Origin of the sequence: Bacillus timonensis, assembly GCF_000285535.1 — a bacterium.
GTDB classification, from domain to species: Bacteria; Bacillota; Bacilli; order Bacillales; family Bacillaceae_L; genus Ferdinandcohnia; species Ferdinandcohnia timonensis.
Genome location: NZ_HE610987.1, coordinates 491775 through 549445 on the forward strand (window position 1 = coordinate 491775; position 57671 = coordinate 549445).

A 57671-nucleotide genomic window follows, 5' to 3' on the forward strand; every position below is an offset into this window, starting at 1 on the left:
CAACCCCATGAAGAGGATTCGGGGCTTCGGCCTCGCTCCTTTTCCTCTTCATCAACCCATGAAGAGGATTCGGGACTTGAGCTTCACTTCTTTTCCTCTTCATCAACTCCATAAAGAAGATTCAGGAGGAATTCCTCACTTCTTAACCACAGTCTATTTCACCACTAAAGCACGAAGTCATGTTTAGCTTATTATCTACTATAGTTCCGTTACTTTAACCCCATCATTTTAATTCAATCCAAAAAAACCCCAATCTGCATTAATGCAAATCGGGGTTTCCTATCATTATAAACTCAATTATTTAACTGCTTTTACCCAGTCAGCTGCGAATTTTTCTAAGCCTTGGTCTGTAAGAGGGTGCTTAGTAAGTTGCTCAATTACAGAGTAAGGAATAGTTGCGATATGTGCACCAGCCAATGCTACGCGAGTAACGTGGTCAGGGTGTCTAACAGATGCAGCGATGATTTGAGCATCTAAGTTGTGGACACGGAATAGCTCAGCGATTTTCGCTACAAGTTGTACACCATCTTCAGAGATGTCGTCAAGACGACCTAAGAATGGTGATACATATGTTGCACCAGCACGAGCTGCTAATAACGCTTGGTTCATTGTGAAGATTAAAGTAACGTTTGTTTTTACGCCTTTTTTAGATAGGTAGCGTGTAGCTTCTAATCCAGCTACTGTCATAGGAACTTTGATTGTAATGTTTTTGTCGCCACCATTGATTTTTAAAAGCTCTTCAGCTTCAGCAATCATTTGTTCAGCTGTTTCAGCGCTTGGAGATACTTCAGCAGATACGCTTTCTACTTCAGGTACAGCTTGAAGGATTTCCGCAATACGGTCTTCAAACTTTACGCCTTCTTTTACTACTAGTGATGGGTTAGTTGTTACTCCAGAAAGTACACCCATTTTGTACGCTTTTTTAATATCATCTAAGTTAGCTGTATCAATAAAAAATTTCATTTCTTTTTCCCTCCAGTTACTTTATTATATCACAAAAATATTTTAAAACACATTTGACGCACCTATTCGCATAGGTGGTCAAATGCATTTAGTAAAAACTACTATATTAGATAAGTTCTTTAAAGTTCTTAACAACGTTCTCTACTGTAAAGCCATACTCAGCAAGAACTTTATCTGCAGGTGCAGATGCTCCAAATGTATTAATAGCTAGAACTTTACCTTCGTCACCAACGAATTCTTTCCATCCTAGTGGAGAAGCCATTTCGATTCCAAGGCGAGCTTTTACAGCTTTTGGAAGAACACTTTCTTTGTACTCAGCTGATTGCTTTTCGAAACGATCCCAGCTTGGCATACTTACTACAGAAACGAAGATACCTTCTTTTTCAAGCTCTTGTTGTGCAGCAATTGCTAATGCAACTTCAGATCCAGTTGCAAGTAATAGACCAGCAACTTCTCCTTTTGCTTCAGAAACAACGTAAGCACCTTTTTTAACACCTTCATATACTGCTTCTTGATCAAGCGCTAAAGTAGGTAGACCTTGACGAGTTAATACAAGCGCAGTTGGTGTGTCTGTACTATCAATTGCTAGGCGCCATGCTGCAGCAGTTTCTTTTGCATCAGCTGGGCGTAGAATAGAAAGACCAGGCATAGCACGTAATGCTGCTAATTGTTCAACAGGCTCATGAGTTGGGCCGTCTTCACCAACAGCAATTGAATCATGTGTAAATACGTATGTTACAGGTAGCTTCATTAGAGCAGCTAGACGAATAGCTGGACGTAGGTAATCAGAGAATACGAAGAATGTTGCTCCAAATACTTTTACCCCACCATGAAGTGCCATACCGTTGATAGCAGCACCCATTGCAAATTCACGAACACCAAACCAGATGTTACGAGCAGCAAAGCTGTCGATTGCATAGTTTTTCTCAGACGTAATTAACGTTTTATTTGATCCTGCTAAGTCAGCTGAACCACCGATTAATTGTGGAACTGCACCAGCAGCGGCATTTAAAGCTTTACCAGATGCATCACGAGTTGCAAATGATGTTCCTTCTTCAAATGTTGGTAGTGATGCTTCCCAGTTTTCAGGTAGTTTACCATTTAACGCCATTTCAAATTGGTTCGCTAATTCAGGGTATTCTTTTTTATATTCTGCAAATAATTCATTCCATACACTTTCTTTTTGCTTGCCAGCTTCTACAAATTGGCTGTAGTGTTCTTTAACTTCTTCTGGCACGAAGAATGGCTCTTCATATGTCCATCCGTATGCTTGTTTTGTTAAAGTCACTTCATCTTTACCAAGTGGAGCACCGTGTGAAGCAGATTTTCCACCTTTATTTGGAGAACCAAAACCAATTGTTGTTTTGACTTCGATTAAAGTTGGGCGGTTTAAGTCCGCTTTTGCTTCTTGTAATGCTTTTTGAATTTCTTCAGTGTCATTACCATCTTCAACACGGATTACTTGCCAGCCATATGCTTTAAAACGATCTTCAACACTCTCAGAGAAAGAAAGGTTTAAATCACCATCTAAAGAAATGTCGTTTGAATCGTACATTACAACTAGACGGCCTAATTTTAAGTGACCTGCTAGTGAAGCTGCTTCTGCAGAAACACCTTCCATTAAGTCACCGTCACCACAGATTGCATATGTAAAGTGGTTTACTAAATCGAATTTGTCTTTATTGTAAGTTTCAGCAAGATGTCTTTCAGCCATTGCCATACCAACAGCCATTGCAATACCTTGACCTAGTGGGCCTGTAGTTGCTTCGACACCTGGAGTATGTCCAAACTCAGGGTGTCCTGGAGTTCTGCTTCCCCATTGACGAAAACCTTTTAAGTCTTCCAAAGTTACATCGTAACCAAATAAATGCAATAAGCTATATAAAAGCATGGAACCATGTCCAGCTGATAAAACAAAGCGGTCGCGATTAAACCAATTTGGATTTGCAGGATTATGATTCATTTCCTTTGCCCATAGAGTGTAAGCCATAGGAGCAGCACCCATCGGCATGCCTGGATGTCCAGAATTTGCCTTCTCTATACTATCAATTGATAGAGTTCGAATTGTATTAATTGCTAACGTATCTAATTCTTTGCTATTTAAAGCTGTTTTCATGTAACCACTCTCCTAAACTATTAAAATAAAAACCCTATTGTTAACCCTACCTAAAAAGACTAATCTTTTCAATAAAAAAACTAATCTTTTCAATCCTAAAAATAAGTTGTATAATTAATTCGTTCACTAAACAAATTATAACCATTTATAATGTACCACCCTTATCTTTATTCGTCAATAAATCAAAACTAAACAATTATCTCAAACTGCAAATTTTATTTTTTTGAAAGCGTAGTCATAATAAATTTACATATTGCTGTGTAACTTAATGATGTAATCTTTTTTTATTGCATGTTGATTTAGTTGTATCTACTACCAAATGGGGGATTTATATGATAACCGGAGATGCAGCATATATAAAAAAAATAAATCGCTCACTTATTTTGGAGAAAATCATTGAAGAAGGCATGATTTCAAGGGCTGACATTTCCAAAGCAACGGCACTTACAAGGGCTACAGTCTCTGCACAGGTTGCTGATCTAGTAGATGAAGACTTAATCATCGAAGCCCAACTTGAACACAATAGTGTTGGGCGAAAGCCGATTATGCTTTCCTTAAACGCTGAGGCAGGCTATGCCCTTGGTATAGATGTGGACTACGGGCAGATTTCCTTTACCATAGCAGACTTGCTCGGAAAACCTGTCACTGAAAAAATAATTGAATACAAAAATCTAGACTATGAAAATGTTCTTCAAATCCTAATTGAGCAAATCAATTTATTTAATGAGGAATTCAACGACAACCGATACGGCATTATTGGAGTAGTGATTGCTATCCATGGTCTTGTTGGAAAAGATGAAAAAATTCATTTCGTACCTCGTTTCCAATGGCGGTCCGTTCAATTGAAAGAAGACCTTGAAAAAGCATGTAAACTCAACATTCACATTGAAAATAATGCGAACATGTCCGCTTTTGCAGAAAGAGCTTATCATCATCACGAAACAAACAGTCTTTTATGCGCAACCATCTATTCAGGAATTGGACTAGGTATGATTATGGATAATGAATTTTTTCGTGGGAATGATGGTTTCGCGGGTGAAATTGGCCATATGATTGTCGTTCCACATGGAAGACCTTGTTCATGTGGCAATAAAGGCTGCTGGGAACAATACGCTTCGGAAATTGTTTTTTTAGAAAATATGAAGGAAGAACGAAATCTTTCATCTTTTACATATGGTGATCTAGAAAAACTAATTAATGAAGGAGATCAAGAAATACTTGAGCGCCTCGATAACTATATTTATTACCTTTCTATTGGCTTAAATAATATGATCAATATGTATAATCCCGATACAATTGTCCTTGATGGAGAAATTCTCCGACTATATCCGGACTCCATAAATAAGATAGAAGAACATTTAACCTCTTCTATTAGCCACTATCGTCAATTATCCATATCAAGTTTCGGAAAAAAATCGGTCACAATGGGTGCCTGCGCCTTTGCTATTAAGCATTTTCTAGATGTCCCCATGTTAAATTTAAAATACCAGGAAGCATAACGAAAATTAATGAATAAACAAACAAAAGCCCCTTCAACTTTGAAGGGGCTTTTAACGAATCTATAATATTCGTTTACATTTCTTTCTTAGCATTTCTTTTTTCAGCTAAATCAGCTGCTAGCTGAAGGGTACGATTTTTATTTAATGGATAGAAGAAAACAATCATTAGGAAAATAACCAAGAAGATTACGGCTGGTAATAAGGTACCTAAGGCATGAATACCATTTAATGTTTCTTGTGATTGCAATTCCAACGTTGAATTATATCCAACTACTCCAATTAAGACGCCACCAAGACCACCAGCAACTGCTTGGCCAACTTTGCGGGCCATTGAATAGATAGAGTAGACTGTTGCATCTTCACGTAGACCTGTAACAAATTCATGGTAATCAATTACATCTGTTACGAATGCCCAGATTACTAGATTAAAGATTGCATTACCAAACATACCGATTGTTACAATACCAACAAATTGCATTGCACTGATATCCTTTAAGAAGAATAACAGCAAGTAAACTGCACCAGCAAGTAACATTCCAAATGCCGCTAATTCTTTTTTACCAAACTTTTTAACAAGTGGACTCAAGAATGGCATTAGAACAAATACAGTACCTGAAGTAACTAAGTTTATTAAACTTAATGCTTTAGCGTTTCCAAAATAATCTTTGAATAAAAACGTGTTAACTGACTGAATGAGCATCGTACAAACCATGAAAGTTAGAGATGCAATAAGGATCCAGATTAACGGTTTATTTTTTATAAGCCCTTTCATTGTTGCTTTTGAAGAGCCTTTTTGCTTTGGTCTCTCAGGTGATACAACTCGCTCAGTTGTTAATTTATAACATGCGATATAAGAAGCAAGCGCAAGAACACCAAAAATAATGGCAGCCATCAACATGCGGTTAGGATCAATTTTATTATCAACAAATATGAACATTGGACCACCGACGCCGATAATAAGACCAGCTGCTTGTCCACCCATAGTTCTCCAACCAGAAAGAGACGTACGTTCAACTGGATCATCTGTTATTACAGAAGCCATTGATCCATATGGAATATTAACTGTACTGTATAAAGTTCCCCATACAATATATGTTACAAATGCCCAAGCAAGGTAAAATCCATCAGACATGCCTGGAATCTTAACGAACATTAACACACCTACAACAACAAGTGGGAATGACATTCTTAAAATCCACGGTCTAAACTTACCTTGAGGGGTTGTCTTTCTTGTATCGATGAAACGCCCCCACGCTACGTCAGCAAAAGCATCCCAAAGACGTGCGACTGCAAATAATCCCCCAATTGTTGCTGGATGAATGTGAAAAACATCGGTATAGAATACCATTAAGAATATAGCCACAAGTATAAAAAAGAAATCGTTGCCAAAATCGCCAAATAAATAACCAAGCTTATCCCTTAAACCAAAAGGACGTACATTAGGACGCGCTTCGTTTCCGCTTACATTTGATTCTGTAAAATCTAGTTTCTTCGCTGTGCTCATTTCGTCTTCCCCCATAAATTAATTAGGATAGTAAACTATATTTTTTGTTAGTTGGTTGAACAAATTAAATTGTAAATTGAATAATAACACTTTATAAACTAGTTCGTCAATATTTTTTTGAAAGCGCAATTATTAGAAACCCTGTGTTGATATGTGTTTATTCAGTATATTCAGGATAAAAAAATCAACCGTTTTCAAATATAGAAGACCCCTTCCATTTATTAAAATATCAAATTGAATTTTAATTTGTTGGTTGGGTAAACAAATTAAAGTTTATATTTGAATAGTAGCACTTCTTGTCAAAATTCGTCAACAGTTTTCGAAAGCGTTTTTCTAGAAAATCTTTCCTTGTACTTGTTAAATGTACATTTTATGGGTAGGAAGTTTTTTTCAAAAAAAAGATTCCTACCTTTAAGTACGAATCTTCAATCTTTTACACATTCAAATCCTTCTTTTTATAAAAAACATAAGTAGTTACTGTGAGGGCTACAATAAAACTTAGTGAAAGAATCACATACACCGCTTCAAACCCGTCTCCTGTCAGTATTTTTTTCGCTGTAAAATACCTAAATGGTACGATGTATGTAAATGGTTCAAGCTTCTCACTTAAATCAATAACGATAGACAAAATAAAAGTTAAAAGTAAAATTCCCATTGCAAATGGTGCAGCTCTTTTTGGACCTCGGATAACAGAAGCTAGTGCAGAGCCAATCATTAAAAATAAAAGTTGTAAAAGTAACATCCCACTCATTAACATAAAAAGGTCCTTAATTTCACGATTCATTTCAAAAACGAGGATTGTAGCAATGGTTGTAACAGCGTTAAAAACGACAAGATTAGTGAGTGCTGCCAACAATTTCATCGTGATAACCTTTGTTCTTGTAATGGGTTTTACAAATAGAAATTCAAAGGTTTTGTCCCGCTCTTCCTTTGCAATGATTGATGCTCCCAACATTGCCGCATGAATCGTTCCCATTAAAAGTAAGTATAAATACAGAATTGAAAAATACCCAATCGGCGTCGAGAGATCCAGTGTCCCCGTCCCCATAAGCGCTTGTAGAGCTTTTGGCATTGATTCAATCAGTTCATTTAACGATTGACCTGATGAAGATAGGCTCGAGTATTCCGTTTTTCCCATTAAAAGTAACAAGACGAGTCCAATACTCCAAATGATAAGTGACTTTCGGTACGCCTTCATCTCACGCAAAAATACATTCATCGTAAAAACCTCCTTCCTTCAGACCGAATGAATATCCTTTTTTACAAAACGGACGTAACTTGCTATAAATGCAAGTAACACAATCCCCAATCCCACAGCTAAAAACGATCCTTCATAGCTCGTATGCTCAATCATATAGTAGGAATCAAAATATTGGAAAGGTGACAAATACCGTTTATACTCATCTCCACTTGATGAACTTAGCATTCCGATGATAAAAAAACCAAAAACTGTTCCTAAGGAAACAGAAAGGACTGATTTTATTTTAGGAAGGCAGACTGAAAATAGAATCCCAATTGCAAGAAAGATAACCTGCAATAAAAACAAGGAAATCGATATCAACAAAAATGCTCTTGAACTAAATTCATCGGTCGCAACAATTGCTACCATTAGCCAGGAAGTAGCGATATACACTATGCTTGTAAACAGAATTGATGTGAATGCTGCTAAAATTTTCGAGGTTAAAATCGTTTTCCTTGTAATTGGTTTTGTTAATAAAAAATCGGCAGTCTTCTCCCTTACCTCCTTTGAAACAATCGCGGTACCAAAGTTCATAGCCTGGATGGCTCCACAAAGACTGATATATACAAACACATAGGAGTAAAATCCGAGTACTGAACCAAAGGTTTCTACTTGTAGTCCTAATGCTTGTTTGACTGCATCTGGAAATCCTGACAACACTTTTTTATATTCCTCTATATCCTTCGCAATCGTCGGAAACATGGACATGAACAATGCCATTACCCCAACTAGCGACAATGTCCAAATGATAGTGGTTTTCCGATAGGCCCGTAATTCATGAAAAAAGACATTCATATTTGTTTATGCCTCCTTCTCATAATAATGCATGAAAATCTCCTCAAGGTCCGGCTCAGTAACAGATAAATTGGTAATCTCAATACCGGCGATTTTTTCCATAACTGTATTGATATTCCCCTTGAACAAGAAAGTAATTTCCTTGCTACTCAAATGATTTACACCCGGAATTGAAAAGTAATTATTATCAATCGGATGAGCAGTTTCAACTGAAAATCTCTTAAAATTGTTTTCTTTTAATGTGCTAATTTTTTCAACCGTTACAATTTTGCCTTCCTTGATGATGGCAACTCGGTTACAAAGACGCTGAACCTCACTCAAAATATGAGATGAGAAAAGAATGGTCACACCTTTTTTATTTTCTTCCTCCAACAATTCAAAAAAGCGTTGCTGCATCAGAGGATCCAGGCCACTCGTAGGTTCGTCAAGAATGACAAGTTTTGGTTCATGTAGCAGTCCCTGCACAATGCCTACCTTCTTCTTGTTTCCAAGTGATAAGTCATCAATTTTACGAGTAAGGTCGAGTTCCATGATCTCAGCCAATTCTTTCATACGTTTCGTACAATCCTTTTTATAAAAGCTAGCTGAATAATTGAGTAAGTCCTTTACTTTCATATTGTCATAGTAAAACACTTCAGATGGTAAATACCCAATTTCTTTTTTTATGTCGGAGGAGAACTGGATGGAATCCTTCCCAAAAATTTTGGCACTTCCACTTGTAGGGTAAATAAGTGATAGCATGGTCCGGATTGTTGTAGATTTTCCTGCTCCATTTGGTCCGATAAATCCGAAAATCTCCCCTTCCTCTACATGGAAGCTGATATCTTCAATACCACGCGATTTCCCATACATCTTTGTTAAGTTTTGAATTTCAATGATATTCATTTGTCTCGCCCTCCCTTTAATTCGGGTTGTATATTTCCATTATATCGCGTTATTCTCTATTTCATTGTTACACTTACAAATTCTTCAGACTATTTGAGTTATGCGGAAACTGTTTATCGGAAGTATGGTGTTTAAGAAACAAACCCTGTTCCACCTAATTACCATATTGATGAATTAGAGTATATAAACTTTTATGACTTAACGAAAAAGACAAAATTGTATTAGAATGATTACGCCTATTAACAGACCCTTACTTACCTTTTTATGATGTCTCCTATTGTCATTTATCAGTAAATGGGGTACGTTGTGAAATCCTTGATTTTCCAAGTCAAATCCCAAAACGAAACTGGAAATCGTATTTAGTGGACCAATGCAAGAAACATAAAATCTAATGTCTACTTTGCAAAGCGTGATTATGTCATTAATATACAAATCTGTCATGTAATTTTCAGAACTAGGCAATTTTATCTAGTTCTTTTTTCGTGTTACAATAAGACTATTAAACTATAAAAAGGGGAAAAGGGTATGAAAAAAGTAGTAGGGTTTGCGAAAAAACGTTGGAAATATATTTTAGTAGCGATTGTTGCTCTTATTATTGGTTCTGCAGGGGGTCCATCTCAAAGTGATGTAGACGCAGCTGTAGAAAAGAGTGATAAATTAGTTAAGCAAGTAGAAGAACTTACAGCGAAAAACACGGAATCAAAAACTAAGATTGCCGAGCTTGAAGCAAAAGTGAAGGAAGCAGAACCATTCTTTAAATTACAAGAGGAAGAACGCAAAGCGAAAGAAGCAGAAGCGAAAGCGGCTGAAGAAAAGCGTGTAGCTGAAGAAAAAGCAAAAAAAGAAGCTGAGGAAGCAGCAAAAGCAAAAGCCGAAGCGGAAGAAAAAGCAAAAGCGGAAGCAAAAGCGAAAAAAGGATATGAAACTGGTATTACCTATGACCAACTAGCAAGAACACCAGATGATTATATGTTTGAAAAAGTAAAGTTTAAAGGCAAAGTGGTTCAAGTAATGGAAGGGGATGGAGTCACCCAAATTCGTTTAGCGGTGAATGATAATTACGATACGATTTTGTTTGGTGAATATGATTCTTCTGTTGTCAGTTCCAGAATTTTAGAAGATGATGTGATTACGATTTACGGTTCATCTACAGGATTAATCACCTATGAATCTACAATGGGTGGAAATATATCCATCCCAGGTGTCCTAATTGAAAAAATCGACCAATAAAACGGTAAGACCAAGGTGCTAATGGCCTTGGTCTTTTTTGTGCGTATTTAATATAGATTCATTCTTTGCATTTTCTTCTAGAATGGTTACTTTTCTAACGAATAGAATTTAGAGGGGGTAGCCATATGCAATTTAAAATACAATCCGACGTGTTAGATATCCAATCTCAATTGCCAAATCAAGTCATTGATTGGGGAGTGAGTATGGTTCAGGCTCCTACCATTTGGGCATTAACAAAGGGAGAGGGAATAAAAGTAGCTATACTTCATACAGGTGTAGACCGCAATCATCCTGATTTACAAGAAAATATCAAAATGAGTAAGAATTTTTACATCAGAAGATGCGAGTGATTTCCAAGATCGTAATGGGCATGGAACCCATTGCGCAGGTATAATTGCGGGTATTGATAACGATATAGGCATTGTGGGTGTTGCACCAATAGCCTATCAAATCCCCAATCAAGGCCCCCGATTTCACCGCGACTCCAGCTGTATTCTTCAACAGCACGAATGGTTTCTAGCATTCTCGTACGGAAACTAATTATAAAAAATAAGGGGCAATAGCTAAGGGATAATGAACGCACTTGAAAAATACTGGATATTCACTTCGTTTCATTCTCCAAAAAAAAATGCCTCAAAGGCTACCTTTGAGACATTTCATCTTACCCAAACAAACGATTTATTTCCTTTTTAAGTTCCTCTAATAATGGAACAGTTGAAGCCTGACCTAGGCTATCAGCCACGCTTCGGTAATACCATTCTTGTTTTACCTTGCCTCTGCTAAATCGATGCCATACTTGCTCACCCTGAACCTCATAATCCCGAATAATCGACCTAATATTATGTAGTTTATCCGCACATACGACTGTTCGAATATCCTCTGATGCTGTCCTTAGAAATGAAACGGTATGTTCTTTTCTCTCTTCCCATGGTAGGGATTTATTTGGCTCTGAACAACCGTCTACGAGCTCTGCTATCTCATCACCGAAGTCAGCTTTTATATCCTCTAAAGTTATATCTGTATCTTCCACCGTATCGTGTAAAATTCCAGCAGCCACAAGTTCCGCGCGTACATTTATCTTTATTAACATAAGGCCGACACCAAGTGGATGGGTGATATATGGAATATTGGTTAATTTTCGATATTGGCCGTCATGTGCCTTACTCGCTACAATTATAGCTTTTTCAATCATATCCATTTTTTAGCCTCCCTATCAATACGTGGCAGCTTAACTCTTTTACAGCACTTTACTTAAAAATGCTTTGGTGCGTTCATGTTGAGGGTTTTCAAATAATTCTTTCGGAGTATTTTCCTCAACAATATATCCATCATCCATAAATAGGACACGGTCGCCAACTTCACGAGCAAACCCCATTTCATGTGTCACGACCACCATTGTCATTCCTTCTCTTGCTAGTTGCTTCATAACCTCTAAAACTTCTCCAACCATTTCCGGGTCAAGAGCAGAAGTTGGTTCATCAAACAGCATAATTCTAGGCTCCATTGCGAGAGCTCGTGCTATTGCAACACGTTGTTTTTGACCACCTGACAATGAATCTGGGTAGGCATCTGCTTTTTCTGCAAGACCAACCTTCTTTAACAACTCCATTCCCTTATTATACGCATTTTCGCTTGAAACCTTTTTCACTTTCATTGGAGAAAGCGTGATATTTTCCATCACGGTTTTGTGAGGGAACAGATTAAATTGTTGGAATACCATTCCAACATCTGTTCGAATTTGGTTGATGTTCGTCTTTTTATCAGTTATATCGACATCTTCAATATAAACATGCCCTTCATCAATCGGCTCCAATAAATTAATGCAACGCAAAAAAGTAGATTTACCAGATCCCGAAGGGCCAATCACCACCACTACCTCCTGGGGCCTGATATTAACTGAGATGCCTTTTAGCACTTCATTTTTCCCAAATGATTTTTTAATATTTTCTACTTTAATCATTCAGTTTTCAGCCTCCTTTCGAGATGGTTTAGTAGGAGTGTCAATGTAAGAGTTAATAGTAAATAAATGAAGGCTGCCGTTAAATAGGGTTCCCATACGCGTGCATATTGACCTGTCATCATTCGACCCCAATGCATTAATTCCGGAGTTGCCACTACCGAAAGAAGGGATGAATCTTTTATTAGAATTACAAATTCGTTTCCTAATGGAGGGATCATCCGTTTAAAGGCTTGCGGGATGATGACATATCTCATTGCCTGAACATGTGTCATCCCCAACGAGCGAGCCGCTTCCATTTGTCCACGGTCAAGAGATTGAATTCCTGCTCTAAAAATTTCAGCTATGTATGCGGATGCATTTAATGTAAGTGCAATAACACCTGCAACAATCCCATTTGTTCCACCTAAAAATAATGGAACTACTCCGAAGTGAACTAAAAAGATTTGAACGAGGAGTGGCGTTCCACGGAAGAAGGTAACATAAAACACAAAAGGAAGTGCTATCCATTTATTGCGTATCATTTTTCCGAGTCCGATAAACAAACCTAGGATTGTCCCAAGCAAAATACCAGCAATCGATAAGCCGATTGTTAATAATGCTCCTTTCCCAAAATAGGGAAGATAATCTATGATTATATCAAACTTAAAATCCATGCTGTGTCCCCCAGTACGATTTGTTAAAGCCAAAAATTGCGTAACACTGATGTCGTTACGCAACTTTTGTTATTTATTTTGAAGCTTCCTGTTCTGCCTTAAGTGCTTCTAGATCAGGTTCTGCTCCAAACCATTCTTTGTAAATCTTTGTGTATTCTCCACTTTCGATTATGGCCTCGATTGCCTTGTCAAATTCAGCTTTTAGGTCATCACTGCCTTTAGGGAACATCATGCCATAGAATTCAGCATCAAATGTATCTTTGTCTCCAACAATTTTTAAACTTTTGTCAGGATTTTGTGCTGCATAGTATTCAATAACACCATTATCAGCTACAACCGCATCTGCTCCACCACTTTCAAGCTCAAGAATCGCTAGGTTGTTATTTTCGAAAGCTTTAATATCAGGGTGCTTTTCACCTAGCACCTTTTCAACTGCAAAATGTCCAGTTGTAGAAGCCTGCACGGCTACAACTTTTCCTTTAAGATCATCAGCGGTTTGAATATCACTGTCTTCAGGAATCATGATTTTGTTAGTTGATAAGAAGAACGGAATTGTGAATAAATATTCCTTTTCTCGATCTTCAGTAATCGAAATTGAAGAAATCGCCATATCATAAGAACCTTTATTTAATTCAACAAAAATTGGATCCCAACCAGTATGCTTGATATCTAGTTCGTATCCTGCTTCCTTGGCCACTGCATGAATCACATCAATTTCAAAACCAACAATCTTGTCACCTTCCATGAATTCAAATGGTGCATAAGCAGCATCTGTCATGACCTTAAGTGTTTTTTTGCCTGTGTCTTTTCCCTCTTTTTCTCCACCAGTTCCACTCGTATCACTTGTTCCACAAGCAGCTAAGAAGAGAAAAACAAGCAAAATTGAAAAAACAGATAACTTCTTCACATATGTAACCCCTTTCTGTTTTTTAAAAATTTAAATAATTTCTTTTTCACTATATTATCATATTAGTAGGCTTAAAGAAATATTGAATTGACAATTCTCTACTATCTGTGACTCTCTCCTTACATTTTATGAAACAGAATTAGAACAATAGAACCAAACCAATCGACATAAAGTGAAACTTCAATCATGGGGGTTTACTTCATCTCCCAATGATTGTTAGTTGAGGCCCACACGATGTGGGCCTCAAAGACGTTGCCACAGGAGGTGGCGTTAATAGTCTTTGTTCTTTATTTCGGGCTTTTACGGGCAGTTATAACCCCACCTATGGGGTTTTGCTGCCCGTTAATGCGGGGAAAATCGGGTGGTGACAGGAAATGGAATTTAGAATATATTTAGAATAGTAGTTATTTTCGAAAAGGAAGGTGTTCTTGTGGGGGTTATGAAGGAGTTCGGAAAAATTATTGCGATTTATTTATGTGTATTTTTTTGTGTAATTTTATTTGTCCTTTTCCCTCGCGAAGCTAGTATTGATTATTCGGGTAAGGCAATGGAAGTTGTGTATTCCTATCATTTCAATTTAAAAGAATATGCAACGAGTATAGGCACATTTTTATTGGATGCTTACGAGAATAAAAGTTTGGGTGGTACTAAATTCGCCTCCCTTTCTGCTGAAGATGAAATCGCGAAATTCTTTCCAAGAAGCCTGAAAGTTATACTAATTGGATATCTTCTCAGTGTTGTTTTTGGTGTATTGAAAGGAATTCTTGATTATCGGTTAACAAATACGAAAAAGAGCTTTTTGGGAAGCGGCGCCACCTGGTTCCTCTCAGGGGTTCCTGACTTTTTTATCATCATTTGTTTAAGTTATTTTTTCCTATTATATGTTCCTGACTTTAGCATTATGGGTACAGAGGCTTGGTGGAAGTTTATCGCTCCTAGTATTCTCGTATCAATTGCACCAACACTGTATGTTGCGAGAATTACATCTGTTTCTCTACTCACTCAGGACCGTGAACCGTATATTCAAGTAGCATTCGCCAAGGGCTTTACCAAAAATAAAGTACTTCTCAACCATATGATGAGGTCGTGTTTCATAACAGTATCCAGTCATTTGCAGTCGATTATGGTCTTTGTTCTATCAAACCTATTAGTAGTTGAATATTTACTAGGTTACCAGGGAGCAGCTTATCGAATGTTTTCTGCGATTGGCTATACGAATTTCATCCCTCCAGGCGGTGGAGCTGATGAACGCGGTCTGATTATTGGAATTTGTATAAGCTTTCTACTCCTTGTGATGGTGGCACATATTATTAGTCAAATCATCAAAATGAGATTAGATCCGAAATAAAGGGGGTTTTGTGGGTTGAATCGAAATTGGTTTTTAATTACTGGCTTAGTTATGTTAGGCATCCTTCTTCTTATTACGTTTGTTGGACCACATATACCATACGTTAAAGAAGGAATTGAAGGCGGGAGAATTCGCTTCATCGACGGTGGTAAGGGTTTGTTAAAGGCACCTTTTACCCCAGGACAAGAACCTCCTTTTGGGTCTGACCATGAAGGTCGAGACTTATTAAGTGTTATAATAGTTGGCGCTAAGGATACACTGAAAATTATTTTAGGAATTGTGGTTCTTCGTTATCTCATTGCCACCCCTCTTGGATTACTGGCTACAAGAAAAAATAATCCTTTTTCCTGGATTGTTACGACTTGGAACAATGTGTTTTCAGGGATTCCAATTATTTTTTCAGCACTACTTCTGTTAGCGATTCCAGTCCTAGTAATGAATGAAAATCGTTTAGGGTGGTCCATCTTTCTTTTAGCTATGATTGAAGTTGGAAAAGTGAGCCATATTATTCGGGAGGAAACCCAAAGGATTGTAAGAAAACCTTATATTGAGGCTGGAGTCACAATTGGGATATCCCCACTTCGTCTGGCATTAGGAAATATTTTACCGAACACATATCCTGCAATTATGGTGAATTTCTTTATTGATATCGGGAGGACCTGCCTTTTAATTGCACAACTTGGTATTTTCGGTGTATTTCTTTCACAAGTATTTGTGCAATTGGGTTATGGTGCCGGTGAGATGATTAACACAAGCCTTAACTGGCCAACTTTGCTCGGGCAAGCTAGAAAAGACATGATTAGCTCAATTTGGATTCCATTTTGGACATGTGTTGCAATTTCGTTTACGATGTTTACCTTCACAATTTTGGGGGAAGGCTTGAGAAGGTATTTTGATCGTAAGACAGTGTAACTTGTGAAGAATGATATTTCTTGTTATTGTGTATAGTAAATGTTGGAAGTATTGAAAATGAAAACTTCCAATTGAAAGGAGCATGTAAATGACTACATCAAATAATGAATTACCAGCTAAAACATGTACCATTGATCGACTTGTGACAATGGAATCGGACATAAAAAAGGTTCTGGAAGGCAAAAAAACTGCTACACGAAGAAATGGTAGATATGCTGATGTTGGGGAAATTATGACACTTGAGGGCCAACAATTTAAAATTGACCGTGTATATGAACAATCTCTTGGGGAACTGACAGATGAAGATGCGAAGAGAGAAGGTTTTAATACGGTTGACGAATATAAAGAATCAATTCTTTCCTACCATCCAGGCATGCCTTGGCTCCCTCAAATGAAAGTATGGGTCCATGAATTTAGTAAAGTGGATGAATAACAAACAAAACCCTTGTCATTGAATAGGACAAGGGTTTTTCGTCTATTTATGGCTTGTTTCTTCAACAAGAGCCTGCTCATGCATTGCCCGCTCTTCTGGTGCCACAGTCTTTATTTTTGTGATGAAGTAGTAATATTTATAAATAACAACAGCAATTAATAGTAGTTTAACGGCGATGCTGTCTAAAATAATAAATGGGACTGCAATCATCGCATCAGCTGTTAACAAAATCGTTAACTTCTGTTTTAACGTCATTTCACGACGCTTCACAAAACTTTCAAGATGTTTTTTATATAAACTAGTGCCTTTAAACCACCGGTCAAATTTTTCCGATCCTTTTACAAAAAAGAAAGAAGCAAGTAATAATAGGGGCGTGGTTGGGACGATGGGCAATACAATTCCTACTACTCCAAGGCCTAAGAAAATAAAACCTAAGACAATATATAAAAATTTCGTGATTCTCTTCACAAAGTCGCCCCCTTTCTCCAACTTAAGAACTCCTTATGTATTATACCACGTATCTTTTACTGGAAAACAACTGTCACAAAATAGTAAGATAATATAGATGGAATTGTGAGGTACATCACTTACCCTTTTTATTATAGTGCTATCATAATAGTGGAATATGTTGTGAATGGAGGTTTCCATCAATTGGGTGTTATATACAAAATACTTGTTTTCATACATATTTTTTCTGCCATCCTTGGAATGGGACCTGGCTTTATTTTAACAACGGTTGTGAAATCGGGTGATACAATGACAGAGCTTAGGCATTCGTATGCAATCAGACATAGACTTCACATATTTGTTATGATTGGTGGCATACTGCTGCTCATAACTGGACTATTAATGGGAGCTATTCACCCATACCTTTTTACAATGGGTTGGTATGTGACGAGCTTACTGCTGTTTCTTGTTGCGTTAGCAATGGGACCATTTGCTCTTACACCTAAATCAAGGCCAGTAAAAGCTTTATTAGATTCACATCAAGGTGAAGATATTCCTGCAGAATACTATCCGTTGGCAAAAGCACTCTTTAGAGTAGAGCATATTGAGAATACAATCTTTATCATTGTCATAGCGTTAATGATTTTAAAGCCTTTCTAACATTTTTCTATCGTGTAAAAATCCCCATCATTCATTGGTGGGGATTTTCTTCGATTATTTGTTTCTTTTTGAATGGGAATGCTATCCCTTGTGTGAGTAAGCTTATTAACAAAACAATCCCCACCATTAAGGATGCGATAATCCAAAAATTGATGCCAAACCCGACTATTTTGTAGGCACCTTCATAGTAATTTACGTCCGGACGATTGATATTGGATGATACGATTGCTGCAGTGATGTGTTTTGTCGCATACAAAAAGGCAGACACCGCGATGAAAAAGCAACCAACAAATGCCTTGATTTGTTTCATTTAACCCCTCTTTTCACTTCACGTTTTTTGATAATCGTATCATGTTTCCAAAAGATGGGATATATTACTTTTTACCTATAGAAAAGCCGCATAAAGAATTTCTTCTTTACACGGCTAAAAAAAGTTATGCCTCTACTAATTCCTTTTGGAGCATGGTCCCTGTTTGCGCAAAGTTTGTATGCCACGAGAATGCTTTTTCTAATACATGTGGCGTTTGACCACCTCTAGTGAGTGCTTCCTGGTAGTAATCACGAAGTTGTTGTTTGTACATTGGGTGTGCACAGTTCTCAATGAGTAATTCTACACGTTCTCTTGGTGCAAGTCCTCGTAAGTCTGCATATCCTTGCTCGGTAACGATGACATCGACGTCATGTTCTGTATGATCCACATGGGATACAAATGGTACGATACTCGAAATGTTTCCGCCTTTTGCAATTGATTTAGTCACAAAAATTGCAAGTCTTGCGTTTCGAGCAAAGTCACCAGACCCACCGATGCCATTCATCATCTTTGTACCAAGCACATGCGTTGAATTTACATTTCCGTAAATATCCAGTTCAAGCGCTGTATTAATTGAAATTAGTCCGAGACGACGGATTATTTCAGGATGATTTGAAATTTCTTGTGGCCTCATGATTAAACGCTCACGGTACTGCTCAAAGTTCGAAAATACCTTTTTCATTTTTTCATCTGATAAGGTAATCGAACAACAAGAGGCAAAAGTAACTTTACCTGCATCGATTAAGTCAAAAACTGCATCCTGTAGTACTTCGGAATAAACCTCTAAATCTGTAAACTCAGAATCAAGCATGCCGTGAAGCACTGCATTTGCAACAGAACCAATCCCTGATTGAAGTGGTGCAAGCTTCTCAGTTAAACGTCCTGCCTCCACTTCTTTGCGTAAAAATGTTAACAGATGCTGTGCCATGATTTCTGTTTCTTCGTCTGGAGGCACAATTGTTGATGGGGAATCTGTTTGGTCAGTGAACACGATTCCTTTGATTTTTTCTACATCTACTTTAATTCCTGGTAATCCAATTCTGTCATCAGGTCTTGTTAAAGGAATTGGATCTCTATCCCCTTGCTTGCCCGGTGCATATAAATCGTGAACTCCCTCAAGTTCCGTCGCCTGCGCAAGATTGATTTCTACAATGATTGAGCTTGCATGCTGCGCAAACGTCAAAGAATTTCCAATTGAAGTCGTTGGGATGATGAGACCATCCTCCCTAATTGCAACCGCTTCCAAAATTGCGACATCTACGTTCATTACATTAGATCGAATTAATTCTGACGTATGTGATAGATGCTGGTCCACAAACAAGAAATCCCCTTCGTTAATTCCCTTCCTCATGGTAGAATCAGCTTGGAACGGTAAACGCTTACCTAAGATTCCTGCTTCTGCGAATAATTTATCAACATCAGAGCCTAATGATGCTCCTGTATATACATTTACTTTTAATGGTTCACTCTCAGCACGTTTTACAAGTGCAAATGGTACCGCTTTCACATCACCTGCACGAGTAAACCCACTAAGTCCCAACGTCATACCGTCCTCAATCCATCCTGCTGCTTCTTCCGGTGTGACAACACGGTCATGCAGACGAGTATCCTTAATGCGCTCTAGTTTAGTATTCATTTCTCCCATCCCCTTTATGAAATTGAATATTAAGATAATTTTACCTATTTTCGACCGTAGAATAGAGGTTTCAGGAGTAAAGAACAATAATATCAGATAAAAAAGAAGAACGAACCCCTAAGGTAGAAGATTCGTTCTTTTTCTAGAATTATGTTAATCAAAAGCCTAATAACTTTCGAAAATAACTAGAATAGTTTTGACTAACTGGAACTCTGGCTCCATTTTTCATTTCTAACAAAAACGTGGAATGAGTATCTGGGTGAATTTCTTTTATCTGATTAACATTCACTATAAACGAGCGGTGACAACGGATAAAAAAATCCTTTGGTAGTGTATATTCGAATTCCTGCAGGGAATATTTATGTGTTCCAGAGAAACCCTTTGTATACACATGGGTCTTTTTGTCTTTTGCTTCAAGAAAAATAACATCGGAAAAGGGAATGGGAACCCAGCCATCTGGAGATTTGACGGTAACAACCGATTTCCCATCCGTTAAGGCTGGGTAAATTGCTGTTACACACCCTTCTACCTCATCGCCATGAAAAAATGGTACCGCCATCCCATGATAAGGAATGCCAAAAACGTCACGATTAATAAATTCTGATGTTTTTTGTCTTGTCGTAATCGCTTTATACGCAATAGTCCCCTCTTTAACTACATCACCCGGTTTTATTTTTAAGTCAATTCGTTTGCTTGGCCGGTAATAGATATATTCTTTTGTATTGGAAACAGCAATTGAAATTTCGTCAGAGAACAATTCCCCAATCACATCTAAGAGCGATCCAATTGTTATATCCTTCATACGTCAACATCCTTCATTGTTGAAATCTAGAATCCCCCTTTTATTTTACAGATATTCTATCAATAATACATCTTCTTCATTAAAATATCATGAAGGCGTTTAAAATGGTTTTTACTTGTGCATGAAGTATAATGGAAGTAAACATACTTTTAGGAGGAATACATATGTACCATACACTTGAAGAATTCTTGCAAGACTGGAATTATGAAGGCAACGCGACTTATAAGATTCTTGAAGCTTTAACAGATGAGTCATTATCACAAGAAGTGGCACCAGGCCACCGTACATTAGGTGAACTTGCATGGCATGTTGCGACTTCACTACATCATATTGTTTCACTTACTGGTCTTCAGTTTGAAGGCGCAACTGGTGAGGAAGTTCCGGCATCTGCAAAGGAAATTGCTGATAGCTACCGTGCAACAAGTGAGAACTTTGTTTCGGCAGTAAAAGAACAATGGAATGATGAAAGTCTAAAAGAAGTAGTTGATATCTTTGGCCAGCAAATGCCAAAAGGGGTAGCACTTAAAATGGTGAATACCCACCAAATTCACCACCGCGGTCAAATGACCATTTTAATGCGTCAAGCTGGTTTGAAGGTACCTGGTGTTTATGGTCCTTCTAAAGAAGAGTGGGGAGCTTAATTCATTTTGCACAAAAGGAGCCAATTTTTTTCATTGGCTCCTTTATCTTGCCCTCAGCACTGTTTTAGTTGACTTCACATTTTTCAATCAAACGTTTGTTTAGCTGTCCATCACATAGGGCGCAAGGGTTTCAAATTTCAATCAAGCGTTTGTTTGAATGGACATTTTTATGCCGCTGCTTTTTCTCTTTTCTTGAACATCCATTTTAAAAAACTAGGAACAATTAATATGATAAACAATAGACGTATGAGTTGCAGTGAACTAACCACTGCTGGATCTGCTCCAATTGCAGTCGCCGTTAATACCATCTCAACTAACCCACCTGGTGCCAAGCTTAGTAAGGCTGTCGGCAAATTTAAATCTGAGAAACTAGCAAATATATAGCCAAGTCCAAAAGATATTGCCACTAATAACACCGTCAATAGAAAGTAAACCCCGCAATACCTTCCACCAATCTTTAAATCTCTCAACTGAATATTATTCCCCATTCTCATTCCAACCGTAACTTGTGCAAGAATGAGAAACCAAGATGGAATAATTGGTAATCCTACCCCCACGACACCCAGAATGGCTGTAACCGCAAGTGGACCAATGACATAGGCAGCTGGAAATTTATTTCGAAGAAGCCATCCCGCCAAAAAGGCAAATCCAAACCATAGATAGGCGTATACAGGCACACTGCTAAAATTTTTTGTTACTTCATATGGATTTCCCACGCTTGCGATGAACCAATGTGTCACAATAAATGGCACCATGAATACGACCGTTAACAAACGAACTGTTTGAAAAATAGTGACCATTGCTGAATTTGCTTTTAAGGAGTGGCTTGCCGCTACCATTTCAGATAGTCCCCCAGGTATGGAGCCAAAAACACTCGTCATCGGATCAATTTTGATAAACCTTGTCACAAAAATACTATTTAACACGCTAACTGTCAGTAGCAAAATTGTCGTTAGTAAAAATGGGATAATATACGGATATACCGTACTAAATGTTTCCTTTGTAAAAGATAATCCAAAGTAGATTCCTAGTGTTGAAAGTCCAACATTATATAACCGAGTTGACACGAACATTTTTCGATGTGTAATGGCTTTGAATAAAATCATACATGTCATCGGCCCGAGTATCCAGGGAATCGGAAAATGCAATAAATAAAACAGCACGCCCCCAATCGTCGCAACCACGTAAGACAATCCAATTCCCCTTATTTGAGTAAGTTTCATTTTATGTACGACCTTTCGTTTTAATTACTTGTGCTCTTTACTATATGCAGGAAAAGTAACCCTTTTGCAGAATATACTCTTTATAAATAAAGGAGGGACACTATGGAACATTTTAAATTCTCACATACCATTCGAGTTAGGTATTCTGAAATTGATGGCCAGAAAATTGTTTTCAATGCGCATTATCTTACATATATCGATATCGCCTTTACTGAATATATGCGTGAAATCCTCGGTTCTGATTGGCTTATAAATTCTCATTCGTTACATTTTGAGCCAGTCCTTGTTAAAAGTACGGTTGAGTACAAAAAACCGGCATTATTGGATGACCTCATACAGGTATATGTACGTGTCAAAAAATTGGGGAGTTCTAGTCTCTCAATCGAGAGTGTCATCAAACGTGAAAACGAGATACTAATAGAAGCAGAAACCATTCAAGTAAATTACAACAATGTTACAAAAGCTTCAGCACCTATACCAGACGATATAAAAGAGAGAATTCAAAAATTTGAAGGCTTATAAGTAAAAACCCCAGGCGCTAGTTGACATGCTTTTTCAATCAAACGTTTGTTTAGCGCCTTTTCCTTACTCTCCCTTGTGTTTAAAAAATCAATCAAACGTTTGTTTAAATCATTCACCTTACACACGTATTCTCCTATTTTACCATTCTACCTTCCAATCCTACTTTAGTAGGAAAAAAATCCCTTAATCTATCGAAAATATTTCTTTTGTTACAAATTTATTTCGACATTAAATGCAGTGCTCCTTCATTACCATCATTGATTTTATTAGGTTTTCAAACATTACAATTATAACAAAATGTAACAATTTCGCGACAAATGGAGAAATTTAAAGAAATATATGATAATATGAGAGAATAAAAGACTAGGTAAAAAACCTAAGTAGACTAGTAAGAAAGTAGGAATTATCTTGAAAAAGACACTCGTAACGTTAAGTGCCACTTTAATGATAAGTGCCTTTTCTCCATATGTTATATCAACTAGCGCGGAAAGTATTAACTCACTTCAAAGTGATCTTACAGAAACGCAAAATGCCTTAAAGGAATTAAATACACAAATTGCAAAAGTTGACCAAGCAATTGAAGATAACCAAAAAATGATATCTCAAACAGAAGAGGAAATTAAGAAGTCTGAAGAACAAGTTACAACTCTTCAAGGAGAGATTGATAAACTTAACAAGGAAATTGAAGCGCGCAATGAGATTCTAAAAGAACGTGCTCGCATCATGCAGGAATCTGGCGGAACAATTAGTTACATAGATGTCATTTTCGGTGCACAAAGCTTTTCAGATTTTATTAACCGTGTAAGTGCAGTTTCTACTATTATGGAAGCTGATCAAAAAGTAATTGACGAACAAGCAAATGCTATTAAACAGGTTGAGAAAAAACAAGATACAATTCAGGAGACACTGACTGCTCTACAAAGCAAAAAAGACGAATTGGTTGCCATGCAAGGTCAAATTGCAGAGCAAAAAGCTCAAAATGATGCATTAAAAGCTGCATTAAAATCAAAAGAACAAAAAACTTTAGCCGATATTGAAGAACTTCGTGCTAGTATGATAACAGCTACACCAGCTGTTACTACTACATCAACAGCTTCTTCTACTACTGCTTCAACATCTACATCTACTGCTAAATCTACTGCAGTTGCATCCGTTCCAACTTCTACACCAAAAGTAACGGGTTCAATTAGCACGGTAATTAATGCAGGCTATAAATACATTGGAAACTCCGTCTATGTATTTGGTGGCGGAAGAAACTCTTATGATATCGCGCACGGTCGATTTGACTGCTCTGGTTTCGTACACTGGGCATTTGCACAAGCAGGTGTAAGTGTTGGAGCTAGCACTGACGCACTGAAAAATCAAGGTACAGCTGTTTCAGTAAGTGACATGAAGCCTGGAGATTTAGTATTCTTTAATACTTATAAAACAGATGGCCATGTAGGAATTTATATTGGTGGCGGTAAATTTATCGGTTCCCAATCTTCTACAGGTGTTGGCATTGCCGATATGACTCGTGGATACTGGAAAAATACATTTAACGGACGAGTTAAACGTGTTATGCACTAAACAAACTTGACATATTGCCTTTGAAAAGTTCTGGCATTCGCCGGAGGCTTATATCAAAAAGTATCTTCATTTTTGAAGATGCTTTTTTTTTGAAGATTTTTTGACTCTTCCCCCCCCCAAAACTTTTAAATTATCTTCATTTAATTTATTATAAGAAGGGAAGCTATCATACTGGAGTGACATATTTTGGATACAAAAAAAGCGTTACCTATCTTATTTGCAGTTATGTTTTTGGTTTACGTCGGGTTTGGAATCATAATTCCTGTTATACCGTTTTATGCAGAAGACCTCGGTGCTTCACCAACGGAACTAGGACTTCTCATGGCGGTCTATTCCTTGATGCAATTCTTATTTGCACCGATGTGGGGAAGAGTTTCCGATCGAATTGGTCGTAAGCCTGTTATTATGGTTGGTATTTTCGGCCTTGCCGTTTCATTTTTTTTAATGGCCTTATCTACAGAGTTATGGATGCTTTTTGCGGCTAGAATCATTGGAGGTTTTCTTTCTGCTGCAAATATGCCAACAGTTATGGCCTATGCTGCCGATATTACGTCGGAGGAAGACCGTGCTAAAGGTATGGGAGTCATTGGTGCATCAATTGGACTAGGGTTTATTTTTGGTCCAGCAATTGGTGGCATTTTTTCAAAAACTGACTTACAGATGCCATTTTACATAGCAGGAATCTTATCCTTACTAACTTTTTTCTTAGTCATGTTAGTTCTCAAGGAATCATTACAAAAAGAGGAACGTCACCAAACAAATCGAAAAAGAACTGGTCTATTAAAAGCGCTTAACGGTCCGGAAAGTGTTCTGTTTTTCCTATCTTTATTTATCACCTTGTCTTTATCAGGGCTCGAGGCAACCTTTGCCTACTTTGCTGCTGAAAAAGCCGGGTTGGGCACAACTGAGCTTGGTTATATTTTTATGATTATGGGGCTGGCTGGAGCGATTGTACAAGGCGGGCTAGTCGGAAGATTGACAAAACGCTTTGGTGAAGGCTTTGTCATCCAAATCGGTATTTTCATATCTGCTTTAGGATTCTTTCTTATTTTATATACGAAGGATTTCCTTACAGCCGCAATTTATTTGACGGTATTTGGAGTCGGAAATGGTGTGATTCGACCAGCTGTTTCAGCTTTATTAACGAAACGTTCCAAAACTGGACATGGAAGTGTCACAGGGCTATTATCTTCCTTCGATTCACTAGGAAGAATTCTTGGACCTGTTTTAGGTGGCTGGCTATACACGTTCTCCCTCGGATTACCTTATATCTCAGGTATCTTCCTGTCAGCCGTCGCATTTGTTTTATTTAAAATTTATTCAGCAAAAACAGCAAAAGCAACAAAAACAAATGTAGGGTAGCAGAGATGCTACCCTTTTCTAATTCTTTCACTCCACTAACCGGATGAAGATCTAATAGGAGCCACAGGAACCGTCCCCGTGGTCCCTGGTCCCTATAAAGCTTCTCCAAGGAATTTTGCTAGTTCGAGCATTCCATATTTTTCGGCTTTGGCCTCGGCGTCGGAATTGTAGTTTGTGTTTGTGTTTACATCGTAGGTGAAGGTTTCACCTGCAGCATTTTTCACAAATTCAATACCCGCTACATCAATTTTAACTGCTTTTAGAAAGGCTTCGTAACGCGCAATCAATTCTGGATCAACATCTTCTGTTATTTCGAACTTAGGACGCACTTCCGCCTCATCCCCTACAGGACAAAACTGATCTCCAATCTGGCAAGCATCTGCTGGGCATAGCTCAAAACCGTCTGATGTATCGACTCTGACAGAATAGATATATTTGCCACCCACAAATTCTGCTCTTGTAATATACGATTCTGGTGATTGGATATACTCCTGAATCAATGTAATTCCATCAATCGGCTCTTCAAACGCAGGGCTGTTCACATATGATTTTAATGCTTCTACTGATTGAAATAATTGCACCCCAAGCCCCTTACCAGCTCGATTATGCTTTGTGATAAAAGGCGTTGTCCCTAACTTTTCAGCTGCTTCTATGATTTGCTCAAGGCCGACCGCACCGATTGTTTTCGGAGTACGAATACCATTTGCTTCAAGTGCTGTGTATTGTTTAATTTTGCTTAACTCAAGACGTAAGGCATTACTGCCATTAAATACAGTACGATTATGAAATTCTAGCCAATCAAGAATCCCACCGGTCAACTCAGGTGCAAATCGGTGATCTCTTGTATGCGAAGAAGCACTCATTCGATTATAAAACACACCCTCAGGTGGAACCGATGTTAAATCAATTAATCCTTTATCAAGATGCCATGCCTCATATGGAAGTTGTAATTCATCTAATCGTTTTGTTAAATGGGCAGTCCACTCATCGTTTTCATGAATAATATATATTTTTTTAGACATTCGAATTCTCCTTAATCCCCATTATTCTTATATGTATTATCTTATTTCATCAAACAATGATGTGCAAACAAAAAGAACCGTAGAAACGGTTCTCACTATGTGCTTTACGCTTATCGGTTATCTACTTTCTCAGGGTAAAGGTCATGGTTCATCAAACGGAACTGTGCCATTTCCTCATATTTCGTACCTGGCTTCCCATAGTTACACCATGGATCAATCGAAATTCCACCACGTGGCGTGAATTTCCCCCATACTTCGATGTAACGAGGATCAAGAAGTTTAATAAGGTCATTCATGATAATGTTCACGCAATCCTCGTGAAAATCGCCATGATTCCGAAAACTAAATAAATATAATTTTAAAGACTTACTTTCAACAATCTTCTTATCTGGGATATATGAAATGTACATTGTTGCAAAGTCCGGCTGGTGCGTAAGTGGGCAAAGACTCGTGAACTCTGGGCAATTGAACTTTACAAAATAATCACGGTCTGTATGTAAATTGTCGACCGCCTCCAAAACTTCTGGTGCATAATCAAAACTATATTGCGTGTTTTGATTCCCAAGTAATGTTAAATCCTTCAATCCTTCTTCATGACTTCTTCCAGACATAAAAAAACCTCCCTGTAAAATGTTGTCCCAACATCTTATAGAGTGATTCACCTTCTACCTATCTATTTTGCAAAAACTAGGATGGATAAAAATACGAAAAAAGCCACGTCCAATATGGACATGGCATAATGTCATGTATCCATAGTTTTTTATAGAGGGTTTTCAGCTATGAACCTCTCCCGATGACATTCGGGTATCCATATCATATCTTATAAGACTCTTTGTAAAACGTCAAGATAAGACATGATCATCTTCTTTGTTAAAAAGTAGCAGTACACGATAACCGTTTCCCTCGTCCTTCATTTTACTCTTCTTGCAGCCTGCTGAATTGGGTCCCAAACCCCATTGTATGGGGGTGCATATGCTAAGTCTAAATCTACTAATTCCTCAATTGTCATGGAGTGAAAAAGGGAAGTTGATAGTACATCTATTCGTTTATCTACACCTCTTTCACCAATGATTTGTCCGCCAAGAAGCTTATGGGTTTCTTTATGATAGACCAATTTCACGGTCATCTTTTTCGCATCTGGATAATAGCCCGCAATGTCTCGCGCCTGAATGGCTACAGAAGCAACCGGTATATTCAACCCTTCCGCTTCCTTTTCAGAAAGTCCAGTTCTTCCAAGAGTTAAATCAAAAAATTTCATAACCGATGTTCCTACAACGCCTTTAAAGGTTTTATGTAAATTAACCATATTTAAGCCCGCAATCTGACCTTGTTTGTTTGCATGAGTACCAAGGGGAATATAATCATCCCGCTCTTTTATTCGATGAAACTGTGTTGCACAGTCTCCAGCAGCAAAAATATCCTTAACATTTGTTTGCATACAGGAATTTACTTGGATTGCTCCCTTCACCCCGGTTACGATTCCAGCTTCCTTACTAAATTCTGTATTTGGTTTAACTCCCACCGCAATTAACACCAAATCTGTTTTGATTTCACCTTTATCTGTTTTTACATACTCAACAAAACTTTCCCCGATAAAACCCTCTACAGTTTCACCAAGCCTAAGCTTGATATTTTGCTTCATTGCTTCATCATGAACAAGGTCTGCAAGTTCTCGATCAAAAATGCCAGCAAGCTGCTCATTTCTATCAATGATAGTTACATTTTTACCTAATTCCACAAAGTTTTCAGCCATTTCAATGCCGATATAACCTCCTCCAATGATGGTTACATCTTTTATATCACGGTATCCTTTGTATAAGTAATCTAAAATTTCTTCGGTATCCGGTATTGTCTTTAAAGTGAATATGCCCTGTAGTGTTTTTCCTTCCCAGTTCGGCACAACTGGACTTGCCCCTGTTGCAATAAGTAACCGATCATAAGCAAGATCAAAGGTTTCTCCAGTGGAATGGTTCACTCCTGTCACAACCTTTTGTGTCGCATCAATGCTTTTCACCTCATGAAAAACTCGAGCATCAATTCCATATTTTTCTTGAAATTCCTTTTGCGTTCTTGCTATCACTTTATTTGTGGACTCAATCTTCCCTCCTATTACATAGGGCAACCCACATTGACCATATGAATAGTTCCCTCCTTTTTCGAGTACCGTAATCGAATGTCCTGTACTATTCCGTACAATCTGCATAGCAGCACTCATTCCCGCTGCATCTCCACCAATAATAATAAAATGCATCTCTATCCCTCCATCCTGTTATTTTCCTTTATTTCGCGACTTTTAAACCAACATCTTATTTGGGACACAGGGACAGGTCCGTTGTCCCAGTATAAAATGGAGGCTCACAGAACCAATCCACAATTCTCAACCCCACATAATCTTTCTCCATGTGTTACAATTAATTGTAACAACGCTTTCAACAAGGAGGAATGAAATTGAATAAAACAAAACAGATTGTTCAAAAATCATTAGATGCCTTAATGAAGGATGATACCTTTATTCCTGAGCTAACGGGGGAAACCCGAGAGCAAGCTTTTACCTCACTCGCCTCAATACTTTCTACTCCGAATCATGTACATAAATCTTTTTTACGAATTCCATTAGAAAATGGTAAAGTCGTTCGCATTCCAGCCTACCGTGTTCAGCATAATAATGCTTTAGGTCCTTACAAAGGGGGAATTCGTTTCCACGAAACCGTTAATGAGGATGAAGTGATTAATCTTGCATCTTTAATGACTTTAAAAAATGCCCTTCATGACGTTCCTTTCGGCGGAGGAAAAGGTGGCCTCGTGGTCAATCCTCGAACACTTTCTGAAAAGGAACTACATTTAATTTGTAAAAAATACGTTCGATACTTTGCAGACAGTCTCGGTCCTGATAAGGATATTCCTGCACCTGACGTGGGTTCAGGGGAGCGTGAGATGGATTGGATGATGGCTGAATATAAAAGTATTCGACCTGGCACGCCCTATCGTGGTAGTTTTACTGGAAAAAGCGTGGTCAACGGTGGCTCATTAGGAAGACGTGAAGCTACAGGAAAAGGAGTATATTTTACCTTCCGTTATCTCTTTCATGATTTTCTTAAAAGCCAAAAAAGATTACTTTCCAAAACCGACAATGTGTTTGCAAAGACGGTTGCTGCATTTGAAAATAAACCATTAAAGCTTGCTGTCCAAGGCTTTGGTAATGTTGGTTCAGTAGCAGCCTTAGAAGCTTATCAATGTTCCAATCTACAAAATAAAATTGTGGCGGTTAGTGACCGAAACATTTCATTGTTCAATGAGGACGGTTTGAACATTCCTTCTCTCGTAAAATTCACTAAGGGTAACAAAGGGGACCTCCCTGTATCTGACGAGGAATTGGCTGTTGCTGGAGTGAAGGCAGATATTCTTGACCGAGAGGCTATTCTTTATCTAGAGGTAGATGCGCTTATTCTCGCAGCCTTGGAGGATCAAATCCATAACGATAATATGGAGAAAATAAAAGCACCGATTATTGTCGAGGGGGCGAATGCACCGATTACAAAGGATGCGGACGATTTCTTGAGTAAAAAAGGTGTGTTTATTATACCCGACATCCTTGCCAATGCGGGCGGAGTTATCGTTTCTTACTTAGAGTGGTTACAAGGGCGTGAAACTCAATTTTATTCCGAGGAAGAAGTGTTTAGTCAGCTATTTAAGAAAATGAAAGAAACATTGGATTCGATTTTACCGGCGTTTTTCGGTGATTCCTTCACTTTAAGACAAAATTGTTATATTCAATCTGTGATGCGATTATCGACAGTTCTATATCGCCAAGGAAAACTGTATTAATGAAAGGTAAAAGCGGCAGCCTGGGCCGCTTTTTATATTGGCTAGTGAAGGGATTTTCAAGTCTCGTTACCTTGCGAATAGTCGTTCATCCGCCTTATGAAAGACTTTCTAAATCTTGTTGTCTCGCTAATGGTCCTTCATCCGCCTTATGAAGGACTCTCTAAATCTTGTTGTCTCGCTAATGGTCCTTCATCCACCTTATGAAGTACACTCCGAACTTCGTTTTCTCACGAACAGTCCTGCTTCCACTTTATGAGGGACTCTCAGAAACTCGTTTTCTCACGAACAGTCCTTCATCCGCCTTATGGATGTCCCCAATCCTCGTTTTCTCGCCAAAAATCCTTAAAGCACTTCTTTTTCCTTTACTCTTTTCTCTAGACTATCCCAAACACCTAACATATACATAACACCCATTGCACGATCATATAGTCCATAACCAGGTCTGCAATGTTTTTCTTCTCCCCACAGATGACGGCCGTGATCTGGACGTGCGAATCCTTTAAATCCAAGGTCATGATAAGCTTTTATCACCTCGTAAATATCAACACTTCCATCTTTGCCACGATGAGATACTTCAATAAAATCTCCATTCTCAAATACTTTAATGTTTCGAATATGAGCAAAATGGATTCGGTCATGGAATTCTCGAATCATGGTAGGTAAATCATTTTCTGGATTAGAACCTAATGAGCCAGTACAAAATGTTAACCCATTATATGGACTATCAACAAGGTCTAGTATTCTTTTAATATTATCCCGACTATGTACAATGCGTGGTAACCCGAAGATTGGCCATGGTGGATCATCTGGGTGGATCGCCATTTTTACATCATGCTCCTCACAAACAGGTATGACCCTTTCTAAGAAATACTTTAAATTCTCAACAAGTTTTTCTTCTGTTACGTCTTCATAGGCAGTAAATAATTCATCTAATTTTTCTAAACGCTCAGGCTCCCATCCAGGCATTGAAAAATTACCATTACCTAGAATTCGTTTTACCATTTCATTCGGATTATCCGTAATAGCCGATTTTTCATAGAAAAAGGCATTTGAACCGTCTGGTAGTTCTTTAAATAAATCTGTTCTCGTCCAATCAAAAACAGGCATGAAGTTATAGCAGATTACTTTAACTCCCACACTAGCAAGTTTTTTAATCGTATCTATATAAATATCAATATATTTATCTCTAGTTGGTAGACCAATTTTTATATCATCGTGAACATTTACACTTTCAACTATTTCTGGGCTAAATCCTTTACTACGGATTTGTTTAACAACTTCTTGAATTCTCTCGATTTCCCACACTTCACCTGCAACTTTATCATGGAGTGACCAAACGATTCCCTCCACACCTGGAATTTGGCGTATATGGTCAAGTGTTATTGAATCGTTCCCCTCTCCATACCATCTCCAAGACATTTTCATCGTACATCAGCTCTCCTCAGTTTGAATGGATTACTCTTGATGATTTCTATTACATCATTTCAAAGCAAGATTCATTTGGAATAAAATATACCGGAATTTCCTGAAACATCTGTTGCAACTTATCCGCTAAATAGCTCATACCAGGTTCTTCACTTTCTGCATGTCCTATAACAAGTAACGCTTTTTCTTTTCCTTGACTAATGGAATCCCTTACATATTCAGGAGTCTCCCATTCAGGTCCTTCTCCGTATATCACTAAGTCAAGATCATGATTTTCAAAGAAAGGAATAGCTGTTGAGCCAGAACCTCTATACCCAACTAATATACCAACTCGCTTAACTTGCTTTTCTGGATTCCCCATAAAGCGTACATATTTTATGTGTAATTTATTCTTCAAATGGTCAGCAACTTCTTTTGCGGTCATTCCAGGTAGGGAGATAATAGTCGCTGCTGGTTGATGCTCCACAACATAATCATCCCAACCAAGATTAGTAACTAAGCCCAACATAATGCCATCAGGCTGATATCTATGCCAATAGTCATGAAAACGAAAAATGGCAATACCGGAGTCCTTGATTAGTTTCTTCTTTTGATCAATGACTTCGTTTTTTCCAAAATCGGTTTGATCCCAATGGCTATAAAATAGGCCTTCATGTGTTATTAGCAGATTTGCTCCCAATTCAATTGCTTTATGAATCGTATTATAAGTGGGCATAAATGAAACAGCGATACCTGTTACTTGTGAACTTGGTAATCCAGATTTTAAGGTATCCACTGTATTCTCTATATGACCTAACGAAGTTGTTAAATGATTGATAATATCTTGAACAGTTACCTCCATACCCCATGTCCTTCCATAAAAAGATTCGGTACCAATGTCTTCATTCCAAAACTAACAATCCTTTTTATTTCGTAATCGAATCATATTCCAAGACATCTTTGGTAAAACTGCGACTAACTTATCACCTTCTAAGTATGATTGACCATTTGAATTCGGTTGAACTTGTTGGTTGTGAAGGCGATTCACAGCTTTCGGATTTTCATTTTCTAATACGATATGTTCAACTAATTCATACTCCGTAAAGGAACGGGTATCTACATCCACAAGTAATGTATGTTCTAAATGACGGTTAATCGCAAAAATAACTAACTCATCTGTTTCCTCGTTATAGACGACAGATTGATCAAGATATGGTACATCCGTAAAATCTTTACTATCATATTTCGGTGATTCCACCATCGAATGAAGGACAGTCCCACGCCCGTATACTGATGTGTAATAATAAGGATAGAAAATAGTTTGCTTCCATACACCGCCACCATTTTCAGTCATGATCGGTGCAATTACATTGATTAGCTGAGCCATGCATGCCATTTTAACCCGGTCCGCATGATTGAGCAGCGTGTTTAACATACTCCCTACTAGTAGAGCATCCTCAAATGTGTAAATGTCCTCTAATAACGGTGGTGCAATGGACCACGGGTCTACCTTTTTATCCTGTGAATTTGAGTGGTACCACACATTCCATTCATCAAAGCTTAACATCATCGTCTTTTTACTTCTCTTTTTAGCTTTGATATAATCACATGTCGCTATTACAGAATGTATAAAATGGTCCATTTCCATTGACTTCGCGAGGAAATTAGCTGTATCGTTTTCCTGGTTTCCAAAGTATTGGTGCAAGGAAATATAATTTGCATATTCATAAGTATGCTCCAATGTTTCTGCTTCCCAATCTGGAAAAGTAGCCATGCCTGAACCCGAACTACCACAGCTTACTAGTTCAATAGAAGGGTCAACTTGTCTCATCGCTTTAGCCGTTTCAGCAGCTAACCGTCCGTATTCATATGCGGTCTTTTGACCGATTTGCCAAGGACCATCCATTTCGTTGCCTAAACACCAAACTTTAATATTGTGAGGATTGTTGTAACCATGCTCTCTTCTTAGGTCACTCCAGTAAGTGCCACTTGGATGATTACAATATTCTACTAGATTGCGAGCCGCATCAATCCCCCGTGTCCCAAGATTAACTGCTAACATAACGTCTGCATTAACCTTTTCGGCCCATTCAACAAATTCGTTCGTTCCCACTTCATTCGTTTCCAGTGACCGCCACGCTAACTCTAAACGGCGTGGGCGTTTTTCTTTAGGACCAACTCCGTCTTCCCAGTTATAAGCCGAAACCATATTACCACCTGGATATCGAATGATTGGTACTTGTAATTCCTTTACTACATCAATAACATCTTGGCGGAACCCATTCTTATCTGCAGTCGGATGGGTTGGTTCGTATAACCCACCATAAACTGCACGCCCTAGTTGCTCTACGAACGATCCATAGATTCGCTTGTCAACCTCTGAAACTTTATAGGACTTATCAATAAACATTTTTGCATGTAAAACTCTATCCATCCTTTCAAACCTCCTATTCAAAACGAAACCAACTAAAATCAAAATTACTTCCGGGTAGAAAAATAAATGTCACAGTTTGGGTATTCGTTATCTTTTTTATTTCAAATATTCGTTCTACATAGTTATCACTTTGCGTAAATTCAATCATTTGGTTACTCTCGATTTCCTTATTGGAGAACCGAATATGAATTGTATTTTTATCAATCGGTGATCGACCACAAATGACTATCTTTGAAGCACCTGTTTTACCAAATTTCAGCCCATCAAACACAAGCGAAACATTATTTCCAATACCTTCTACTGAATTATCTAGGAGTGTAAATGTGTCTCCATAAATTTGATTACATTCTGTAGCAAAATTTTGTTCAAATGCTCGATTTTTTTCTTCGAAGGAAAATCCTTTCAGATGAACCTTTTTATTAAAAACAAAACAGAGCGACGTTATCCCACGAAGAATTTTGGATAGACGGTACGTTTCTTCCTGGTACACATTCCATTTTGATTTCTTTTGGTAAATAACATCAGCTATTAATTCACTACCTTCTTCATCGGGCATACCTTCCCAAATCTGTAATGAATATTCTTCATCTGACAATGTAAAAATTGGAACAGTAATTGTGTCTGCACCAATGTCACCAAAATCGATGTCTCGGAATCCAACCTGGGTTTCTCCGTCTCTACTTGTCGCGATACCTCGTTCATTTCCATTGCTTACTTCACCTTTGCTGTAGTCATAAAGGCCTGCAGAAATAAAACGATAAGGATTTTTATGCACTTTTCCGAGTCCTTCTGCCGTAAATTCCAATTCGGAAATAAGTTTTATCTTATCCGTACCATTTTTACTTGTGCAGCGGACACGAAAAATTCCATCACCTAAAGCCGTCACCGTTGCTTCATGGCCACTTGGTTTAATTTTGGCAATCGTAGATGTGATTCCAGCATCATTTACGACACTCCACTCTACTTCCTGGTACGTCGTATTTTCTGGGTATAATTGAATACGAACCGTCTTTTCTTTATTTCCTACATCGAAGTGTTGTCCAGTCTCGCTTATGATTTCAATTTTTCGTACAGGTACTTCCTCACCATGCCCCATAACGATAGGCAATTCTTTATTGCTCGTGTTTGCGGTGATTCCCATTACGTCTGTTTCCCTTGCTGGCAATGCTTCAAATTGTAATGTTCCCGCCTTCAAACCAGCAGAAGATACTGTCAATTGAATACTTCCAGCTGTTGTTGTCGCAGCTATGATTGCCATTAATTTCCCACTAAACAGCCGTCTACTTGTTCCCTTATAAGAATCATAGTCTGTACTATCACCATTATCTAAACCAACTAATCTTCCTGCTCCTGTTAGCTCAACGTGAACCCGATTTGTTGCGTTTTCCACAAGGTTTCCATCTTCGTCTTCTGTTACAATTTCAACAAAAATTAAATCAGTTCCATTTGCCGTTATGGTTCCTCTGTCTGGTTTCAGTGTGATTTTTTTGGCATCGCCAAATGATTTTTTCCAATCTGTCGCAATCACTTGATCATACTCATCATATGCAATGGCCTTTAGTTCACCTTTGTTATAGGGAACTTTCCAACTACCCACTAAATTCTTTCCGTGTTTATGATCTATTTCATGAGTGCCGATTGTTTTACCATTTAGTTGCAATTCAATTTTCGGTGCATTCGAACAAACACGAACATCAATTACTTGACCTTCATTAAAATCCCAGTATGGAAAAATATGTACCATCGGACTCTGTTTATAATCCGTCCATTCGGCTTGATACATATAATAGGAATCCTTTTTAAAAGTGGCTGTATCAATCTGACCGAAGTATGAGTTTTTCGTATGATAAGGTGTTGGTTCACCAATATAGTCAAAGCCAGTCCAAATAAATTGGCCTAGTGAAAATGGTGTATCGCGATCCGCAATGATACAGGCTTCCGTTGATTTTGCTCCCCAACTTGTTGAACTATTCCCTAGCGAAGAGCATTGTTCATCATCATCAGCCAAAATCGATTGTTCATATGGGAAGTGATAAATCCCTCTACTTTGGACAACCGACCCTGTTTCACTGCCGTATATGATCCAGTCCGGATGCTTCGTATGATGTTCCTCATAATATTTTTCAGCGTAATTATAACCAGCAATCTTCACAATATCTGCACACTTTTGGGCATTTTCCCAAGGCATGTAGTTCGACCCGATTGTGACTTTAGCATTTTCCTTCGGATCATATTTTTTCACTTCTTCCGTGAGCATTTTTGTGATTTCTAGTCCACGTTCATCTGCATGTGTATCATATATTTCATTTCCAATACTCCACATCAATAAGCTCGGATGGTTTCGATCCCGCTTTACCCAACTTTTCACATCAGCCTTTGCCCACTCTTTAAAAAACCTTGCATAATCATAAGTAGTCTTCGGCCGCTCCCACATATCAAAAGCTTCAGATATGATAAGGAAACCCATTTCATCTGCTAAATCCATCCACTCTTTCGCAGGCATATTATGAGCCGTCCGGATTGCATTAACACCCATATCCTTTAAGATTTCAAATCTTCTTCTTAATGCACTTTTATTAAATGCTGCTCCTAATGCACCTAAATCATGATGCTCGCATACACCATTTAATTTCATGTTCTTATCATTCAAAAAGAAACCTTTACTAGGATCTAAAACAATAGAACGAAAGCCGACATTTTGAGTAATTGATTCTAGGATATCTCCAGTCTCTATACTCTTTAACTCCGTTTTCAGTTGGTATAAATTTGGGGCGTCGACACTCCAAAGTAAAGGGTTTGAAATGAGTAAAAGCTGGCTATTGAGTATAATCGGATTGTCCATCTGTGGATCCAGCTGTATTGATTCCACTGCAACCGTTTCACCCTTGTACATAATGGAATGGTTTAAGACAACTGATTCATAAATAGTAGCTTCTGTTTCAACTTCAACGGTCCAATTTTGTCCCACTTGTTTCGTAGATATGTAGATTCCATCTGTAACGATGTGGTTCTTCTCTCTTACTTTTAACCATACATTTCGATAGATACCTGCTCCTGAGTACCACCGACTATTTGGGCTTTGATGGACGACCTTCACGATAATTTCATTTTCACCGGAAATTAATGCGTCTGTTATATCATGTTCAAATGACGAATAACCGTTTTTCCATTCCCCGATTAGTTGTTGATTCACATAAAGTGTGGAGTCCATATAGACGCCATCAAAGGCTAATACTATTCGTTCTTTGTCACGATTCTTATAATGAAATTTTTTACGATACCAGCCAATGCTGTTTTCATACAAATCTAACGTATTATAAATGAGCCAATCATGAGGGATATCAACAGCTTGAAACTGTAAATGACCACAATCAGTTACACCGAGTTCGCTTTTTGCAAATTCCCATCCATCATTAAAAAGGACTTTCTTATTTCTCGCTTCATATAGCATGACGAATATGTTCCTCCCCTATAGGTGAGTAGGCACCTTATTTGGTTCCTAAAGTCTAAACGATTTAAAAAAGGGAACTATATTTCTACGATAGTTCCCTGTTCATTTATAGATATCTATTACTTACTTGGTATGCTCAATAAATTTTTCTATTCTTTTCGTCCGCAATCCCAGATTTTCTATAGAAGTACGTGTTGATAATATCTCGCCATTCTTTTGAATGTTCAGCCTGTTCTTCTAATCGGGCTAGGATATCCTGGTAACGCTCACTGTCTATTTTTCCTTCAAGCTGTTTCCAAGTAGCTACTAATTCAGCGGCTTGTTCAACTCCATCAAAATGAGTGTTATAGATATGTTGAATGACTGTCTCCCCTGACTTCAACTTATGTGTATATGGAACGTGGTGGAAGAATAATAGCAACTCATCTGGGCAAGTCTCTAACGACTCATACATTTCCATATTTTCTTTAAAGTATTGGCTTGTATAACCTGTACCTGATTGAACTGTACGATCAACTCCAATACCTTTCCAATCTGCAAAATGATATGTACCCCATCTGTCATATTCATATCCATCTACATTTGGGCCATAGTGGTGGTTTGGATTTACCATCCAGCCAACACCAAGTGGAGCTGTATAATTTTCATAAATACTCCAAGAGTTTAACAACATGGATGATATTTTTTCGTGAACATCGACATCATGTCCAAATGTTTGAAGAATCCATTCTGTTGTGATTGTTTCAACTGCTAAGTCTGGATTCCAAATGAGACGTCCGTATCCATATAGATTTGCTTGAGCTAATGTATGGCCAGTCCAGTTATAGTCGAGTCCCACATTTACTACAGCTGCAATCCCACTATATTCAAAACCGAATAATGAACCATCGACAATATTTTTAATCTTTGAACCTTTACCTCTAGCGAACGTATCAAATTCTAAAATCTCTTTCCACTGCGGAATGAGGTAGCAAAGATGTCTTTGTTGACCCGTATATTCTTGAGTAATCTGGAATTCTAGCATTTGATTTGTTTTTTCCATCGCTCCAAACAGCGGTGAATTGGCTTCACGAACCTGAAAATCCATTGGTCCATTTTTTATTTGTAAAATTACATTGGACAAAAATTGGCCATCTAATGGCTTGAAATGATCATAAGCCGCTCTAGCTCTATCGGTAGAGCGATCACGCCAGTCTTGTAGGCAGTTATAGACAAAACATCTCCAAATCACAATACCGTTAAATGGCGCTAGTGCTTCTGCTAACATATTTGCTCCGTCAGCATGATTTCTGCCATATGTGAATGGACCAGGACGGTGTTCAGAATCAGCCTTTACAAGGAAACCACCAAAGTCAGGTATATATTTGTAAATAATTTTTGCTTGTTCTTTCCACCAAGTACGGACATTCTCATCTAGTGGATCAGCTGTTTGAATGTCGCTTAATTGAATCGGACTTGCATAATTAACACTTAAGAAGGTTTGAATTCCGTAAGCTCTAAATATACCTGCTACATTTGCAACTTCATCTAAATACGTCTCTGTAATTAAGTTCGTCTCTACTTCATGAACGTTTACATTATTAAGAGTAATGGCATTTATCCCTACAGAAGCTAGCATTCTAGCATAGTCCTTTATTCTCTTACTATCTGAAGTTATTTTATTTTCATTGTAAAAAATGGATTTACCAGCATATCCTCTTTCAATACTTCCGTCGATATTGTCCCAATGGTTAATCATTCTTAATTGATTTTTGGGATTTTCAACAATTGATAGTTGACTAATATCCCCATGACACTGCAATTCTCTTAATAGGTGAAAAGCAGCATACAGCAAACCTTTGTCAGTTTTAGCAGTCAACAGTAGTCTTGAAATTCCATTTTGGGTAAATGCCTTTAGGATATAACCATCTTGTCTTACATTTGCTAGTTCAACCTCTGATAGGTCAAAATGAGAATCATTTACGTAATCAATCGTTCCTAAAATGATTCCGCTATCGCTGATATTTTCTGTTACTTGCAGTTCTTTACCTAACATAGAATGAATCCCTTGTTTAAGCTCAGTAACTGCTGTATCAATTACTTCCGAACGATTCATAACTGTTACATGAGAACAAAACGGGAGATATTTATTCTTTACTTCACTTTCTGATATCTCTTCAAATTTAAGCCAACTAGCGTAACTTTTACTATGCTTTTCTGCAAGAATACTCGCTGTCGTTTCTAACTTCGTCAATCAAAACTCCTCCAAACTGTTAATAGATCTATGCTTTCTCTAAAAATATAGTTGATTTTAACTACTCGGATTTAGTAAAGTTTGTTTGCACATCCTCCACTAAATCTTTGCTATTGAGCAAAATTAAATAAAAAATGAGGATGGCGAAGAATAAGATTAGGAAATTATTTGTTAGTGAAATGATAAATAACGAAATAAAAATAATCCCGATATTTCCTAATGTAATCTTTAATTTTCGTATGATATAGTATGCAGATAATCTATATAAATCTCTCAATCTAAAGGCAAAGTTCAGGTTTATGATGAATGCATTAAGTACCATAAGAGAAATTAAGCCAGATGCCAACAAGAAGAAAATGGACAAGACAGTAGAAAAACTAGATTCACTTACAATAAAATATTGAAGGTCTACAAAAAAAACAAACAGTAAAACTAATGATGGTATCCATAGTTTCATTGAATCTTTAAAGTTTTTCTTATAACCCGTAAAAAAATCCTTTGTTGGAGAGAGGTCCTTATCTTTTAGCATTTTATCTAAACAATAGAAAAGAGCTGATATAGAAGGTCCTGTCGGAATTAATGCTAAAAAATATAAAGGGATATTTGAAAAATCTCGCTCTAAAGTCATAAAAAATAGTAGAAAAACGACATTCGTCAAAACAAAATATAGATTTAGCATGAATAACCAATATATGTGATTACCTAACGTAAATACGATTCCTTCTCCATAGACCCTTTTTGTGTTCATGATTCGTAAACCTCATTTCATATTTAAATCTGCGGCTGTCAACTTATGAAAATTGGCTGTGAAAAAATGCTTCCTCACAGCCAACTTTTAAAATTTCAATTAAAACCTTACGTAAAAAGCTTATTTATTATTCTCTTTATATTCTTCATACGCACCGTTTACAATTTCAAGGAATTTATCCATACCTTTTGATTTAAGTTCAGCAACATATGCATCCCATTCAGAAAGGTCACGGTCACCTAAGATAAATTGTAACGTACTTGTTTTCGCAAAGTCATTTAACGGTGTGCTTACTAATGTTAATTGTTCGCTTTGCATTTGATCCATTGGATATGGAGGTGCTGGATCAACAACTGTTTTTGTAGAAAGAATCATATCCTGGAATTTAACTTCTTCTTCATTCATCATAGAATGTAATAATTCTGTTGTACCACCGTATGAAAATACTCCACCGGAGAATCCGTTTTCAACACGAAGGTCTTTCGTGCCAGTTGGGTTAAGACCTAAATAGTTCCAAGGATCTAACAGGGTACGTTTACCGCTATCATCTTTTGTAAAGTGTTCGTCTTCAACACCCCATTTAGTTAACTCTTGTCCTTCATCACTATAATAGAGCCAGTCAATAAATTGCATCATAGCTTTAAAGTTCGGATCATCTTTTGCTTTCGAAGAGAACATAATACCATTTTCAAGTTTTGTACCGTTTAATTTATGTCCTGCTGGACCACCTGGTACATTAATTTTTACAATTTCGTAATTTCCTTTACCTAAAGTTTCATCCATAACTCCTCGTACTCTTACAAGTTCTTGGAAGTTAGTAGCCATTACGAAAGATTCACCATTTACAAATTTTGATTCTGCTTGATCGTCTTCTTGAGTGAAGCTTTCTCTATCAAGTAAACCTTCTTCAACCAATGAGTGGAAATATGTTAACATCTCTTTGTATTCATCAGTAGCAGGAGCAAATACAAACTCTTCATTTTCTCTATCGAAATAAGCTCCATTACCTAGTCCCCAACCACCAATTGTGCCGAAAGAGCCTGAAGCAAAGTTAAGTGTAGAATCAAATTTCCATCTGTCAGAATAAGGAGTCTTGTCAGGATAAATTTCTTTTAGTTTTACTAATGCATCATGTAATTCATCCCAAGTTGTAGGTAGCTCAATATTATTTTCATCAAAAATATCTTTTCTCACCATTAACGTATAATCTTGCCAAACGTTTTCGTGTAATCCAGGTAAAACATAGAACTTACCGTCTTTTTGTCGTAATCCATCAAGATAGCCTTCTAATTCCCACTTTTCTACTTTATCTTTAAAGTTAGGCATCCAGTCAATATAGTCACTTACAGGAAGAATTGCACCTGAAGAAACGAAAGGACCTTCTTGGCCAGGATATGTTTTAGGAATGATAAGTGGAGCATCACCAGAACTAATTAATAAACTTCTCTTTTGTTCATAGTCACTCATAGGTACAATTGTCATATCTAATGATACGTTTGTTCTATCAGTGATTTCTTTTAATAATGTCCAGTCAGCTTTATATGGATAAACTGGTTGATCACTAAATAGCATAGAGAATGTTAATGGTTCATTTGCTTTGAAAGTAACATCAACATCATAATCTGCCATTGCTGCTGAATCTTCAATCTTGGATAAATCTTCTTCTTTACTTGCTTCATCACTGCCTTTACAGCCAGCGAGAATAGTGCCAATCATTGTAATAACAGCAACTAGAAGAAAAAGCTTTTTAAAACTTTTACTCATCTTTCTTCCCCCTAAGAGTTTTTTTATATGATGAACTTTGTTAAAAGTAGCATCCAATTATTGTTTTACAGACCCTAACATTATTCCGTGTACGAAATATTTTTGTAAGAATGGATAAACCATAATAATTGGTAAAACAGTTAATACCATCGTAACGGATTTAATGTTCGCTGAAATTTGAGATAGGTCATCTGCACTTGTTGCACCAGAGTTAAGGCTGCCGGTTGCAGCAGAAATTAAGTTTCTCAAATAAATAGTTACCGGGAAAAGTTCTTTTTTATCTAAGTAAAGGAAAGCACTAAACCAAGAGTTCCAGTTTCCTACTGCATAAAATAGAACCATAGTTGCTAATATTGGTTTGGAAAGCGGCAAGATGATTCTAAACATCGTTCCGTATGTGCTACATCCGTCAATAGATGCTGCCTCTTCCAATTCAATCGGCATATTTTCAAAGAAAGATTTCATAATTAACATATTGAAAACACTGATTGCACCTGGGATAACAATTGCCCACATGGTGTTTGTAAATCCTAAGTTGTTAATAAGGATATAGTTTGGAATTAATCCACCGTTAAAGAACATCGTAAATACGGCAAATTTAATAAAAAAGTTTCTTCCTGCTAAACGTTTTTTAGATAACGCATAGGCAAACATCGTTGTCATCACAATATTGATTGTTGTTCCAACTACTGTATAAATGATGGTGTTTTTATAATTCGTCCAAAACATTGCATCAGCCATAACCGTCTTATACGTATCGATATTGAATCCTTTTGGTAATAGACTAACTTGTCCACTACGAATGGCTGCTTCACTACTGAATGATTGAGCAATGATATTTACAAAAGGAAAGAGCGTTAGAAAAACAATAAATAGTAAGATTACTATATTAAATACCTTGAATACTTTATAAGAAGCTGATTCTTTCATGAGATCCCTTCCTTTACCATAAGCTTGTTTCTGTTAGCTTTTTCGAAATAAAGTTTGCTGATAAAACTAACGTCAACCCAATTATTGATTCGAATAGACCAATTGCTGTTGCATAACTGAAGTTACTAGACTCTAAACCTATTCTGTAAAGGTAAGTTGAAATTACATCAGATGTTTCATAGTTTAATGGATTATAAATCAATAAGATTTTCTCAAATCCAACTGCTAACAATGATCCTAGGTTTAAGATTAATAGTGTTACAATCGTTGGCATGATACCAGGTATCGTAATATGAATCGTTTGTTTCCACCTGCTAGCTCCATCCATTTTTGCTGCCTCATAAAGACTTTCATCAATATTTGTTAAAGCTGCTAGATAAAGGATAGCCCCCCAACCTAAGCCTTGCCATAACTCAGAAATGACATAAACAGGTCTGAACCAGTCTGGATCTTGCATGAAGAATATGGGTTCACCCGTGAAATACTTAACAATTGCATTAATCGGACCTGCACTTGACGTTAATTCAAGGATCATTCCTGCCACAATTACAATTGAGAAAAAGTGTGGTAAATAAGATGCTGTCTGTACAAACTTCTTAAACTTTTGACTTCTTAATTCATTTAATAAAAGTGCAAATATAATTGGTGCCGGGAATGTAATTAATAATGTCAAAGCACTTAATGCTAACGTGTTACCGAACACTTCCCAAAATTTCGGATCGTTGATGAACATGTTTATGTAATAAAACCCAACCCATTGTTCACCCCAAATACTTCCTCCTGGAACGAATCTTCGGAACGCAATAATGTTGCCTAACATAGGGCCATATTTAAAAATTAGTAAATAAATTACAGGAAGGATTAACAAGGAATATAATTGCCAATCTTTCCCTAATGTTTTAAGCATACGCTTCCAAACACTTGGGGTTTGGATTTCTATCATTGACTGATTCGTATTGGTACTATGAACAACCTCTTTCATAACTTGCCCTCCCTTTTGATGAGTCTAATTCTCTAAAAAAGATATATATCAATTTTCAACCTATTTACTATCTACAAATAGTTAGTCCGATGAACAAACTATCTTTATAGTTGAATTGTACCATCGGTTCAGGTATTTGTAAACGGTTTCAGGTACATTTTTCGCCAAATTTTTTGAAAATAAATACAATCACTAAACAAACTAAATGTTACGACATTGAATAACGTGAATATTCCTGTTTTCCCCTGGCTTTCTTCACTAAATCACTAAACATTTTTGCTCGTTCTACTAAACTTTCAAAATACGTATCATCCATTTTTACTTTCGTATTCACTAACGTACTACCTACACCTACAGCTACTGCTCCTGCTTCAATATAACTTTCGACATTGGATAAACTAATACCACCGGTAGGCATTAAAGGAATATGTGGTAATGGACCGTGAACATCTTTTAAATATCCCGGACCTACTAAATTGGCAGGAAATACTTTAATTAAATCAGCTCCATGTTCATACCCTGTTAAAATTTCTGTTGGTGTTAATGCTCCTGGAACACTAATAACCCCATATCGTTTTGTCATTTTTATCGTTTCAGGATTAATTGTAGGTGAGAATACAAACTTGGCACCATGCATAATTGCTGTTCTAGCTGTTTCTGGGTCAAGAACAGTTCCTGCACCAGCAATTACTTTATCGCCTAGTTCGACCGCTACCTTTTCAATCAATTTAAGTGCCCCTGGAGTTTCAGCAGTAATCTCAATCCCTTTCACTCCACCCTTACTAAGAGCTTCAGCAATCGGAACAATTGTATCTTCTTTGGCGCCACGAATAACTGCTACAACACCGCTATTTAACATTTGCTCTACTATTGTCATTATCCTCACCTCGTTGAAATGCCTTCTCGATTTTTTATCTTAATACATCAGTTGTTGCGCCACTATTCAAGAATTGCTTTAACTCCCATTGCGAAGGTAGACCTTCAAAATCCCCAGGTATTTGAACAACGTGAGCACCTACTGCATTCCCTATTTCTACTGACTTCTCAACAGTAAAACCACTTAAAAGACCTGAAATAAACCCTGCAGCAAAACCATCTCCTGCTCCAACAGGATCAATGACTTCGTCTACTTCAAAACCTGGAATAAGCTCATAACAATCCTCTTTAAAAACATAAGCTCCTTTTTTACCGTCCTTCATAATGACCAGTTTTGGGCCAGTCTCCAGGAACCGCTTTCCTATTTTTACATAATCAGTCTCGCCAAACATAAATGTTCCCTCTTCTAATCCTGGGAGCACAATATCTGCTAAAGTGGTTAATTCGACCAATACCTCCCTGGCTTTTTCTTCAGACCATAATTTTTTCCTTACATTTGGATCAAAGATGACTTGAACTCCATTCTCTTTTGCAATAGAAATAGCTCTTTTAACAGTTTGATAGCATGAATCACTTAATGCAGGTGTAATCCCAGTTATATGAAGAAACTTTGCCTGTTTAATATAATCCGGATCTAAATCTCGTGGTGTAAGATGACTAGCAGCAGACCCGTTTCGATAATATTGAACAGTGACATTATGACCACTTTTCACTTCTTTAAAATACAGTCCGGTCGGGGCATGAGAATCCGTTTTGACTTGACTTACATCAACCCCCTCCCCTCGAATAAAGGAAATCATTCCTTTCCCAAACTCATCATTCCCCACTTTGCTGATCCAACCAACTTTATGTCCCAGTCGTGCTAATCCAATCGCAACATTGGATTCAGCACCACCATAACGTTTAATAAAGCTTTCAGCATATCTCATAAGTGGAGATGATTGCGGGGTAAACATCACCATCGTTTCACCAATCGTAACAACATCCATACATTTCACTTCCTTTGATGAGGTTGTGTCATTCGTTTTTAAACACCAGAATAGGCCATGAAGCCGCCATCAACTGGAATCGTCACACCTGTTACGAAGCCACTCATTTCATCATTGACAAGCCAAAGTAAAGTTCCAAGTAAGTCTTCAGGTTCTCCTAATCTTCTCATTGGAGTATGTGACAAAATTTTTGACATTCTTTCAGTTGGCGACCCATCTTGATTTGTTAATAGATTACGATTTTGATCAGTTAAAAAGAATCCTGGTGCAATTGCATTTACCCTAATACCAGCCTCGGCAAAATGAACAGCTAACCATTGAGTGAAGTTTTCAATGGCTGCCTTTGCTGCGCTATAGGCAGGTACTTTTGTCATTGGACTTGGTGCACTCATGGAAGAAATATTGATAATCGTTGCATTTTTTCCTACCATTTTTTTCGCGAAAATTTGAGTAGGTATAAAAGTACCGATAAAGTTCAAATTAAATACATGCTCGAAACCACCAGGTGTTAAATCAAAGAAGGATTGGATATCCTGATTAACCAGGTCAGCCGTTTTGAAAATCTCATTCGTGGTAGAAGCCTGTGGATGATTTCCCCCAGCACCATTAATTAAAAGATCACAATCTCCTAATTCGCGTGAAACAATTTCTTCTGCACGCTTAACGTCTTCAATCTTTAATACGTCACATGAAATAGCAATTGCCACTCCACCTGATTTACGAATTTCATTCGCTACCTCTTCACCTTTTTCTTTCCCTCTATTTATGATTGCGATTTTCATTCCTTGTCTAGCTAATTCCTTCGCCATACTGCTACATAGCACACCAGAACCACCCGTAATGACGGCTACTTTTCCATTTAAATTTGGTTGTAACGTCAACATCATGAACTACCTCCTGTTTGAAAATTGATTTCTAGTTGTAAATTGCATGTAACCAATTGTGAATCCACGCCCGGTATAACAATTTGGACTCCCACATATTAATGAAATATGCACCCAAGTTGTTTAAAATTGAATGACCTTCCAGAACGAATCTTTTGGTTTGTGATTTTCATCAAATAAAAATGGCCAATTTTTTCTTCCTGCTACCGGAAAATTATCTAACCATGTATAATCATCTGCAGCTCCCCAAAATGTAACAGCCGTAATAACTTCCTTATACTCTCTTAATAACTGGAATAAACGATCATAACGATCTGCTTGTTGTTCTAAAATTTCTGCAGTTGGGGATAATAAATCAGTGCGTCGATTCTCAAATGTAAAGGCCGAAATGTCTAGTTCAGTTAGTTGCAATTTCAAGCCTAAAGATGCATACTTTTCAATCGCTGCACGAATTTCATCTGTACTAGGTTGTGTTAAATTCCAGTGAGCTTGAAGCCCTATTCCATGGATTGGTATTCCCTTTTCTATAAGTGACTTAACAAGGGTATAGATTTTCTCTCTTTTTTCTGGATTGGATTCATTGTAGTCATTGTAGAAAAGGAGTGCGTTTGGATCTGCCTCATGAGCATACTCGAAAGCCCTTTCAATGAATTCAGGACCAATAATATCTAGCCATTTAGATTTCCTTAATAACTCAGGCCCCTCATCATTGATAACTTCATTTACGACATCCCAGCAGTAAATATCCTTTTTATATCTAGTAACAACTGTATGAATATGGTCCCTCATTCTCTTTAATACCGTATATTTGTCTGCAACTTGACCATCTTTGTCTTCAAAGAACCAATTGGGTGTTTGATTATGCCAAACTAAAGTATGTCCGCGTAAATTCTTCTCATTTTCTCTAGCAAAAGTTACAATCTGATCAGCACTCTCAAACGTGTATAAACCCTCTTCTGGCTGAAGTAGTTCTGGTTTCATCTCATTTTCTGCTGTAAAACTATTAAACTGACTACATAATAAGTTCTTTTGAGTATGAATCGTTTTCACGTTTACTGCAGCACCAATATCAAAGTATGGTTCATACTTCTTATACAATGAAGGAATCTCAACTTGTTTTGTCAATCTTATCTCCTCCTTAGATGAATGATTTTAACTTAGGTAATTAATCTGATATAGGTAAATGGCGGATATCCCAACTTACATTCTGGAATGAACATACTAAAAACACACTTAATATTGTTAACTAGCATTGGAGAAATAAAATGTTCCCTACATAGTTCATCCATTTAACAAACTAAGAGGTGCTTATTTAACACAATTTCCTCGTTTTTTCTGATTGATTCATAAATTGCATCTATAACTTTCATATTTTTACTACTATTTCGAAGTGTATATTCAGGAGCCGTACGATTGATGACACAGTTAGAAAAATATTCAATCTGATTCAAATATTGATCTCCTATTATCCTCTCTGTTCTTACCTCATCGCCTTTCTCAATAATTAAAAGGCCTTCGCCATTTTCTGTGTCAGGTCTGAAAGCACGTGGTACTTTTAAAACCCCTTCAGAGCCAACAATTTCATATTCATTCCGAAATGTCATATTAAATCCGCAATCAAATAGTGCATCGACATTATTATTTAATTTCATATGTACAATAGCACTAACATCTACCCCTGATTTTGAGTCAATCTCAGCAAAAGTTTGAACTGAAACTGGTTCCGCGTTTAACATCGTTCGAATTGAATGTATACAGTAACACCCAATATCATAAATAGCTCCTCCACCCATACCTTTTTTCATTCTGATATTTGTTTTTCGGTCTGTCATGTTATAGGTGAAGCTTGCTCTCATTAATTTAATCGTACCTAGCTCACCATTTTTCAGGATATCTTTGACTCTTTTATGCTGTTGGTGGAATTGATACATGAAAGCTTCCATAAAAAATACCTTATTCTTTGAACAACTTTTCTCGATTTCTTCAACTTCTTTAACATTTAACGCAATAGGTTTTTCACATAAAATGTGTTTCCCTGCTTTCGCTGCAAGAATAGCCCACTTTTTGTGTATGTGATTAGGGAGGGGGATATATACCGCATCGATTTCTGGATCAGCTAATAAATCCTCATAGCGATTATAAAATTTTGGAATCTCATATTCTCTCGCTATATTTTGTGCCATTTCCTCACTACGACTTGCAATTGCTAATACAGTAGCATTACTCGCACGATTAATTGCAGGTATAATTTGGGTCAGTGCAATATTGGCTGTACTCATAATGCCCCACTTCACTGCCTTCATCTCTGTTCCTCCTCTTGAATTTTTGCTGGTTTCCAGTAAAGATTTGCTACTCTTTTGTAGTAAATTGGTGACAAAACAGATATGAAAGCACTTACTAATTTAAGAATAGCAAAACAATTTTACTTTGTATATAGATTAAACAAAGATTAACTTATGGATTTTCGAAGATTAATCAACTATTCTATCCTTTATTCAACCGTATAACCAAATCCAAGAATGGTAAACTTCTTATCCTTATCCTCGTTAACCATTTTAATTTCGATTGTATAATCCTTACATTGTGCTTCATTTAGTAAGATGACCGCATTACAATGCGTCCAATTGTTTTTATGTGGATCAAATGTTCTAGCATATTCACCATTGATATACACATTCGCCTTCCCAAACTCACTATCTCCTGAATCTTTAAAAATAAGTAGGAGGCTTTTACATCGAATTGTCATTTTAAAGCTCACATTCTCAGAACCGACTGGTTTCATCCAGTTATATGGTAACTGCGGCCTACCTGAAGGATGATTATCCATTTCTACCATTTGTAAATCAGTATCGTACTCAGTAAAACTACCTTCCTCAATAACAACACCCTTATCCCCGTCTCTTCGATCTAATAAGCGGACATTTTTAAACGAGTTGCCAATGATTGGTTCTTTCAACAGTTGTATATCTTCAAAATCTCTTGCTGTTTGATCAACTTGTTCGATTAGATTCATAAGACAATCAGCCATGATTGTATGTCCATCGTTTGTTGGATGATATATATCATAGAAGAACTGTCTTTTAGAAATGATATTGCCCTCGTTTTTAGATTGGTTGAATTGGTTGACTACGGCATCCTTAACACTTACCATCGGTAAATGATAATGATACCCTACCGGAGCTAGTCTATCCTGCAAATTCCAGTCGTTTGGGAATACACTAAACAATAAGATAACAGCTGGATTATTCGTAGCAGCTAAGCTTTTTAAAACTAAACTCTCAAAACAATCTCCTTTTGTCTCATCTCCTGCATCATTGACAGCAAATTCAATAATCACAATATCCGGCTTTACCTTACCATCTCGTAAAATATCTCTTTCATAGCGAATCATTCCGAATTGCGATGGGGTACCACCAACACCCGCTTTTATAAAATGTACATTTTCTCCGTCGCCTTTAGCAAATTTCTCTTTAAATTGCACATAGGTTTTGTACGCATAACAATTCGAATGAATAGGCTTTGCTCCGGCACCTTGTGTAATTGAGCCTCCAATAAATGCAATTGTTACATCGTCTCCACGTTTTGCTTTTTCTATAGCATTCTTCAGCCTAAGTGTATTCCCTTTACTTACTAAAGATTTTGCAATCATCTCTTTATACATAGTTGATCCATAGTTAACAGGATCCTCAGGACTAAATTCAGGCACCTCATACCCGTCATTCAAGTAAAACTTTATTGTTACTTCAGCCATTTCACCTTCTTTTTCAAATTCAAAGGCAAACTTGCCTGGTACATCATCATCTTCCAGCCACTTATACTCAGATAAGACAATAATGTGTTCGGCCCCATCCATCGGAATTTCTTTTGTAAGAACAGTACCTGTCTCGTACATCACCGTTTTACCCCAATTTTGAAAAACAAAGTGTATCGTATCTGAGCTAACATTGACAGGTTTCACAGTAATTCCAACACTATGAACCAATTGATGAAACCCTTCACAAGTTTCAAGATGCTCTAAAATATCCTCATTGGTAATGCCTCCTGCCAAACGAGCCTTATTTTTTAATTGTTCGCCCGCTAAATAAAGCTCTTGTGAAGGTCTGCCCCCTTTTCTAGCAGTTGCTTCGATTATCGTTTCAAACGCGATATAAAAACCACTCCGTCTCTCAATTGGGTCCTTCGGAGCTGTTGGTCCACTTAACGTTTCATTGATTTCGTTTACGTTTGACATTAATGGTGTTGGCCCCTTTCTCTCTAACAACTCTGAGGTAAATTTTTTGAGTTACGAGAGAAATCTATATTCTCCCGCATATCATACAGTATTTAGTAGAGCTGAAAATCAAACTGATGGTTTCTTGATTTTCCACTATATTGGAGAGTTGCTTTTAATGTAAATACTCCTTTTGGTTTGGTCTTGAACCCTACATTAAACATTTCTTTTCCGTTATTTTCTGCTATACCTGGTAGTATAACTGAACCTATCTCTATTCCCGCTTCATTGAACAATGAAAGTTCCATTGAGAACTTGTGAGAGTACTGATCCCGATTATATAAACCGACTTGTAAAATTACCCCATTTCCAGCTTCTACGTCTTTCCGTAATGTTGGAGCTATTTTTAGATAATCTTTGTCGATTAACTTTAGTTCAACATCTATATTCTCACGGTCTATATGGAATTGGTGGGTTCCTGCAGGTAACCATAGTTGATTTTTGGTTTCAGTAATCTCATGATCTTTCCACGTACCATTGAGATGAACACTTATAACCGCATTACTTGACCCACTTAATTGAATCTCGTAAATGCCGCTATCTTCGACGAACATCTTCCTTTCTTCATTAGCCCCAACCTTTGTTATCGTACCAGGAATCATAAATGAATCATGATCTATAGGGTATCGTTCTTCGGCAGCTTTTCCCTTATAAAAGCTTTCAGGTGGCCCTAAATAACTTGGCTTAACCCCACCTGTATTAACGACAATTTTTTGCAACGCAACAATTGGATCAACCATCCAAACTTTTAGAGTGTGATATCCCTTCTCTTTAAGTTGATGGTTCGATTTCACTTCGCGAATATTAAAAATGACACTTTTCGCCCAATCTTCATAATGGAAGCCACCATTTTCACTATATTTAACGGCATCTATCATTTGAATTGGTTGATCGTCAAAGGAAATACCGATTCGAGCACCTTTTCCTTCCATGAAGTTCAATGTTGGTGCCACTAACAAATTCACTTCCACATCACCTGGGTTTGAAAGAAACATTTTATACTCTAGACATGGTGAATGTTCGAAATTTGTTGTTATGCTTTCAGCTGTTACTGGGAAGATTGCCATAGACGATAATGTTCTACCATGCCCTGGTATGCATTCCCAACTCGCATCTCTCGTATCTTTTTTATTTGTGTAATGTTCTGCCTCAATAGAAACATAGCCGTCTATTTCAATAAAACCTTCTAATGAATCTCGTGTAGGTTTTGCAGGATTATATACAGAAACAGGGACTGTAAACACGGACCCTTCCGATCCTGTTATCTTTAATTCCCCACTAACTGATTCCCCAACAGGTACATGTTCCCAATCTATTTCAACCACAATTTTTTTCTCAGTTATTATGAGGCCTTGGCTAGATGGAACATGAAGCCACGGATTATTTGCCTTGATTGAATACGTAAATGGTTGTAATCCTTTATTATAGATGTCGATGGTGGCATGACGTTTTGTATAGCAGTCATATTTCAATCCACCATTATCAAAAACACCCATTTCCGCGCTATCCTTTGGCTCAACCCGAGCAACTTCCGGCATTGTATTGTTTTCTGGTTGTTGCCAATACGTGTATCCAATATGAGTTTGATCCATCATATGGTTCCATTTACCGAGAGAGGTTCTCTTATTATAGTCAAATGAAAACTGGCTATCTTCTTCAAATAAATGTTCTACTTCTCTAGCTGCAATATTTGCAGAAACCCTACCTTGTTTTGCTAAAAGCTTACTTTTTTCTGCTTTTAAATAAAGCTCTGTTACAATTTTGGATGCCTTAGCCGGATATAACACGATTTGGAAGAATGAATCTTTTAATTCCTCTGGAAGCTCCCCATAAATGGATTCTGCCAGATTCGTTATCTCATAAAACTCTGCCAACACTTTTTCAGCTTCGTCATAATTCTCCCAACTATAAATTGGAACATCGACTAATTGTTCTGGTTTAATTCGTCCATTAAATTTAGAATATTGGGTGATAATATAAGCAATATCTTCTGCATATTCAGGACCAAATTGGCGTTTGGCCCAAGCTACACTGTATTCCCAGCTATTATCTTTGGTAAATTCATTGATATTCCAGGCCATGCGCAAGAAGTATTCCAATTGAAATTCCATTGGTTTTAAGTCCCCAACATTTAGAATCCAAATTCGATCCGTACCATATTCATAGGCCTTATGCATCTGTTCCCATATTTTTGTGATAGGTACAGTATTTATCCATTTATATGATCTAGGTCCCCCTACATAATCGACATGATAGTAAATGCCTGCCCCACCTGCTCTTTCTCTTTCTTCTTCGGTCGGGAGCCTTCTGATATTTCCGAAGTTGTCATCACCCCAAAGTAAAGTGATATCATCAGGTACTCGCATGCCATGTTCATAGTAATCTTGAACCTCTTTGTACAATGCCCATAGTTGTGGAACCTTTGTGACATCGGAATCTACATAGGTTGCAATCATTTCTCGTTGATCTGTGATGATTTTTTCCAGAAGTTGAATTTTTTCTTCAAATGTTAACTCCCCACCCATTTCTTCATCACCATCACCTCGCATGCCGAGTGTAATGATATTTTCATAGTCTTTACTTCTTCTGACACCTTCTTCCCAAAAGTTGTAAAGAACTTCTTCATTAAGGGAGTAATCCCAAGGACCATTACGGTGCTTCTTCCAATCACCATGTGGGCGCATCATTGGCTCATGGTGAGATGTTCCCATTACAACTCCATAATAGTCTGCAATAACTGCATTTTGTTCATCATCTTCATAAAAAGTGTTGTCCCACATCGCTGGCCATAAATAATTTGCTTTTAATCGTAAGGTCAATTCGAAAATTTTCTCATAAAATTTATGTGTGAAATCGGGATAATTTGAACGAACCCAGGACATTAAGGATGGACCTTCATCATTAAGGAATATCCCGCGATATTTAACAGATGGCTCGCCTTGTTTATAGATTCCCTCTTTAACTAGTAAATCATCTCGGTGCTTAACTGGCATATCTCCCCACCAATACCAAGGTGAAACCCCAATCTTCTCGGAAATATCATAAATACCAAAAATGGTGCCCCGTTTGTCACTTCCCGCTATAACTAAAGCCTGTTCCACATTCGGAAGAGGCTGTTGAACGGTTTGAATCACAAAGGATTCCCATTTACCCTTAACTTCCGCTACATCTAGTTTTCCATCAGAAATTAATTGGTCAATCACGTTACTTTTACCAATGGTACCAATAATGATAGCTTCCTCTTCAGCAATCCATTCATGAACAATTTTTGGTTTGATAGCTGACACTTTATGTATATCATTTTGCAAATCCTTGACTGCCCTTACTACACTTTGGTAGTCCTCTTGTTCCACAAGAATAGTGGCAGCTTTATTGTTATGAACCAATTTAAAATCACCATCATGATAGTCATTGACGATATAATTTTCCCAAAACATCCGCACACCTCCGTATAAATTCAGAAGAGCCTTACTTTTTATTAAAAAATGCCCAAAAACTAGTCTTGGGCACTCCTATTTTTATTCTACTAATAGAGATAATCTCTTATTTTTCTTTGTAAATAAAGTAATCAAAGTCGGCAGGTTTACGTTGACCAGATGTGTCTTGACATTGCATTCCGACAAATGCACCTGTAAAGAAGCCTCCACCTTGAATGTAATCATCGGATAATTTATAAGAATAGAATGTAACTGGAATTTGTGACCAGTTTTCACCATCAAATGAGTAAGAGTAATGGTAAACATCAGTATCCACGTCAACTCTCATGAAAATGTACTCTACATCTTCTGGAATCACAATCTCTTTTCCTCTTAATGGTTGACCAAATGTGAAGTTATCACATGTCATTAATTCGACTATTCTTCCTTTTTCCTCATGCCAAGAAATCTGTAAAGAAGTCCAATTCTGAGTATTATAGTAGTTAACTAATCCTGCAGATTGTTGGAAGGTATCAGGATTAAAAGCAACTTTTGTTTCCGCCGTAAAATTGAAATGCTGCCAGCGTCTTGCTACAAATGCTTGAGTGAATTTAGATGTTAATGACTCTCTACCATAAATTCGTAAATGACCTGGATTATCCTTTAAAGAGACGATGTCTTCACCCAATGGAATTCGCAATGTTTGGAAGTTAAGATTCAAGTTTTGAGAATCAAAATCATCTTTTTCTGGATAATCTCTTTCCCATTTCACTTCTTCTACATTTGGCCCATCGATTTCTACTGAAGGTTGATTTCCACCAACTACATATGGCCAATCGTTGCGCCACTCTAATCGTTGGATAGCAGTTTCTCTTCCTAATGGGCAATAGCCACGCGGATCAAGTAATGGCTCACCTTCTCTGGGTAGTGGTCTACCGGTTAAGTGGACTAAGAACCATTCATCTGTATGTGTTTGAACAATAGATGAGTGACCTGCCTTTTGCAGTGGATTTCTTGGATATGGGAATGAAGTAATTAAAGGGTTTTCCGGATGTACTTCATATGGTCCCCATAAATCTTTCGAACGAGCTATCGTTGACTGATGGTCATATTTTGTACCACCTTCTGCAGTTAAGAGGTAGTAGTATCCATTTATTTTATAAAGATGAGGCGCTTCCGTTAACTTAACATCTGTGCCTTTGAAGATGGTTTTTTGCTCCCCAACTAATTTCTGTTGCTCTGGATCATATTCTTGAAGCATGATTCCGTAAAAATTATGCTTATCAATGCGGTGGTCCCAATACATATTCACTATGTATTTTCTTCCATCTGTATCATGGAATAGTGATGGGTCAAAGCCGCTGCTATTTAAATAAATCGGATCAGACCATTCACCATCAATTGTGTCACATGTTACTAAGTAGTTATGGCAATCTTTCCAACGTCCTTCAGTAACCTTTACATCAGTAAAAATCAACCAGAACTTACCGTCAGCATAAGAAAGAGCTGGAGCCCAAACACCACCAGAATCGGGATTTCCCATCATATTTAATTGACTTAAACGGTTTAGTGGACGACTGACTAGACGCCAATTTTTCAAATCTTTAGAGTGATAGATTCCCACTCCCGGGAACCATTCAAATGTAGATACAGCAATATAGTAATCTTCTCCATTACGGACAATACTTGGATCCGGATTAAAACCAGTCAATATTGGGTTTTGAATTTTAAGCATTCATCATCACCTCAGTATGTTATTTTCTTCCCTTAAAAACGTTCTTACGATAAAAATGAATGATATTGAATCTAAAACAAACGGTCAATTAAATACAGTAATTTAAAACGCTTACAGTTGTCATTCTATCACCATAAACTTAGTTTGTCTATAACATAAACTAAGTTTTCAAATTCATAATCTTCTACCTTGTGACAAAAGAGTAGACTCCGTACCATACTTGGTATTTGCCCTTAATCACATCAATACCTCTAAACTATTCTCCATTCTTTTGTAAAGACAGCGTTTTCATAGTTTTGAAAATAAATAATGTTTTCTTTTCCCGTTTTTGATAAGATGTTACTATCTATAAAAATCTTTGTTTAAATAGTATACAAAGGGTAAATAGCGATGATAGAGTGACTAGTTATCCTAAATTTAAGTGACGGGGTAAAAAATAATGACTGATATTATGACTGGAAATCAACAGTTAGTCAAACAGATTAATAAAAAATTAGTTTTAGAGTCGGTAATTAAACAGGAGCCGATTTCAAGGGCTGATATTTCTCAAAAAGTCGGTCTTAATAAGGGAACGGTTTCCTCCCTTGTAGGTGAACTGATTGAGGAACAATTTATTTATGAATCAGGTCCTGGAAAATCTAGTGGTGGTAGAAGACCTGTCATGTTACTGTATAACCAAAATGCCGGTTATGCAATCGGGATTGACCTTGGGGTAAACTATATTTTAGGACTTTTAACAGACTTAAAAGGGAATAAAATCGTTGAAATTAATAAAAAGATTACAGTTCATCATTATGAAGACGTACTTCTTATCCTCCAAAAGATGATTGAAGACTTAATTGAAAGTGCTCCAATGGGCCGGTATGGCATCGTTGGAATTGGAATTGGTGTGCCTGGTTTAGTTACCAATAGTAATAAAATCCTTGTAGCGCCGAACCTTGGCTGGAAAGATATCGAATTACAAAAAATAATTGAGGATGCCTTTAATATCCCAGTTTTCATTGAAAATGAGGCTAACGCTGGGGCATATGGTGAAAGAATTTACGGTGCTGGAAAAGATTATAACAATATCATGTATGTGAGTGCCGGTA

General features: G+C 37.3%; 49 protein-coding genes and 1 riboswitch (1 of these 50 only partly in view). Of the genes, 14 read left to right on the forward strand and 35 right to left on the reverse strand.

The window, feature by feature from the left end:
• Positions 1–297 precede the first annotated feature (297 nt).
• Complete coding sequence (fsa, locus tag BTHG_RS16730) at positions 298–963, reverse strand: fructose-6-phosphate aldolase (protein ID WP_010677884.1); 666 nt, start codon at positions 961–963, stop codon at positions 298–300.
• 106 nt (positions 964–1069) lie between these two features.
• Positions 1070–3079 carry a transketolase gene (gene tkt / locus BTHG_RS16735; RefSeq protein ID WP_010677885.1) on the reverse strand — a complete coding sequence of 670 codons (2010 nt, stop codon included), beginning with the start codon at positions 3077–3079 and terminating at the stop codon, positions 1070–1072.
• A 332-nt stretch (positions 3080–3411) separates the two neighbouring features.
• On the opposite strand from tkt, the gene BTHG_RS16740 reads away from it, so the two are divergent.
• On the forward strand, positions 3412–4578 hold the full coding sequence (locus BTHG_RS16740; RefSeq protein ID WP_010677886.1) for an ROK family protein: 1167 nt from the start codon (positions 3412–3414) through the stop codon (positions 4576–4578).
• Positions 4579–4651: 73 nt separating this feature from the next.
• Here the strand turns inward: BTHG_RS16740 and BTHG_RS16745 are convergent, their stop codons facing one another.
• From BTHG_RS16745 to BTHG_RS16760, 4 genes are all read right to left on the reverse strand, one after another.
• Entirely contained in the window at positions 4652–6082 is a 1431-nt protein-coding gene (locus BTHG_RS16745; protein ID WP_010677887.1) for an MFS transporter, read from the reverse strand.
• 433 nt (positions 6083–6515) lie between these two features.
• Positions 6516–7301, reverse strand: coding sequence for an ABC transporter permease subunit (locus BTHG_RS16750; protein ID WP_010677888.1), 786 nt, complete (start codon positions 7299–7301; stop codon positions 6516–6518).
• 18 nt (positions 7302–7319) lie between these two features.
• Entirely contained in the window at positions 7320–8117 is a 798-nt protein-coding gene (locus BTHG_RS16755; RefSeq protein WP_010677889.1) for an ABC transporter permease subunit, read from the reverse strand.
• Positions 8118–8123: 6 nt separating this feature from the next.
• Complete coding sequence (locus BTHG_RS16760; RefSeq protein ID WP_010677890.1) at positions 8124–9002, reverse strand: ABC transporter ATP-binding protein; 879 nt, start codon at positions 9000–9002, stop codon at positions 8124–8126.
• Positions 9003–9527: 525 nt separating this feature from the next.
• On the opposite strand from BTHG_RS16760, the gene BTHG_RS16765 reads away from it, so the two are divergent.
• From BTHG_RS16765 to BTHG_RS27705, 3 genes are all read left to right on the forward strand, one after another.
• Entirely contained in the window at positions 9528–10232 is a 705-nt protein-coding gene (locus BTHG_RS16765; RefSeq protein ID WP_010677891.1) for a coiled-coil domain-containing protein, read from the forward strand.
• Between the two features lie 125 nt (positions 10233–10357).
• Positions 10358–10582, forward strand: a complete 225-nt coding sequence (locus tag BTHG_RS27700; protein ID WP_010677892.1) for a S8 family serine peptidase — start codon at positions 10358–10360, stop codon at positions 10580–10582.
• Entirely contained in the window at positions 10557–10772 is a 216-nt protein-coding gene (locus tag BTHG_RS27705; RefSeq protein ID WP_269719510.1) for a S8 family serine peptidase, read from the forward strand. The genes BTHG_RS27700 and BTHG_RS27705 overlap by 26 nt, the downstream gene beginning before the upstream one ends.
• A 121-nt stretch (positions 10773–10893) precedes the next feature.
• Here BTHG_RS27705 and BTHG_RS16775 read toward each other — a convergent pair whose 3' ends face one another.
• From BTHG_RS16775 to BTHG_RS16790, 4 genes are all read right to left on the reverse strand, one after another.
• Entirely contained in the window at positions 10894–11430 is a 537-nt protein-coding gene (locus tag BTHG_RS16775; RefSeq protein WP_010677893.1) for an HD domain-containing protein, read from the reverse strand.
• Between the two features lie 39 nt (positions 11431–11469).
• Positions 11470–12192 carry an amino acid ABC transporter ATP-binding protein gene (locus BTHG_RS16780; RefSeq protein WP_010677894.1) on the reverse strand — a complete coding sequence of 241 codons (723 nt, stop codon included), beginning with the start codon at positions 12190–12192 and terminating at the stop codon, positions 11470–11472.
• Entirely contained in the window at positions 12189–12845 is a 657-nt protein-coding gene (locus BTHG_RS16785; protein ID WP_010677895.1) for an amino acid ABC transporter permease, read from the reverse strand. Before BTHG_RS16785 ends, BTHG_RS16780 begins: the two co-directional genes overlap by 4 nt.
• 73 nt (positions 12846–12918) lie before the next feature.
• Positions 12919–13752 carry a basic amino acid ABC transporter substrate-binding protein gene (locus tag BTHG_RS16790; protein WP_010677896.1) on the reverse strand — a complete coding sequence of 278 codons (834 nt, stop codon included), beginning with the start codon at positions 13750–13752 and terminating at the stop codon, positions 12919–12921.
• A gap of 439 nt (positions 13753–14191) precedes the next feature.
• Here BTHG_RS16790 and BTHG_RS16800 point away from each other — a divergent pair, with 439 nt between their 5' ends.
• The 3 genes from BTHG_RS16800 to BTHG_RS16810 all read left to right on the forward strand — a co-directional run bounded on the left by BTHG_RS16800 (position 14192) and on the right by BTHG_RS16810 (position 16445).
• Positions 14192–15100: an ABC transporter permease subunit gene (locus BTHG_RS16800; RefSeq protein WP_042342190.1), complete on the forward strand. Its 909-nt coding sequence runs from the start codon at positions 14192–14194 to the stop codon at positions 15098–15100.
• A 15-nt stretch (positions 15101–15115) separates the two neighbouring features.
• Complete coding sequence (locus tag BTHG_RS16805; protein ID WP_010677899.1) at positions 15116–16012, forward strand: ABC transporter permease; 897 nt, start codon at positions 15116–15118, stop codon at positions 16010–16012.
• Between the two features lie 88 nt (positions 16013–16100).
• A complete protein-coding gene (locus BTHG_RS16810; RefSeq protein ID WP_010677900.1) occupies positions 16101–16445 on the forward strand; it encodes an ASCH domain-containing protein in 345 nt (114 codons plus the stop codon).
• Between the two features lie 42 nt (positions 16446–16487).
• Here the strand turns inward: BTHG_RS16810 and BTHG_RS16815 are convergent, their stop codons facing one another.
• Positions 16488–16913: a YbaN family protein gene (locus tag BTHG_RS16815; RefSeq protein ID WP_042342098.1), complete on the reverse strand. Its 426-nt coding sequence runs from the start codon at positions 16911–16913 to the stop codon at positions 16488–16490.
• 183 nt (positions 16914–17096) lie between these two features.
• Here BTHG_RS16815 and BTHG_RS16820 point away from each other — a divergent pair, with 183 nt between their 5' ends.
• On the forward strand, positions 17097–17552 hold the full coding sequence (locus BTHG_RS16820) for a DUF2269 family protein (RefSeq protein WP_010677902.1): 456 nt from the start codon (positions 17097–17099) through the stop codon (positions 17550–17552).
• Between the two features lie 31 nt (positions 17553–17583).
• On the opposite strand, the gene BTHG_RS16825 is transcribed toward BTHG_RS16820, so the two are convergent.
• The 3 genes from BTHG_RS16825 to BTHG_RS16835 form a co-directional block, all read right to left on the reverse strand.
• Positions 17584–17862, reverse strand: a complete 279-nt coding sequence (locus BTHG_RS16825) for a hypothetical protein (protein ID WP_010677903.1) — start codon at positions 17860–17862, stop codon at positions 17584–17586.
• Positions 17863–17986: 124 nt separating this feature from the next.
• A complete protein-coding gene (locus tag BTHG_RS16830; protein ID WP_010677904.1) occupies positions 17987–19498 on the reverse strand; it encodes an acetyl-CoA hydrolase/transferase family protein in 1512 nt (503 codons plus the stop codon).
• Positions 19499–19655: 157 nt separating this feature from the next.
• A complete protein-coding gene (locus BTHG_RS16835; protein ID WP_010677905.1) occupies positions 19656–20300 on the reverse strand; it encodes a LytTR family DNA-binding domain-containing protein in 645 nt (214 codons plus the stop codon).
• A gap of 164 nt (positions 20301–20464) precedes the next feature.
• Here BTHG_RS16835 and BTHG_RS16840 point away from each other — a divergent pair, with 164 nt between their 5' ends.
• On the forward strand, positions 20465–20941 hold the full coding sequence (locus BTHG_RS16840; protein ID WP_010677906.1) for a DinB family protein: 477 nt from the start codon (positions 20465–20467) through the stop codon (positions 20939–20941).
• Positions 20942–21108: 167 nt separating this feature from the next.
• Here BTHG_RS16840 and BTHG_RS16845 read toward each other — a convergent pair whose 3' ends face one another.
• Positions 21109–22125 (reverse strand): AbrB family transcriptional regulator, encoded by a 1017-nt coding sequence (locus BTHG_RS16845; protein ID WP_232284493.1) that lies wholly within the window; start codon positions 22123–22125, stop codon positions 21109–21111.
• Between the two features lie 141 nt (positions 22126–22266).
• Between BTHG_RS16845 and BTHG_RS16850 the strand changes: the two genes are divergently transcribed.
• From BTHG_RS16850 to BTHG_RS16865, 3 genes are all read left to right on the forward strand, one after another.
• Positions 22267–22686 (forward strand): acyl-CoA thioesterase, encoded by a 420-nt coding sequence (locus BTHG_RS16850; protein ID WP_010677908.1) that lies wholly within the window; start codon positions 22267–22269, stop codon positions 22684–22686.
• 408 nt (positions 22687–23094) lie between these two features.
• Complete coding sequence (locus tag BTHG_RS16860; RefSeq protein ID WP_010677909.1) at positions 23095–24255, forward strand: coiled-coil domain-containing protein; 1161 nt, start codon at positions 23095–23097, stop codon at positions 24253–24255.
• A gap of 186 nt (positions 24256–24441) precedes the next feature.
• Complete coding sequence (locus tag BTHG_RS16865) at positions 24442–25617, forward strand: tetracycline resistance MFS efflux pump (protein WP_010677910.1); 1176 nt, start codon at positions 24442–24444, stop codon at positions 25615–25617.
• 92 nt (positions 25618–25709) lie between these two features.
• On the opposite strand, the gene BTHG_RS16870 is transcribed toward BTHG_RS16865, so the two are convergent.
• The 3 genes from BTHG_RS16870 to BTHG_RS16880 form a co-directional block, all read right to left on the reverse strand.
• Positions 25710–26639 carry an ATP-grasp domain-containing protein gene (locus tag BTHG_RS16870; protein ID WP_010677911.1) on the reverse strand — a complete coding sequence of 310 codons (930 nt, stop codon included), beginning with the start codon at positions 26637–26639 and terminating at the stop codon, positions 25710–25712.
• A 110-nt stretch (positions 26640–26749) separates the two neighbouring features.
• A complete protein-coding gene (queF, locus tag BTHG_RS16875; RefSeq protein ID WP_010677912.1) occupies positions 26750–27250 on the reverse strand; it encodes a preQ(1) synthase in 501 nt (166 codons plus the stop codon).
• 135 nt (positions 27251–27385) lie between these two features.
• Positions 27386–27433, reverse strand: a riboswitch (PreQ1 riboswitch).
• Between the two features lie 116 nt (positions 27434–27549).
• Entirely contained in the window at positions 27550–28890 is a 1341-nt protein-coding gene (locus BTHG_RS16880; protein ID WP_010677913.1) for an FAD-dependent oxidoreductase, read from the reverse strand.
• A gap of 191 nt (positions 28891–29081) precedes the next feature.
• On the opposite strand from BTHG_RS16880, the gene BTHG_RS16885 reads away from it, so the two are divergent.
• Positions 29082–30464: a Glu/Leu/Phe/Val family dehydrogenase gene (locus tag BTHG_RS16885; protein WP_042342101.1), complete on the forward strand. Its 1383-nt coding sequence runs from the start codon at positions 29082–29084 to the stop codon at positions 30462–30464.
• Positions 30465–30806: 342 nt separating this feature from the next.
• On the opposite strand, the gene uxuA is transcribed toward BTHG_RS16885, so the two are convergent.
• The 17 genes from uxuA to BTHG_RS16970 all read right to left on the reverse strand — a co-directional run bounded on the left by uxuA (position 30807) and on the right by BTHG_RS16970 (position 56580).
• Positions 30807–31889 (reverse strand): mannonate dehydratase, encoded by a 1083-nt coding sequence (gene uxuA / locus BTHG_RS16890; protein WP_010677915.1) that lies wholly within the window; start codon positions 31887–31889, stop codon positions 30807–30809.
• Positions 31890–31938: 49 nt separating this feature from the next.
• A complete protein-coding gene (locus tag BTHG_RS16895; protein WP_010677916.1) occupies positions 31939–32730 on the reverse strand; it encodes a Nif3-like dinuclear metal center hexameric protein in 792 nt (263 codons plus the stop codon).
• Between the two features lie 51 nt (positions 32731–32781).
• Positions 32782–34302, reverse strand: a complete 1521-nt coding sequence (gene arfA, locus BTHG_RS16900; protein ID WP_010677917.1) for an arabinosylfuranosidase ArfA — start codon at positions 34300–34302, stop codon at positions 32782–32784.
• Positions 34303–34315: 13 nt separating this feature from the next.
• Positions 34316–37753, reverse strand: coding sequence for a glycoside hydrolase family 2 TIM barrel-domain containing protein (locus tag BTHG_RS16905; RefSeq protein ID WP_010677918.1), 3438 nt, complete (start codon positions 37751–37753; stop codon positions 34316–34318).
• A gap of 136 nt (positions 37754–37889) precedes the next feature.
• Positions 37890–39986: an alpha-glucuronidase family glycosyl hydrolase gene (locus tag BTHG_RS16910; protein WP_010677919.1), complete on the reverse strand. Its 2097-nt coding sequence runs from the start codon at positions 39984–39986 to the stop codon at positions 37890–37892.
• A gap of 61 nt (positions 39987–40047) precedes the next feature.
• Positions 40048–40734 carry a YesL family protein gene (locus BTHG_RS16915; protein ID WP_010677920.1) on the reverse strand — a complete coding sequence of 229 codons (687 nt, stop codon included), beginning with the start codon at positions 40732–40734 and terminating at the stop codon, positions 40048–40050.
• Positions 40735–40854: 120 nt separating this feature from the next.
• Positions 40855–42498: an ABC transporter substrate-binding protein gene (locus BTHG_RS16920; RefSeq protein ID WP_010677921.1), complete on the reverse strand. Its 1644-nt coding sequence runs from the start codon at positions 42496–42498 to the stop codon at positions 40855–40857.
• A 57-nt stretch (positions 42499–42555) separates the two neighbouring features.
• Positions 42556–43428: a carbohydrate ABC transporter permease gene (locus BTHG_RS16925; RefSeq protein ID WP_010677922.1), complete on the reverse strand. Its 873-nt coding sequence runs from the start codon at positions 43426–43428 to the stop codon at positions 42556–42558.
• 13 nt (positions 43429–43441) lie between these two features.
• The gene (locus BTHG_RS16930; protein WP_010677923.1) at positions 43442–44410 is read right to left on the reverse strand and encodes an ABC transporter permease; all 969 of its coding nucleotides are present in this window, start codon (positions 44408–44410) and stop codon (positions 43442–43444) included.
• Positions 44411–44618: 208 nt separating this feature from the next.
• Positions 44619–45287 (reverse strand): bifunctional 4-hydroxy-2-oxoglutarate aldolase/2-dehydro-3-deoxy-phosphogluconate aldolase, encoded by a 669-nt coding sequence (locus BTHG_RS16935; protein ID WP_010677924.1) that lies wholly within the window; start codon positions 45285–45287, stop codon positions 44619–44621.
• A 34-nt stretch (positions 45288–45321) separates the two neighbouring features.
• Positions 45322–46275 (reverse strand): sugar kinase, encoded by a 954-nt coding sequence (locus tag BTHG_RS16940; protein WP_010677925.1) that lies wholly within the window; start codon positions 46273–46275, stop codon positions 45322–45324.
• A 38-nt stretch (positions 46276–46313) separates the two neighbouring features.
• On the reverse strand, positions 46314–47159 hold the full coding sequence (locus BTHG_RS16945) for an SDR family oxidoreductase (RefSeq protein ID WP_010677926.1): 846 nt from the start codon (positions 47157–47159) through the stop codon (positions 46314–46316).
• A gap of 123 nt (positions 47160–47282) precedes the next feature.
• Positions 47283–48284 carry an endo-1,4-beta-xylanase gene (locus BTHG_RS16950; protein ID WP_010677927.1) on the reverse strand — a complete coding sequence of 334 codons (1002 nt, stop codon included), beginning with the start codon at positions 48282–48284 and terminating at the stop codon, positions 47283–47285.
• Between the two features lie 164 nt (positions 48285–48448).
• Positions 48449–49462: a Gfo/Idh/MocA family protein gene (locus BTHG_RS16955; protein ID WP_010677928.1), complete on the reverse strand. Its 1014-nt coding sequence runs from the start codon at positions 49460–49462 to the stop codon at positions 48449–48451.
• Positions 49463–49650: 188 nt separating this feature from the next.
• The gene (locus tag BTHG_RS16960) at positions 49651–51390 is read right to left on the reverse strand and encodes an SGNH/GDSL hydrolase family protein (protein ID WP_010677929.1); all 1740 of its coding nucleotides are present in this window, start codon (positions 51388–51390) and stop codon (positions 49651–49653) included.
• Positions 51391–51482: 92 nt separating this feature from the next.
• The gene (locus BTHG_RS16965; RefSeq protein WP_010677930.1) at positions 51483–54866 is read right to left on the reverse strand and encodes a glycosyl hydrolase 115 family protein; all 3384 of its coding nucleotides are present in this window, start codon (positions 54864–54866) and stop codon (positions 51483–51485) included.
• A gap of 106 nt (positions 54867–54972) precedes the next feature.
• Positions 54973–56580: a glycoside hydrolase family 43 protein gene (locus BTHG_RS16970; protein WP_010677931.1), complete on the reverse strand. Its 1608-nt coding sequence runs from the start codon at positions 56578–56580 to the stop codon at positions 54973–54975.
• A 439-nt stretch (positions 56581–57019) separates the two neighbouring features.
• Between BTHG_RS16970 and BTHG_RS16975 the strand changes: the two genes are divergently transcribed.
• Positions 57020–57671, forward strand: partial view of an ROK family transcriptional regulator gene (locus tag BTHG_RS16975; protein WP_010677932.1) — the 5' portion only. It continues 530 nt past the right edge of the window; only the first 652 of its 1182 coding nucleotides appear in the window; the start codon lies at positions 57020–57022; its stop codon lies off the right edge, out of view.

Bases quoted from the DNA above. Each gene is read 5' to 3' on its own strand.
- fsa (WP_010677884.1), bottom strand. From the start codon at position 963: ATGAAATTTTTTATTGATACAGCTAACTTAGATGATATTAAAAAAGCG.
- tkt (WP_010677885.1), bottom strand. From the start codon at position 3,079: ATGAAAACAGCTTTAAATAGCAAAGAATTAGATACGTTAGCAATTAAT.
- BTHG_RS16740 (WP_010677886.1), top strand. From the start codon at position 3,412: ATGATAACCGGAGATGCAGCATATATAAAAAAAATAAATCGCTCACTT.
- BTHG_RS16745 (WP_010677887.1), bottom strand. From the start codon at position 6,082: ATGAGCACAGCGAAGAAACTAGATTTTACAGAATCAAATGTAAGCGGA.
- BTHG_RS16750 (WP_010677888.1), bottom strand. From the start codon at position 7,301: ATGAATGTATTTTTGCGTGAGATGAAGGCGTACCGAAAGTCACTTATC.
- BTHG_RS16755 (WP_010677889.1), bottom strand. From the start codon at position 8,117: ATGAATGTCTTTTTTCATGAATTACGGGCCTATCGGAAAACCACTATC.
- BTHG_RS16760 (WP_010677890.1), bottom strand. From the start codon at position 9,002: ATGAATATCATTGAAATTCAAAACTTAACAAAGATGTATGGGAAATCG.
- BTHG_RS16765 (WP_010677891.1), top strand. From the start codon at position 9,528: ATGAAAAAAGTAGTAGGGTTTGCGAAAAAACGTTGGAAATATATTTTA.
- BTHG_RS27700 (WP_010677892.1), top strand. From the start codon at position 10,358: ATGCAATTTAAAATACAATCCGACGTGTTAGATATCCAATCTCAATTG.
- BTHG_RS16775 (WP_010677893.1), bottom strand. From the start codon at position 11,430: ATGGATATGATTGAAAAAGCTATAATTGTAGCGAGTAAGGCACATGAC.
- BTHG_RS16780 (WP_010677894.1), bottom strand. From the start codon at position 12,192: ATGATTAAAGTAGAAAATATTAAAAAATCATTTGGGAAAAATGAAGTG.
- BTHG_RS16785 (WP_010677895.1), bottom strand. From the start codon at position 12,845: ATGGATTTTAAGTTTGATATAATCATAGATTATCTTCCCTATTTTGGG.
- BTHG_RS16800 (WP_042342190.1), top strand. From the start codon at position 14,192: ATGAAGGAGTTCGGAAAAATTATTGCGATTTATTTATGTGTATTTTTT.
- BTHG_RS16810 (WP_010677900.1), top strand. From the start codon at position 16,101: ATGACTACATCAAATAATGAATTACCAGCTAAAACATGTACCATTGAT.
- BTHG_RS16825 (WP_010677903.1), bottom strand. From the start codon at position 17,862: ATGAAACAAATCAAGGCATTTGTTGGTTGCTTTTTCATCGCGGTGTCT.
- BTHG_RS16830 (WP_010677904.1), bottom strand. From the start codon at position 19,498: ATGAATACTAAACTAGAGCGCATTAAGGATACTCGTCTGCATGACCGT.
- BTHG_RS16835 (WP_010677905.1), bottom strand. From the start codon at position 20,300: ATGAAGGATATAACAATTGGATCGCTCTTAGATGTGATTGGGGAATTG.
- BTHG_RS16840 (WP_010677906.1), top strand. From the start codon at position 20,465: ATGTACCATACACTTGAAGAATTCTTGCAAGACTGGAATTATGAAGGC.
- BTHG_RS16850 (WP_010677908.1), top strand. From the start codon at position 22,267: ATGGAACATTTTAAATTCTCACATACCATTCGAGTTAGGTATTCTGAA.
- BTHG_RS16870 (WP_010677911.1), bottom strand. From the start codon at position 26,639: ATGTCTAAAAAAATATATATTATTCATGAAAACGATGAGTGGACTGCC.
- queF (WP_010677912.1), bottom strand. From the start codon at position 27,250: ATGTCTGGAAGAAGTCATGAAGAAGGATTGAAGGATTTAACATTACTT.
- BTHG_RS16880 (WP_010677913.1), bottom strand. From the start codon at position 28,890: ATGCATTTTATTATTATTGGTGGAGATGCAGCGGGAATGAGTGCTGCT.
- BTHG_RS16885 (WP_042342101.1), top strand. From the start codon at position 29,082: ATGAAATTGAATAAAACAAAACAGATTGTTCAAAAATCATTAGATGCC.
- uxuA (WP_010677915.1), bottom strand. From the start codon at position 31,889: ATGAAAATGTCTTGGAGATGGTATGGAGAGGGGAACGATTCAATAACA.
- BTHG_RS16895 (WP_010677916.1), bottom strand. From the start codon at position 32,730: ATGGAGGTAACTGTTCAAGATATTATCAATCATTTAACAACTTCGTTA.
- arfA (WP_010677917.1), bottom strand. From the start codon at position 34,302: ATGGATAGAGTTTTACATGCAAAAATGTTTATTGATAAGTCCTATAAA.
- BTHG_RS16905 (WP_010677918.1), bottom strand. From the start codon at position 37,753: ATGCTATATGAAGCGAGAAATAAGAAAGTCCTTTTTAATGATGGATGG.
- BTHG_RS16915 (WP_010677920.1), bottom strand. From the start codon at position 40,734: ATGAACACAAAAAGGGTCTATGGAGAAGGAATCGTATTTACGTTAGGT.
- BTHG_RS16920 (WP_010677921.1), bottom strand. From the start codon at position 42,498: ATGAGTAAAAGTTTTAAAAAGCTTTTTCTTCTAGTTGCTGTTATTACA.
- BTHG_RS16925 (WP_010677922.1), bottom strand. From the start codon at position 43,428: ATGAAAGAATCAGCTTCTTATAAAGTATTCAAGGTATTTAATATAGTA.
- BTHG_RS16930 (WP_010677923.1), bottom strand. From the start codon at position 44,410: ATGAAAGAGGTTGTTCATAGTACCAATACGAATCAGTCAATGATAGAA.
- BTHG_RS16935 (WP_010677924.1), bottom strand. From the start codon at position 45,287: ATGACAATAGTAGAGCAAATGTTAAATAGCGGTGTTGTAGCAGTTATT.
- BTHG_RS16940 (WP_010677925.1), bottom strand. From the start codon at position 46,275: ATGGATGTTGTTACGATTGGTGAAACGATGGTGATGTTTACCCCGCAA.
- BTHG_RS16945 (WP_010677926.1), bottom strand. From the start codon at position 47,159: ATGTTGACGTTACAACCAAATTTAAATGGAAAAGTAGCCGTCATTACG.
- BTHG_RS16955 (WP_010677928.1), bottom strand. From the start codon at position 49,462: ATGAAGGCAGTGAAGTGGGGCATTATGAGTACAGCCAATATTGCACTG.
- BTHG_RS16960 (WP_010677929.1), bottom strand. From the start codon at position 51,390: ATGTCAAACGTAAACGAAATCAATGAAACGTTAAGTGGACCAACAGCT.
- BTHG_RS16965 (WP_010677930.1), bottom strand. From the start codon at position 54,866: ATGTTTTGGGAAAATTATATCGTCAATGACTATCATGATGGTGATTTT.
- BTHG_RS16970 (WP_010677931.1), bottom strand. From the start codon at position 56,580: ATGCTTAAAATTCAAAACCCAATATTGACTGGTTTTAATCCGGATCCA.